At 72.3% G+C, this 41,770-nt stretch carries 34 protein-coding genes; 6 read left to right on the top strand and 28 right to left on the bottom strand.

The genetic code is table 11. The annotated features are described in order from the left end of the window. The 20 genes from ACFWPS_RS46210 to ACFWPS_RS46115 all read right to left on the bottom strand — a co-directional run. Positions 1-813 (bottom strand): polysaccharide pyruvyl transferase family protein (locus ACFWPS_RS46210; protein WP_383718160.1); only part of this gene is annotated, 813 nt, incomplete at its 3' end. Further along, positions 810-1,757, bottom strand: a complete 948-nt coding sequence (locus tag ACFWPS_RS46205; protein WP_383718156.1) for a glycosyltransferase family 2 protein — start codon at positions 1,755-1,757, stop codon at positions 810-812. The genes ACFWPS_RS46205 and ACFWPS_RS46210, both read right to left, overlap by 4 nt. Further along, positions 1,754-3,061: a hypothetical protein gene (locus ACFWPS_RS46200; RefSeq protein WP_383718153.1), complete on the bottom strand. Its 1,308-nt coding sequence runs from the start codon at positions 3,059-3,061 to the stop codon at positions 1,754-1,756. Before ACFWPS_RS46200 ends, ACFWPS_RS46205 begins: the two co-directional genes overlap by 4 nt. Continuing rightward, entirely contained in the window at positions 3,058-4,341 is a 1,284-nt protein-coding gene (locus tag ACFWPS_RS46195) for a DUF4910 domain-containing protein (RefSeq protein WP_383718150.1), read from the bottom strand. The genes ACFWPS_RS46200 and ACFWPS_RS46195 overlap by 4 nt, the downstream gene beginning before the upstream one ends. Continuing rightward, the gene (locus tag ACFWPS_RS46190) at positions 4,329-5,354 is read right to left on the bottom strand and encodes an NAD-dependent epimerase/dehydratase family protein (RefSeq protein WP_383718148.1); all 1,026 of its coding nucleotides are present in this window, start codon (positions 5,352-5,354) and stop codon (positions 4,329-4,331) included. Before ACFWPS_RS46190 ends, ACFWPS_RS46195 begins: the two co-directional genes overlap by 13 nt. Before the next feature lie 6 nt (positions 5,355-5,360). Further along, a complete protein-coding gene (locus ACFWPS_RS46185; protein ID WP_383718146.1) occupies positions 5,361-6,008 on the bottom strand; it encodes a PIG-L deacetylase family protein in 648 nt (215 codons plus the stop codon). Further along, a complete protein-coding gene (locus ACFWPS_RS46180; protein ID WP_383718142.1) occupies positions 6,005-6,799 on the bottom strand; it encodes a sugar phosphate nucleotidyltransferase in 795 nt (264 codons plus the stop codon). Before ACFWPS_RS46180 ends, ACFWPS_RS46185 begins: the two co-directional genes overlap by 4 nt. Beyond that, positions 6,796-8,043, bottom strand: a complete 1,248-nt coding sequence (locus ACFWPS_RS46175; RefSeq protein WP_383718139.1) for a class I SAM-dependent methyltransferase — start codon at positions 8,041-8,043, stop codon at positions 6,796-6,798. Before ACFWPS_RS46175 ends, ACFWPS_RS46180 begins: the two co-directional genes overlap by 4 nt. Then, the gene (locus ACFWPS_RS46170; protein WP_383718136.1) at positions 8,040-9,284 is read right to left on the bottom strand and encodes a glycosyltransferase; all 1,245 of its coding nucleotides are present in this window, start codon (positions 9,282-9,284) and stop codon (positions 8,040-8,042) included. Before ACFWPS_RS46170 ends, ACFWPS_RS46175 begins: the two co-directional genes overlap by 4 nt. 2 nt (positions 9,285-9,286) lie before the next feature. Next, positions 9,287-10,543 (bottom strand): O-antigen ligase domain-containing protein, encoded by a 1,257-nt coding sequence (locus tag ACFWPS_RS46165; protein WP_383718134.1) that lies wholly within the window; start codon positions 10,541-10,543, stop codon positions 9,287-9,289. A 13-nt stretch (positions 10,544-10,556) separates the two neighbouring features. Next, on the bottom strand, positions 10,557-12,104 hold the full coding sequence (locus tag ACFWPS_RS46160) for a right-handed parallel beta-helix repeat-containing protein (RefSeq protein WP_383718131.1): 1,548 nt from the start codon (positions 12,102-12,104) through the stop codon (positions 10,557-10,559). Positions 12,105-12,112: 8 nt separating this feature from the next. Continuing rightward, entirely contained in the window at positions 12,113-14,071 is a 1,959-nt protein-coding gene (locus tag ACFWPS_RS46155) for an alginate lyase family protein (RefSeq protein ID WP_383718128.1), read from the bottom strand. Continuing rightward, on the bottom strand, positions 14,068-16,263 hold the full coding sequence (locus ACFWPS_RS46150) for a bi-domain-containing oxidoreductase (RefSeq protein WP_383718126.1): 2,196 nt from the start codon (positions 16,261-16,263) through the stop codon (positions 14,068-14,070). Before ACFWPS_RS46150 ends, ACFWPS_RS46155 begins: the two co-directional genes overlap by 4 nt. Before the next feature lie 16 nt (positions 16,264-16,279). Further along, positions 16,280-18,214 carry an asparagine synthase (glutamine-hydrolyzing) gene (gene asnB / locus ACFWPS_RS46145; protein ID WP_383718123.1) on the bottom strand — a complete coding sequence of 645 codons (1,935 nt, stop codon included), beginning with the start codon at positions 18,212-18,214 and terminating at the stop codon, positions 16,280-16,282. A gap of 3 nt (positions 18,215-18,217) precedes the next feature. Continuing rightward, a complete protein-coding gene (locus tag ACFWPS_RS46140) occupies positions 18,218-19,750 on the bottom strand; it encodes a Wzz/FepE/Etk N-terminal domain-containing protein (protein WP_383718119.1) in 1,533 nt (510 codons plus the stop codon). Beyond that, positions 19,747-21,120, bottom strand: coding sequence for a Wzz/FepE/Etk N-terminal domain-containing protein (locus ACFWPS_RS46135; RefSeq protein WP_383718115.1), 1,374 nt, complete (start codon positions 21,118-21,120; stop codon positions 19,747-19,749). The genes ACFWPS_RS46140 and ACFWPS_RS46135 overlap by 4 nt, the downstream gene beginning before the upstream one ends. Next, complete coding sequence (locus ACFWPS_RS46130; protein ID WP_383718113.1) at positions 21,117-22,379, bottom strand: glycosyltransferase family 4 protein; 1,263 nt, start codon at positions 22,377-22,379, stop codon at positions 21,117-21,119. Before ACFWPS_RS46130 ends, ACFWPS_RS46135 begins: the two co-directional genes overlap by 4 nt. Continuing rightward, positions 22,369-23,685, bottom strand: a complete 1,317-nt coding sequence (locus tag ACFWPS_RS46125; RefSeq protein WP_383718110.1) for a nucleotide sugar dehydrogenase — start codon at positions 23,683-23,685, stop codon at positions 22,369-22,371. Before ACFWPS_RS46125 ends, ACFWPS_RS46130 begins: the two co-directional genes overlap by 11 nt. 82 nt (positions 23,686-23,767) lie before the next feature. Beyond that, on the bottom strand, positions 23,768-25,246 hold the full coding sequence (locus tag ACFWPS_RS46120; protein WP_383718107.1) for a sugar transferase: 1,479 nt from the start codon (positions 25,244-25,246) through the stop codon (positions 23,768-23,770). Between the two features lie 699 nt (positions 25,247-25,945). Beyond that, positions 25,946-26,134, bottom strand: a complete 189-nt coding sequence (locus ACFWPS_RS46115; protein ID WP_383718104.1) for a hypothetical protein — start codon at positions 26,132-26,134, stop codon at positions 25,946-25,948. A gap of 916 nt (positions 26,135-27,050) precedes the next feature. Between ACFWPS_RS46115 and ACFWPS_RS46110 the strand changes: the two genes are divergently transcribed. Then, positions 27,051-27,935 (top strand): CmcI family methyltransferase, encoded by an 885-nt coding sequence (locus tag ACFWPS_RS46110; protein WP_383718100.1) that lies wholly within the window; start codon positions 27,051-27,053, stop codon positions 27,933-27,935. Positions 27,936-28,019: 84 nt separating this feature from the next. Here ACFWPS_RS46110 and ACFWPS_RS46105 read toward each other — a convergent pair whose 3' ends face one another. After that, on the bottom strand, positions 28,020-28,790 hold the full coding sequence (locus ACFWPS_RS46105) for an IclR family transcriptional regulator (RefSeq protein ID WP_383718097.1): 771 nt from the start codon (positions 28,788-28,790) through the stop codon (positions 28,020-28,022). Between the two features lie 293 nt (positions 28,791-29,083). Here ACFWPS_RS46105 and ACFWPS_RS46100 point away from each other — a divergent pair, with 293 nt between their 5' ends. Then, entirely contained in the window at positions 29,084-31,975 is a 2,892-nt protein-coding gene (locus tag ACFWPS_RS46100) for a BTAD domain-containing putative transcriptional regulator (RefSeq protein ID WP_383718094.1), read from the top strand. Between the two features lie 130 nt (positions 31,976-32,105). On the opposite strand, the gene ACFWPS_RS46095 is transcribed toward ACFWPS_RS46100, so the two are convergent. From ACFWPS_RS46095 to ACFWPS_RS46080, 4 genes are all read right to left on the bottom strand, one after another. Continuing rightward, the gene (locus ACFWPS_RS46095) at positions 32,106-34,301 is read right to left on the bottom strand and encodes an ATP-binding protein (RefSeq protein ID WP_383718091.1); all 2,196 of its coding nucleotides are present in this window, start codon (positions 34,299-34,301) and stop codon (positions 32,106-32,108) included. A gap of 62 nt (positions 34,302-34,363) precedes the next feature. Beyond that, the gene (locus tag ACFWPS_RS46090; protein ID WP_383718088.1) at positions 34,364-35,431 is read right to left on the bottom strand and encodes a maleylacetate reductase; all 1,068 of its coding nucleotides are present in this window, start codon (positions 35,429-35,431) and stop codon (positions 34,364-34,366) included. Beyond that, positions 35,428-36,285: a dioxygenase gene (locus tag ACFWPS_RS46085; protein ID WP_383718085.1), complete on the bottom strand. Its 858-nt coding sequence runs from the start codon at positions 36,283-36,285 to the stop codon at positions 35,428-35,430. Before ACFWPS_RS46085 ends, ACFWPS_RS46090 begins: the two co-directional genes overlap by 4 nt. 82 nt (positions 36,286-36,367) lie before the next feature. After that, entirely contained in the window at positions 36,368-36,880 is a 513-nt protein-coding gene (locus ACFWPS_RS46080) for a hypothetical protein (protein WP_383718082.1), read from the bottom strand. A 130-nt stretch (positions 36,881-37,010) separates the two neighbouring features. Here ACFWPS_RS46080 and ACFWPS_RS46075 point away from each other — a divergent pair, with 130 nt between their 5' ends. Continuing rightward, positions 37,011-37,358 (top strand): cupin domain-containing protein, encoded by a 348-nt coding sequence (locus tag ACFWPS_RS46075; protein WP_217555406.1) that lies wholly within the window; start codon positions 37,011-37,013, stop codon positions 37,356-37,358. A gap of 68 nt (positions 37,359-37,426) precedes the next feature. On the opposite strand, the gene ACFWPS_RS46070 is transcribed toward ACFWPS_RS46075, so the two are convergent. Beyond that, a complete protein-coding gene (locus tag ACFWPS_RS46070) occupies positions 37,427-38,458 on the bottom strand; it encodes a LacI family DNA-binding transcriptional regulator (protein WP_383718079.1) in 1,032 nt (343 codons plus the stop codon). Between the two features lie 122 nt (positions 38,459-38,580). Here ACFWPS_RS46070 and ACFWPS_RS46065 point away from each other — a divergent pair, with 122 nt between their 5' ends. Together ACFWPS_RS46065 and ACFWPS_RS46060 are read left to right on the top strand one after the other, a co-directional pair. Further along, complete coding sequence (locus tag ACFWPS_RS46065; protein ID WP_383718076.1) at positions 38,581-39,747, top strand: phytanoyl-CoA dioxygenase family protein; 1,167 nt, start codon at positions 38,581-38,583, stop codon at positions 39,745-39,747. Positions 39,748-39,864: 117 nt separating this feature from the next. Continuing rightward, the gene (locus tag ACFWPS_RS46060) at positions 39,865-40,869 is read left to right on the top strand and encodes a Gfo/Idh/MocA family oxidoreductase (RefSeq protein WP_383718073.1); all 1,005 of its coding nucleotides are present in this window, start codon (positions 39,865-39,867) and stop codon (positions 40,867-40,869) included. Positions 40,870-40,939: 70 nt separating this feature from the next. Here ACFWPS_RS46060 and ACFWPS_RS46055 read toward each other — a convergent pair whose 3' ends face one another. Then, on the bottom strand, positions 40,940-41,185 hold the full coding sequence (locus tag ACFWPS_RS46055; protein WP_383718070.1) for a hypothetical protein: 246 nt from the start codon (positions 41,183-41,185) through the stop codon (positions 40,940-40,942). A 41-nt stretch (positions 41,186-41,226) separates the two neighbouring features. Between ACFWPS_RS46055 and ACFWPS_RS46050 the strand changes: the two genes are divergently transcribed. Further along, positions 41,227-41,529, top strand: a complete 303-nt coding sequence (locus tag ACFWPS_RS46050; RefSeq protein ID WP_383718068.1) for a hypothetical protein — start codon at positions 41,227-41,229, stop codon at positions 41,527-41,529. On the opposite strand, the gene ACFWPS_RS46045 is transcribed toward ACFWPS_RS46050, so the two are convergent. Beyond that, a complete protein-coding gene (locus ACFWPS_RS46045; RefSeq protein ID WP_383718065.1) occupies positions 41,517-41,687 on the bottom strand; it encodes a hypothetical protein in 171 nt (56 codons plus the stop codon). The genes ACFWPS_RS46050 and ACFWPS_RS46045 overlap by 13 nt on opposite strands. Between the last annotated feature and the right edge of the window lie 83 nt (positions 41,688-41,770).

Here is a 41,770-nt window from a genome sequence, read left to right as displayed (position 1 = left end):
CACCGAGGCATCGCAGTCGTCGCCGGTGAGCAGCCGGACCGGCCTGCCTTCCTCGACCAGCACGCGGACGAACCGGATCGTCCCGTCGAGGTAGCGCCGGTATATCTCGTCGGCCCGGGCGCGGTCGTCGTTGCCGCCGTGGAAGTCCATGACACCGAGGCAGACCGGGCCCGGCGAGCCGGAGGGCGTGCTCGCCGGCGGTGTCGGCAGGGAGAAGGCGAGGTCCGGGTAGACCTCGTCGCGCGTGGTGTCCACGCCCATCGCCCGCATCGCGTCCCGGGACTGGGCGTCCCGGTAGGACCGGTAGGCGGCCAGGCGCCCCGACCAGCGGACCAGGGCGCGGGTCGGCCTGTTGCGGATCTCGGCGGCGCCGACGCTGACCAGCGCGACCCTGGTGCCCAGCAGCCGGCCGCTCGCGCAGAGCAGGAACAGCGAGTACGGGAAGCCCCACGGCCGCAGCGGCAGGGTGGCCTCCAGGACGCCCATGCCCGGCACGATCACCACGTCGTGCCGGCGCACCCAGGCGGCGGTGCGGAAGACGTCGACGAGTTTGCCGAGCCCCTTCGCCGCGATCGCGGCCGCACGTGACGCGGTCCGGTATTCCGCGCGGTTCCAGTGCAGCCGCGTGGCGGGGATCCCGAACCGGGCCGTCACGGCCTCGGGCCCGCCGCACAGCGCGTCCACGACCGCCTCCGGGTGCTCGGCACGGAGGTATCCGAGCACGGCCTGGAGCGATCCGTCGTTGCCGAGGTTGCCGGAGCCGAGCAGGCCGAACACCCCGACGCGCACCGGCTTTCCGTCCGCGGAGGTCATCCCTGCCTCCCCTCACGGCCTGCGACGAGGGCGTCGACGGAGACCGTGAGCAGGGCGGGGTCGACCGGTGCACGGTCCTCGACCCGCTCGCCGGCGCCCGGCCGGACCCGGCTGGTCATCCACGCGGCCAGGTGGCGGTAGCACGCGCGCCGGTCGGCCGGGGACAGCGGCGCCCGCCGGATCGCCGAGGCGAAGCCCCAGACGTACTCGGCGAGCAGCCGGGGCGTCGGGTGCAGCAGGCCGGCCCGGCGCGGGTCCAGGTTGACGCACCGGGAGCGCTTGGACGGGTTGGCCCGCTCGGCTCGCGTGGGGTGGTCGCGGCGGAAGTACAGCAGCTCCGGCACCTGGTGGAAGGGCCCGTGCAGGGTGATCTCGGCGACGAACGTGCGGTCCGCGTGGTGGTAGCTGTCCATCGGTTTCACCCGGCGCAGCACGTCGGCCCGCATCACCCCGTAGAAGTCGTCGCCACCGGGCTCGAACAGCAGGCTGCGGAAGCGCTCCGGTGCGTGCGGCGAGTCGGTGGCCAGTGTGTACTCGTAGGGGACCGTCACCTGGCCGTCCCCGTCGATGACGGCCTGGCCGGTGTGCGCGAGGATGATGTCCGGGCGCTCGTCCAGCGCCTGCACGCAGCGCCGCAGCAGGTCGCGGCCGTAGAGGTCGTCGTGCGAGGCCCATTTGAACAGCTCGCCGCGGGACTCGGCGAACACGTGGTTGTGGTTCGGGGTGGCGCCGATGTTCCGGGGCAGCCGGTGGTACCGGATGCGGGAGTCCTGTGCGGCGTACTTGCGGCAGATGTCCTCGGTCCCGTCGGTCGAGGCGTTGTCGGAGACGACCAGTTCGAAGTCCTCGTAGGTCTGGCCGAGCAGGGCGTCGAACGACTCGGCCAGGTACTCCTCGCCGTTGTACACGGGCAGGCCGATGCTCAGCCTGGGTCGGGCGGTCATGGGGTCCTCACTTCGGGGATGCGGTTGTGGTGGTGCTCGCGCAGGGCGGACCGCAGTTGCAGCCACCACACGGCCGAGCCGCTGACGGTCGCGGCGGCGACGCCCCAGGCCGAGCCGGCCGTGCCGGCGACGGCCGCGCCGCCGAGCCCGCCGCCGACGTAGCAGGCGGAGGCGAACAGCTGGCAGCGCAGGCTGCGCCGGGCCGCGCCGAGTGCGCGGAGCCCGGCCGCCGCACCGGTGCCGAGGCCCGCTCCCGCGACGCTGAGGGTGATCTGCACGATGAGGTGCGAGGAGGAGTGCCAGACGTCGCCGAGCGCCAGCTCGCCGAGCCGGCCCGGCATCAGCAGCAGCGCCGAGCCCCAGAGCAGCGCTCCGGCGGCCTGCCCCCCGCCGAGCAGGAGGCAGAACCTGCCCAGTTGGTGCGGGGCCCGCCGCAGCACCCGGGCCGCCTCCGGGACGGTGACCAGCGAAAGACCCATCAGCACGGCGAGGAACGGGCCCATCAGGAGCTCGGCGCCCCGCACCGCGCCCACCGCGCTCACCCCGACGATCACGCCGAGCCCGTACGCCCGCAGCTGGCTCGCGCCGCTGAGGCTGACGTTCTCGACCAGGTACCGGTAGCCGAGATCACGCTGCTCGCGCAGCCAGCGCCGTGCCTCGGCCAACCGGGGCCGGATGCCGGACTGGAGGTAGCCGTACCCCGCCGCCACCGTGGCGGACGCGCCCCAGGCGAGCACGAAGGCGGCCACGCTGTCCACGCGGGCCGCCACCACCATGGCCGGGACGAGCGCGATGCCCCACACGACGTCGTTGACGAACGCCTTCCGCCCGGCGCCGGCGGCGAAGAACGAGAACCGCCAGGCGTCCTGGAGCAGCAGCCCCGGCAGCATGACTCCGAGGGCGGCGAACGCGGGCCCCACGCGGCCGCCAAGGCCGAGCCCGGCCGCCAGGCACACCACGCCGAGGGCCGTACCGACGCCGAGTGCGGTACCGGTCGAGCGGGCCACCGCCCCGCGCCAGGAGGCGTTCGGCACGCCGCTGAAGCGCACCACGAGCGGGTCGGTGGCGAGGCCGCGGGAGACGTTGAGCACCACGCCGTAGGTCACCCAGGCCAGGCTGAACACGCCGAACGCGGTCACCCCCAGCGAGCGGGCCACGTAGATGCCCACCGCGAAGTTGCTGATGCTGGAGGCCGCCTGGTCGGCCAGTCCCCAGGACAGCCGGCCGACCAGAGCCCGCTTGGCGGACCGGGCCGGTGGCGCCGTGCTCTGCAGATTCTCCCCCTGGGTGGTCATCGGCGTCATTCCTTGATCAGCCCGGCGCCGTGCAGCGCGCTCGCCGCGCCGGCGACGGTGTCGAACGGGAGCCCGGACCGCTCGGCGACGTCCAGCAGACTGTGCTCGCCGTCGGAGAGGTTGAGCACCCAGAGCATGGCCATCTGGGCCTGCTTGGTGTCACTGCGGCCGCCGAGGGCGTCGTACAGCCCGCGCCGGCCCAGTTGCGGTTCGCCGTAGGGACTGAGGTTGAGGTACCGCCGGTTGCGGTCGAGGACGGCGAACGCCTCGCGGCAGACGGCAAGGGTGTCCGCCATCGCCGCCGGGGAGACGAAGTCCAGGTTGTCCGCCGAGGTGTGGTACTCGGGGTAGCCGGCGTACGGGGTCCGGGTGAGCGAGCCCACGCCCAGGTTGAACCCGGGCGAGCAGAACTGTCGCTCGTCGTAGCCGTACGGGGTGAACTCGGTGACGCGGTGCGGGCGTTCGGAGGCGGTCAGGACGTGCTGCAGCACCCGGTCGATCTCCGCGTCGCCGCGCCTGCTCTGTTTGTACGTCAGTTGCCCCGGGTCTCCGGCGCAGGCGAGCACGAGGCCGTGCTTGACCCGGTCCACCCGCTCCGCGTTGCGGGCCAGCCAGGTGATCGCCCCGATGGTGCCGGGCGCGAACAGGAACCGGTAGGTGTAGTGCGTCGGCTGCTCCGCAAGGGCCCGGGCCAGGTACGTCGCCACCGCGATGCCGGCCAGGTTGTCGTTGGCCAGCGACGGGTGGCAGACATGGCAGGAGACGATCACCTCGTCGGGGACCTGCCCGGGGACCACGTACTCGGCGTAGGTGAGGTGGCCGTCCGCGAGGGTGGAGTCGATGCGTACCTCGTAGTCGCCGTCCGGCAGCGCGTCCAGGGTCTCCTGGGCCAGGCAGAATCCCCATTCCGGCTTGTAGTAGCTGGTGCGGTACGGCACCCAGGACGGGTGGTCCGGCAGGGTGTGCAGGTGTCCGCGGAGTTCGGCGAGGGGCAGGGTCGCCGACACCGGCACGCTGTAGCCGAGCACGTGCAGGCTGGACGCGGCGAAGTCGACGACCCGCCGGCCGGCGGAGTCGGCGATGTACGCGTCCCGGATGTTCCACTCCTGCGGCACCGTCCAGTCGAGCACCTGCGTCCCGGTCGGCACCTCGTGCACCTGCAGCGGGATGTACTCCCCGACGATGTCCAGGGTGGCGCGCACGCCGTCGCCGGTGATGCTCCGGCAGAGCGGGTACATCCGCTCCACCAGCGCGTACATCTCCTCGCTCACGTCGGTCACCGGCGCCACCTGAGGGTGTCGTCGACGGTGCCGGCGTCGGACGCCGCGCGCAGCACGGCGAGCCGGGTGAAGCGCTGTTCGAAGTCCTCCCGGGTCAGGTCGAACTTCCGGTAGGCGTCGGCCAGTTCGAGCGCGCCCTGCTGCACCGTCCACTCGCAGTCGAAGCCGGGTATCGCGGCGCGGAACCGGGCGAAGTCCACCCGGTACGAGCGCGGGTCGGCGCCGTTCTCGCCGGTGATCACCACCTTGGAGCCGGACACCGCCTCGGCGACCTGCTCGGCGATCTCGGCGACCGTGACGTTGTTGATCTCGCTGCCGATGTTGAACGCCCGGTCGTGCACCGCCTCGCGCGGCGCGGTCAGCGCGGCCGTGAAGGCCCGCGCGATGTCGGCGGCGTGTACCAGCGGGCGCCAGGGGGTGCCGTCGGAGAGCACCAGCACCTCGCCGGAAAGGAGCGCGTGGCCCACCAGGTTGTTCAGCACGATGTCGGCGCGCAGCCGGGGCGAGAAACCGAAAGCGGTGGCGTTGCGCATGAACACCGGGGTGAAGTCGCCGTCGGCCAGCTCGTGCAGGTCGTCCTCCACCCGCACCTTCGACTCCGCGTACGGCGTCACCGGGCGCAGCGGGGCGTCCTCGGCCACCAGGTCGTCGCCGCCGGCGGCGCCGTAGACCGAGCAGGTCGACGCGTACAGGAAGCGCCGTACTCCGGCGTCGCGGGCCAGTCGGGCAAGGCGCACGGACGCGTGGTGGTTGATGTCGTAGGTGAGTTCCGGTGCCAGCGAGCCGAGCGGGTCGTTGGAGAGCGCGGCCAGGTGGATCACGGCGTCCACCCCGGCGACGTGCTCGGCCGTGACGTCGCGCAGGTCCACCCTGTGCCCGGGCGGGTCGGCGGGGGCCGGGCCGAGGACGGAGTCGGCGAACAGGCCGGCGTCGAGGCCGACGACCTCGTGTCCGGCGGCCGTGAGGACCGGGGCCATCACGGTGCCCAGATAGCCCTGGTGTCCGGTCAGTAGTACGCGCAAGGTTGTTCAACCCCCCAGGTTGAGCGTGAGTTTGGTGACGGCGAACGCCTCGGCGTAGCGCGCGTGGCATTCGATGCCGCGGATCCGGGCGAGGCCGAGGAAGGCCTCCCGGTCGTACCAGGGCCGGTGCCGCTGCGAGGGGTAGTGCTCCTGCAGCAGCCGCACCTTCTGTTCGGCGGTCTCCGGCGCCAGCGGCTGGTACGCCGACGGCCGGCCGAGATCACCGTCCCACTTGACGATCTCGTAGCCGAGCACGAGGTGGTCACGGAACGCGGTGGGCAGCAACCGCGCCAGGCCGCGGTGGTCCTGGTGCGCGTCGTCGGTGCGCGGCGCGAGGATCAGATCCGGGTCGGTCCGCTCGCGCAGCTCCTCGACCGCGGCCTTGGCCTCCTCCCAGTGCGCCGGCAGCCGGCCGTCCGGCAGCTTGAGCACGGTCAGCCGCAGGTCGGCGCCCGGGCAGAAGGCGGCGAGCGCGGCCTGCTCCTCCTGCTCGCGCTCGCTGCCGCCGCCGGAGAGCACCAGCGCGTCGACGCGGATGCCCGGCCGCGCCTGGCACAGCGTCAGCAGGGTGCCGCCGGCGCCGATGGCGATGTCGTCGCAGTGCGCGCCCACCGCGACGATCCGGTCCAGGGGTCCGGCCCCGAGCCGGATCACGCTCTGGCTCCGGCAGTGTCCCGCTCCCACACGGCCCACGGGCGGTCGCCCCGGGCGTAGGCCTCGTCGAGCGCGGCCCGCTCCTTCACGGTGTCGGTCGGCTTCCAGAAGCCGCGGTGCTGATGCGCCACCAGCCGCCCCCGCTTGGCCAGTTGGGCGCATCCGTCGGCGACCAGGTCGCCGTTCTCCGGTATGTGGTCGAAGACCTCCTGGCGGAGCACGAAGTAGCCGCCGTTCTCCCACAGCGGCAGTTCGCTCACCGCGGTGATGCCTCCCACCAGGCCGTCCTCGCCCAGCTCCACGCAGTGGAACGACGACTGCGGTGGCACCACCATCATCGACGCCCCGGCGTCGCGCGCGGCGAACTTGTCGATCATCTCCGGCAGCGGGGCGTCGGTGAGCACGTCGGCGTAGTTGGCGAGGAACATCTCGTCGCCGTCCAGGTGGTGCCGTACCCGGCGCAGCCGCTCCCCGATGGGTGACTCGATACCGGTCTGCGCGAACGTGATCGTCCAGTCGGCGATGTCGGTGGACAGCAGCTCGGTCTTTCCGCCCCGCAGCACGAAGTCGTTGGACGTCGTCTCCTCGTAGTTGAGGAAGAAGTCCTTGATGTGGTGGGCCCCGTAGCCGAGGCACAGGATGAACTCCGTGTGCCCGAAGTACGCGTAGTAGCGCATGACATGCCAGATCAGCGGTCGCGGGCCGACCATCGCCATCGGCTTGGGCACGTCGTCGGAGGCACCGCTGCGCATCCGCATCCCGTAACCGCCGCAGAGCAGGACGACCTTCATGCTGTGACCTCTTTCGCGGCCTCGACAATGCTCAGTTCCGGGATGGGAAAGACCAGCCGGCCGCCCCACTCGTGCACGAAGGACAGCTGCTCGACCAGTTCGGCCCGCAGGTTCCACGGCAGGACGAGGACGTAGTCGGGTTTGTCTTCGGCTATCCGCTCGGGCGGCAGGATCGGGATGCGGGTGCCCGGGGTGAACCTGCCGTGCTTGTAGGGGTTGCGGTCGACGGTGTAGGTGAGCAGGTCGGGGCGGATGCCGCAGTGGTTGAGCAGGGTGTTGCCCTTGCCCGGGGCGCCGTAGCCGACGACCGTCTCACCGCGGTCGGCCGCGTCGATGAGGAACCGCAGCAGGTCCCGGCGCACCTTCGCCACCCGGGCGGAGAACTTGGCGTACCCGGAGAGCTCCTGCAGCCCGGCGGCCTTCTCCCGGGCGAGTACGTCGGCCACCCGCTGGGTCGGCTCGTCGGCCGCCTCGGCCGGGCGGGCCCACAGCCGGATGGAGCCGCCGTGCGTGGGCAGCAGCTCGACGTCCACGAGCGCGAGTCCGCCGCTCGCAAGGGCCCGGATCGCCGAAGCCACCGTGTAGTACTGGAAGTGCTCGTGGTAGATCGTGTCGTACTGGTTCTCCTCGATCAGGGTCAGCAGGTGCTGCACCTCGATGGAGACCCAGCCGTCGTCGGCGACCAGCGCGCGCAGCCCCCGGGTGAAGCCGACCACGTCGGGGATGTGCGCGTACACGTTGTTGGCCACGACCAGGTCCGCCGGGCCGTGCTCCGCGCGGACGGCCGCGCCGGTGTCCGGGGAGAGGAACTCCGTGAGCGTGGGCACCCCCGCTTCCCGTGCCGTGGCGCCGACGTTCACCGACGGCTCGATGCCGAGGCAGCGGATCCCCCGGTCCACCACGTGCCGCAGCAGGTAGCCGTCGTTGCTCGCCACCTCGACCACGAAGGCGTCGGGGCCGAGCGGAAGCCGCTCCACGGCGCCGGCGACGAACGTGCGCGCGTGCTCCACCCAGGAGGTCGAGTAGGAGGAGAAGTAGGCGTACTCCTTGAACGTCTCCTCCGGCGTGATCAGCGGAGGGATCTGCGCGAGCCAGCAGTCGGTGCAGACCCGCAGGTGCAGCGGGTACGCCGGCTCCGGCTCATCCAGTTGGTCCGCGGCGAGAAAGCTCTCACACGGCGGCGTCGCCCCGAGGTCGACGACGCTCGCCATCGCTTCCGAGCCGCAGAGTCGGCATCGTGTCATCTGCTGTCCCCATCCCCCCTGCTCGCGCGGGTCTCCCCGCCACGAGCCTGTGCTGACCGAGCCGCGATCGCGGTGCGGTACTCCTCCAGCAGGCGCTCCAGGCCGACGGCCGGGCTGAAGCCCTGCTCGTAGCGGCGGCGGGCTGCCTGGCCCATCTCCCGGTTGCGGTTCGGCTCGGCCGCGATCCGGCGTATGCAGGACGCGAGCGAGGCGGGCTCGCCCGGCCGGTGCAGCAGCCCGGTGACGCCGTCCTCGACGAGTTCGACGAAGGCGCCGTGGCCGGCGGCGACGGTCGGCACCCCGGCCGCCATCGCCTCCACGACCACCAGCCCGAACGCCTCCAGCCACGTCGAGGGAGCCACCACGGCGACCGACCGCGCGACGGCCTTGCGGCACTCCGCCACATCCAGCAGGCCGACGTAGCGGACGTCGTCCCGGTCCGCCGCCCAGGCGGTCACCTCTCGCTCCAGCGGCCCCGTGCCGGCGATCACGAGCGGCACGCCCAACCCGCCGCGCGCCGCGATCTCGTCCCACGCGGCCATGAGCAGCCGTACGCCCTTGGCCTCCGCGAGCCGGCCGAGATAGAGCAGGTGCTCTCCCTCGCCCTCCCGGCAACTGCCCGGGTCGGGCACGAAGTTGTGCTTCACCGCCAGCCGCTCGGCCGGCATCCCGGACCGCACCAGGACGTCGCGCTGTGCCGCGGAGATACAGAGGAACCGCTCCACGCCGGACCACCACCGCCGCCGGTTGACCGACATGCTGACCGCGAGCGGCACGGTCGCGAGGCGGGAGTTCCGGTAGCAGCCGTGCCGGACGGCGGGCAGGGGTGCCGCGGAGCCGACACACTCGGTGCACGGCCGGCCGTCCCGCTGGAGCGTGCCGGGCGGGCAGACCTGGGTGTAGTTGTGCAGCGTGGCGACGGCGGGCACACCGGCGTCGGCGCACGCGGCGAGGACCGCGGGCGACAAAAGCGGGAAGACGTTGTGGACGTGCACCACGTCCGGCCGCTCGGTGCGCAGCCGGGCGGCGAGTTCCGTGCGGACCGCCGGGTTCCACGGCACGAGGAGCGGCACCGCGACCTTGCCGAGGAGGGACCGGCCGGCGATGTCGTCGCTGCGCCGCTCGAACACCTCGACCCGGTGGCCGGCCGCGCGCAGCAGCTCCACCTCCTGGTCGACGACCTTGTTCTCCCCGCTCGGCTGCGCCGAGGCGTAGCGGTTGTGCACCACGAGGACGTGCATGCTCAGGTCACCTCCGTTCCCTGGGCGAGTGGTCGAGAGGCCCCGGGCGCGGCAGGGGACGTCGCCGCGGCGGGTGACGCCAGCAGCGAGGCGGCCAGGGCCAGATGCAGCAGATACGGCGAGGCGTCGCCGAGACCGGCCTCGGTGTACGAGGCGATCGCGCAGTAGCTGATCAGGAAGATCGCGCAGGCCCGCTGCAGCGACGGTGGCCGCAGCAATGCCACGGCGCCCAGCACGATGATGATCACCGCGACGAGGGTGACGCCCATCAGGCCCTGCTCGTTGTAGACGGCCAGCCAGCTGTTGTCGATCGGCAGCCCGCCGAACGACTTGTCGCCCAGGCCCACGCCGAGCAGCTTCTCCGAGGTGGACCGGGGCGCGGCGAGCAGGGCGTCCCAGACCTTGGCCCGGCCGGTGAGGCTGGAGAAGTTCTCCTTGGTCTGTCCGCGCAGGAACCACGTCTGCAGGGCGGAGGCGAAGCCCACGGCGGCCACCGCGCCGCACAGCACCGCCCAGGTGAAGAACCGGCGGGCGGCCGCGCTGGTCAGGATGAGCGAGCCGATCGCCAGCGCCAGCCCGAGCAGCAGGCCGAGCGTGGCCGTGCGGGTATGGGTCAGCGCGAGCAGCACGAAGGACGGCACGATGACCACCACGGCGCTGGTCCGGTCGGTCCTGTGACCCAGCAGGAGCAGCACGGTGAGCCCGATGATCACCGCAGCGTACTGCCCGATCTGCGGCGGGGTGAGCGGCCACAACGCGCCGACCAGGCGTCCGCCGTAGAGGTCGGGCAGGGCCGCGCCCGGTGAGACGACGAGGCCGGCGGCCACCGATCCGAGCACCGCGAAGTACGCCCGGATGTGGTGGCGGACGAACGTCAGGCTGCCGTCCCACCAGCGGCTGAGCAGCCACAGTGTGCCGACGAAGAGAGTCAGCCGGAAGCAGCGGAACAGCGCGCCGAAGCCGGACTCCAGGTTCGCGCTGGAGATCACGCTCGTCACCAGCAGCAGGGTGAGCAGGAGCAGGTAGGCGCTGGGTCGGATGCGCAGCCGGACATTGACCGTGAGCGCCAGCGCGAACGCGGCGACCAGGGCACCCATGGTGACCATCTGGATGAGGGAGCGGGGCAGCGGGACGATGGTCTTCGCCCCGGCGGAGCCGAGGGTGTTGAGGACCAGCAGCCCCCAGACGATGCCGACGAGCCTCGGAGTGCCGGCGGAGCCCGGTTCGGCGCCGGACCGCGTGTCCGGCTCCTTGTTCATCTGCGCTTCCATCTCAACCACCGGCCCCTGGGTCGAGAGTGCTGCCCGCGTCCTGCCGGTAGTCCATGCCCTGCCACTCGTCGAAGTCGAGCACCCGGCTCGGGTCGTAGGCGACGAACTCCCACGGTCCGAGGTAGACGTTGTGGTGCCATCGGTTGTCCTGCTTGTGGGTGATCGCCTCGGCCACCTTCTCGCCCTTGTACGGCGACCAGTCCGGATAGGTTCCGTAGTTGGACAGCACCGCCATGCGGTCGCACATCTCCGTGCACTTGACCACGGACTCGTCGAGCACGAAGCGGTTGTCGTGGATGTCCACGCGCTGGGTCTTCCATCGGCAGTCGGCGTAGAGCGGTGCCTTGTCGATCGCCGGCTTCGCACAGCTCCGGGCGTTCTTCACCAGCAGCGTGCAGTCACCGGACGAGGTGTTGGCCGGGCTGTTGCAGAAACGGTCGGCGTTCTCCCACAGGGTGATCCCGGACCAGTTGTTCTCCAGCACGTTCCGGTAGATCTCGATCTTGTCGGTGCGGGCCCGGACCCGTGGTTCGCCGCCGGACTCGGACAGGTAGATCGTCGCGTACGGGAAGTTGTCGCCGCGGTCGGCGTACCTGCGGCCCTCGGCCCAGTTGTTCCGCCGGATCGTGTTGTTCCGGATGACCGCGTTGTAGCTGGTCTCGTAGATCAGCGCGGCACCGTCGTTGGCCTCCAGCACGTTGTTCTCGATGAGGAAGTCGTTGTTGTCGGTGTCCGCCCACAGCCCTGCTCCGTGGTTGCCGTGCACCCAGTTGCCGCGTACGTCGGCGCCGTCGACGGCCCAGAACTTGATGCCGCCGGTGCAGCCGCAGCCCTCCTGCCGCCGCTCCCAGTTGTCGGTGTTGTTGCCGACGATCTCGTTGTCCTCGACCACCAGGCCGCTGATGCCGCCGCCACCCTTGTAAGCGTTCATTCCGTACTGTCCGTTGTCGCGCAGGCAGCTGGAGCGGACCTGCTGGTGGGCACCGGCCATCAGCCCGGCCCCGGAGTTGTCCTGGATCGTCGCGTGCTCGATCACCCACCCGTCGGCCGAGTCGTGGTTGACCACGCCCTCGTTCTGCGGGGCGACGAACCGCTGCACGGTGAGATAGCGGATGGTGACGTCGGGGGCGGTGCCCGCGAACGCGTACTGGTTCTTCTTCCCGCCGTCGAGCACCGCGCCCGGCGCACCGAGGTAGCGGTCCCCCTTCTTGGGGATCACCTGGGCGTAGCGGTCCGGGGCGAGTCGGTGCTTGCCCGGTCGAAGCCAGAACGTGGTGTTCGGAGGGCTGCTCTTGGTCTTCGACTCCAGGTCACCGACCACCGCGGGGTCGACCGTCACCGCGCCCGCGGGCGCCTTCGCCGGCCCGGCCACGGGGTTGGCGCACACGCGGGCCACGGTTCGGGCCGCGGACGTGGACGTCGACGTGGACGGCGCGGCGGTCGGCTTCGCTGTCGGGGCACTCGACGTGCTGTCGCAGCCGGTCGCCGTCAGCAGGGCCAGCGCCAGCGGTGCCGCCGCCAACGCCCAGTGCCGCCTCTTGATCCCCACGTGCCCCCCTAGCCGCCGAACCTGAGCACGGTGGTGAACCCGCCCGCGCCGTCGGCGGTGCCGGTACCGACCAGGGTTGTGGTGGGTTCCTTGCGCCCGAATCCCTCGGAGTACCAGCCCAACGGCGGGGCGGTCTCGCCGCGATGCGCCCGCCAGGACAGCTGCCCGGGCAGGTCGAGCACCGCGGAGCGCCCCTCGCCGTCCCGGATCCAGGTGAGCACCGCCCGGTTCCCCACCAGGTCCGCGGCGATCGCCGGGCCGAGGTGGAACGCCAGTTGCACGGTCCGGTGCGGGCCGCGCACCTCGTCGACCACCTTCAGCTCCTGGCTCGCGGCCGTCAGCTCCACCCGGCGGCGGTGCACGGAGCCCTGGTACCCGTCGTGCTCGGCGCACCAGCGAGCCACGCCCTCGCCGGAGGTGTCCGCCGTCAGGACGCGGGTGCGGGCATGCCGGGTCCACAGGAAGGGGCCGCCGGAGACGGACTGGTCACCGCCGTCCAGTTGCAGCGTGTTGTGGCCGAGGGTCGACCGGAAGTACTGCCGCCACTCGGGCTGCCCGTGGTAGCAGAACGTCCCCGGGTCGGCGAGCACGTCGACCCCGTCGTGCCGGACCTCCACGGACAGCGCGTCCGCGTGGGCGTGCGCGGCGATGGACAGGAAGCCGTGCGGACCACCGTCGCAGCGGCACCAGATCTCTCCCGGACCGCGCAGGATGCTCAGCCCCGCGTCGGCGAAGTGGGCCGGCCGGCGAGCCGGGCGGGACACGGCCGGTGCGGTTCCGTCCTTCGAGTACGGCTGGATGAGCGCGGCCAGCAGCGGGGTGCGCACATCGGTGCCGGTCACCGCCGGCCACCAGTCGAGCCGGCCGAACACGGCGTCGCCGGTGGCAAGCAGCGAGCCCCAGCGGTCGGTGCCCGCGCCGTCCACGACCAGACCGTGCCCGTCGTCCGCGTCCCCCTGGCGCGGCGGCCGCAGCCGGCTGTCCACGACGGCCGCGAGTGCGTCGGTCATCCGCAGCAGCACCAGCCGGACGGTCGAAGGGACCTGCACGCCTGCGGCATCCGCCTCGGCGACCGCGGCCAGGCCGAGTTCCAGCACGAGTCCGTGGTACTCGGTGGCCAGCTCGCGGTTGAGGCCGGAGGCGAAGGTGTTGCTGCGCAGGTGCCGCTCCAGCGAGCGAAGCGCGTCGGCCCGCCAGCGCTCCGAGGAGGGGAACCAGCCGAACGCGCAGGCCGCCGCGAGCTGCCCGGCGGCCTCGGCGATGACGTGGTTGTTCGCCGAGGACCCCCGGCTGGGGAAGGCGGCCAGCCAGCGCTGGTGGTGCCAGATCTGGTTCAGTGCCACCGGGTTGTCCTCGAACAGCCCGGCCGCGCCCGGCCAGTCGTCGAGCAGGCGGCGGATCCACACCCAGGACAGCAGTCGGATGCCCAGCTCGATGCCGCTGATCCAGTGCACGCCCCGCAGCGGGGGGTTGGCGGTCCACCACGACCGCAGATGCTCGGCCACGCGCTCGGCGTACCGCTCGTTCCCGGTGACCGCGTAGGCGGCGGCGAGCACGGTGAGGTACTGGTGCCGGGACAGCTCCCAGATCTGCTTGATGTCCCCGACCGCCTCCTCGTTCCGGTACGGCACGTCGAAGGCGTAGCCCCACGGCGCCCGGCGCCCGGTCTTCGGGTCGCACCACCAGTCCGGGTCGGTGAGGTCGTCGCGGACCACCCCGAAGTACTCGACGTGCCCGTACATCAGGCGGTCCGCCTCGGCGACGAGACGTTTCGCGGCGTCCGGGGGCACCGCGGCGATCGTCCCGGCGGGCAGTACGGCGGTGAACCGGGCGCCGGTCACGCTCGGGCTGTCCGGCCGCGCGGACCGCCACCGCCGTCTGCGCACCGTGTCGCCCGCCCGGCCCGCGACCTCCCGCGGCCCCATCCGGGACAGCCGTCGCAGGTACCAGCTCGCGCTCATGGTCATCGCGTCCGCTCCAACGTCACCGGCTCGCCGGAGGCCAGGGCACTCCGCACGGCGAGGGTGGCCGCCGTGGTGGCGACCAGCGACTCGAGCGGCACCGGCATCGGTCCACCGGTCCGCACGGCCTTGATGAACGCGGCGAGTTCGGCGTTCTGGCCCTTGTCCCGGGCCTTGGGCAGCCGCGAACTGACCCACCGCTTGCGGCCGTACACCGAGGCCCGGACGAAGTCGTCGAGCTTGAGCACCTTGCCGTCGGCGAGGAGGTCCAGCGTCTCCTTGGGGAAGCCGGGCGCGCCGGTGGTGACGTAGCTGATGGCGGCCGTGGACCCGTCCGGGTAGCGGAGCACGACCTGCAGGTCGTCGCTGCCGGACGTGGCGACGGCGTAGACCGAGACCGGGTCGGCGTCGAGCAGCCAGCTCGCCGTGTCCACGAAGTGCCCGCCCTCGCCCTCGAACCGTGAGCCCTCGGTGCCCTGGCGGAGGTACCAACTGCCGTGCTGCAACTGGCCGGCGTTGACCAGGTAGCGCAGGCTCGCCGGACCGGTCCGGACGCCGAACCGCTCCTTGGCCTCCTGCAGCAGCGGCGCGAACCGGCGGTTGAAGCCCACCTGTATCCGGTCGTTGCCGGACTCCTCCACCGCCGCGAGCACGCCGGCCAGTTCGTCCTCGGTGAGGGCGAGGGGCTTCTCCACGAACACCGTCTTGCCGGCCAGCAGTGCCTTCCGGGTCAGTTCGGCGTGCGAGCTGTGCCGGGTGACCACGAACACCGCGTCGACGGACTTGTCGCCGAGCACGGCGTCGAGGTCGGTGGTCGCCTCGGCGAAGCCGAACTTCCGCTGCGCGTTGGCCGCGGAGAGCGCCGTCGTGGTGACGACGGTCGACAGCTCGACGCCCTCGCGCCGGGCCAGGTGCGGCAGCAGCATCGACGTCGCGTAGTTTCCCGCGCCGACGAACGCGAGGCGCACCGGTGACTTGGCGGCCCGGGCCGGGGCGGGCGCTCCCCCGCCGCGGCGCACCGCGGGCACGGCCACCGACGGGGCCGCCGCCTCCCCTTCCGCCGCCTCCGCCGCCTGTTCGGGGTAGCGGAAGAGCACGGCCACGGCCTTCAGTTCGCCGTCCTTCAGCCGCCGGTACGTCTCGACCGCGTCGTCGAAGTCGGCGACATGGGAGACCAGGGGCTCCACGTCGACGCGGCCGCGGGCGACGAGGTCGAGGAAGCACGCGAGGTTGCGGCGCTCGGTCCAGCGCACATAGCCGATCGGGTAGTCGCGTCCCTCCAGCTCGTACTCCGGGTCGTAGCGCCCGGGGCCGTACGACCGCGAGAACCGGACGTCGAGTTCCTTCTCGTAGTACGCGTTCCACGGCAGGTCCAGGCGGCACTTGCCGATGTCGACGACCCGGCCGCGGTCCCGGCAGAGCCGGGCGGCCAGCTCGACGGGCTGGTTGCTGCCGCCGCCGGCGGCCAGGTACACCTGGTCCACACCGTGCCCGTCGGTGAGTTCGGCGACGGCGGTTTCCACGACCGCGGAGGAGGGGTCGCCGCAGGCCACGGCGCCCAGACGCTCGGCGAGTTCGCAGCGCGTCGGGTCGGGGTCGGCACCGACGACGCGGACTCCGGCGGCGGCCAGGAGCTGGACCACCAGCTGCCCGATCAGGCCGAGGCCGATGACCAGGGCCACCTCGCCGAGCTGCGGCTCGCCCTGGCGGACGCCCTGCATCGCGATCGACCCGACTGTGCCGAAGGCGGCGTGGCGCGGCGCGAGGCCGTCCGGTACCGGGGTGTAGAGGTTCTTCGGCACCCAGTTCAACTCGGCGTGCAGTGCGTGCTCGTTGCCGGCGCAGGCCACGAGGTCGCCGACCTTCACGTCGTCGATACCGGCGCCGACCTGCTCGACGACCCCGCACAACGAGTAGCCCAGCGGTGTATAGGAGTCCAGCTTGCCCATCACCTTGCGGTAGGTGGCGGGCACCCCGTTGGTGGCCACGCTCTGCATGACCTTGGCCACCTGGTCAGGCCGGGAGCGGGCCTTGCCCAGCATCGACATGCCGGCCTCGGACACCTTCATGAGCTCGGTGCCGGTGGAGATCAGCGAGTAGGCGCTGCGGACCAGCACACCGCCCGGCTTGCACCCCGGCACCGGAACGTCGAGCACCGCCAGCTCGCCGCTCTTGTAGTTCTGCACAACCTGCTTCACCCGAACTCCTGAATTCCTAAGCCGTCAACCGAGTGCTCTGGCCGGACCCGGAGGTCGCGTCGCGATACCAGTACTCGAGGGTCAGTACGTGCCACAGATGCTTGGAGTAGTCCTGCTGCCCGGCGGCGTCCTCGGCGACCATGCGCGCCAGCGCGTCACGGCGCAGGAACCCGGAACGGACGAGCTCGCCGTCGTTGACCACCTCGCGGACCAGCGGTGCCAGATCCCGGCTCATCCAGGCCCGCAGCGGGGCGCTGAACAGGCCCTTGGGCCGGTACACGATCTCCCGGGGCAGGACCGAGGTGGCCGCCTCCTTGAGGACGGCCTTGCCCTGCCGTCCGACGATCTTGCGGTCGCCGGGCACGGTGAACGCGGCCCTGACCACCTCGACGTCCACGTACGGCACGCGGACCTCGGTGGAGGCGGCCATGCTGGAGCGGTCCGTGTACGTGAGGTTCAGGCCCGGCAGGAACATCCGGGCGTCGGTGAGGCACATGCGGTTGACGAAGTCGTCGAGGTCGTTGTCCGCGTAGACGTCCGCGTGCTCGGTCAGCACGTCCTCGACCGTCCCGGCCAGGTCCGGATCGAGCAGGGCGAGCAGTTCGTCCTGGTCGTACATGGTGTAGCTGCGCCGGAAGGCGGTCTCCTCCGGCAGGTCGGCGAAGGAGAGGAACCGCTTCGCGAAGCGCACCGACCGGTACCCCCGGCGGCTCGTCGCGACCGGCAGCCGGTCCACGGCCGCGGACACCCCGCGCCGCAGGGGCCGCGGGACGCGCTGGTAGCGCAGCGCGATCAGGTTGGCCAGGTGCTTGCGGTACCCGGCGAACAGTTCGTCCGCGCCCATCCCGGAGAGCATCACCTTCACCCCGGCCTCTCGCGCGGCCGAGCAGATCAGGTACGTGTTGATCGCGGCGGGGTCGCCGATCGGCTCGTCCAGGTGGTACGTCATCTGCGGCAGCAGGTCGAGGACGTTCGGCGCGATCTCGATCTCGTGCAGGTCGACGCCGAACTGCTCGGCGACCTGCCGGGCGTAGCGCAGGTCGTCCGGCATCGCCTCGAACCTGGCGTCCTCGGCACGGAACCCGATCGTGTAGGCGGAGATCCCCGGCTGGTGGCGGGCCGCCAGCGCGGTCAGGTAGCTGGAGTCGAGGCCGCCGGAGAGGAAGGTCGCCACGGGTACGTCGGAGAGCAGGTGGCGCCGGGTCGAGTCCTCGACGACGGCGGCCAGGTCCGGCGTCTCGCCGGCCCGGGCCCGCTCCCGGCCCTCGGCGGCGACGTCCTTCAGGTTCCAGAACCGGCCGCGCTCCACCCGGCCGTCGGGCCGGCACCTCAGCCAGCTGCCGGGCTCCAGCTTCTCCGCCTCGCTGAACGCGCACCGTGAGTCCGGCACCCAGTAGTACAGCAGCGAGGCCACCAGCGCCGCAGGGTCCACCTGCAGCGACCGGCCGGTGGCGACGGAGAGCGCCTTGAGCTCGGAGGCGAACACCAGGCCACCGCCGCGCCGGAGCAGGAACAGCGGCTTGATGCCGAGCTGGTCGCGGGCGAGCACCAGGTCGCCGGTGCGCTCGTCGAAGACGCCGAACGCGAACATGCCGCGCAGCCGGGGCAGGCAGTCCGTGCCCCAGCGCCGCCAGGCCTCCAGGAGCACCTCGGTGTCGGAGGTGCCGCGGAAGCGCACCCCGGTGGCTTCCAGCTCGGCCCGGAGCTCGGGCGCGTTGTACAGCTCGCCGTTGTAGGTCAGGACGAGGCCGTCCGAGACCATCGGCTGGGCGCCGGTGTCGGACAGGTCGATGATGGCCAGCCTGCGGTGCCCGAGGTGGACTTCGCCGTCGCCCACGGGGTGGCTGTACCGGCCCGCCCCGTCCGGACCGCGGTGGGCGAGGGTGTCGGTGAGCCGGTCGGTCACGAGCTTTCCGTCCGGCCATCGGTAGGTGCCTGCGATGCCGCACATGTGCTAGCGCACCTCCTGCTCGTTCTCCGGGCCGCGGGCGGCCCACACCGGCTGCCGCTCCGTCCGCCGCCGGCCCGTCCCCGACCCCGTCCCCGCCTGGGTGGCCGGCCGCTCGCTCCGGCCGCGCAGCGCGGTCTGCAGCCCGTCCCACAGGGTGCCGTCGGTCCGGTCCCGCGGGTCGGGGTCGATCAGCACCACACCGATCACCGGGATGCGCTGGTCCGCGAGCTGCCGCGCCACGGTGTGCAGCCATGCGGCGCTGCCGTGTCCGGCCCGCACCACGAGGACGGTCTGGGTGCCGAGGTACTGGAGGTCGGTCCACGCCGTGCCGGGCGCCACCGAGCCGACGCCGATCCTGCGCTCCTGGGGCGGCACCGTCGCGGCCTGCTCGGCGCCGACCACGGTCGGGTCGCCCGGTTTCTGGCGTCGGCCCGCCAACTGCTGGCGGGGCAGCGCGTCGACGACGGTCACCGGCCCCTCCGCCGCCAGGTTCCTGGCGAGGTCCAGGGCGATCACGCTCGTGGCGCGCGCACAGCCCAGTTCCAGCAGCGACACCGGTTCCGTGGAGCCGCGCAGGGTGCGGGCCAGGGACGCGGCGAGCCGTTCGCGGGTCAGCCGGGTGCGTCGGCGCTGCCACGGCCTGCCCGGCCGGCGGGGCAGCTCCGCGATGACCGAGGCGCCCAGGTTCGCCGATATGTCCCGGCGCAGCACGGGGCGGTCCGCCACCACCGTGCCGACCGCGGCCAGCGCGAGCCCGAGGAAGAGCCCGAGGACGAGGCCGATCGCGGAGTCGGTGGCGACGGCCTTGGGCAGGGAGTGCCGCAGTGCGCGCGGGGTGTCCACGATCTGCGTGCCGGCGACGACCTGGGGTGCGCCGGTCCGCGCGTCCGCGGCGCGCTCGTCGAAGTCGGAGATGCGTGAGTTGAGTTCGGCACGGCGGGCGAAGAGCGATTCGAGGGTCGCCGACGCCTTCGGGTCGCTGTCCGCCTGTTGGTTTCCGATCTCCTTGTTGACCTGGGCGAGCTCGTCCCGCATGCGGTCACGCTGGTCGAGCAGGGCCTGGGCCTCGGCCTGCGCGGTCCGCTGCATCCGCTGCACGTGGTCCGCGACGAACGCGTCGGCCAGCGCCTTGGCCCGGGCCACCGCGTGGGCGTCGGTGTCGCCGGTCACGGTGATCTGCAGCAGGTTGTTGGTCAGCCCGGCACCTTTGTACTCCTGCAGGAAGTCCTCCGGTTTCTCGGTGGACTTGAGGGACCGCAGGGCCTTGCCGGCGATCTGTGTGGTCTGGAGCAGCTGGACGTCGGTGCGGATCAGCGTTCCGGTGTCGTTCGGCTGGTCCGCTTCGTGCGCGACCAGTACTTCGGTCACCGCGGTCGGCGCCGGCGGCATCGCGACCGCCAGCCCGGAGCCCCCCAGCAGGCCGAGGAGTGCCGTGGCGTACCAGAGGCGGCGGCGCCTGCGCACCGCCACCACCAGGGCCTGGAGGTCGAGAAGCGGAGTGGCGGCCGACGACTCCGCGGTCGTGCTGGTCGTCACGCTGAACCTCCTGTGGCCTGGCCGCGAACCGCGAGTGCGAGAGTGGCGTCGTCCGGAGGGTGGTGGCCGGCGGACCGTGTCTCACGGGCGCGGACCGGGTCGGCGACGACGATGCCGAGGATCTCGTGCCGGCCGTCCGCACACGCCTCGGCGATACCGGCGAGCTCCTCCGCGGTCCAGCTGCCCGCGCTGAGGACGACGAGGGCGCCGGACTCGGTGTCGCGGTCCGGCACGATCGGCCGGTCCACCGAGACCTCCACCACCCGCAGCTGCGGATCGCTCTTGGCCTCGGCGGCAAGCTGTCCGGCGGCCCGGCGGGCGATCCCGTCGCCGTCCGGTACGACCACCAGCAGCCGCCGGGGGGCGGGCAGTTGGTCACGGAGGCGGGCGCACACCCGCCGGTAGCGGATACGTCGAGCGGCCTCGTCGTCGGACCTCGGCGGGGTCGGCAGGTCCCACCGGGTGTCGGCGCCGAGGAGCCGGCGGAGCCGGCTCCCTCGGGCACCGGCTTCCGGCCGGTGCGCGCCGCGCCCTCCCTCGGGCACCTCCACCGTGCCCAGCAGCGCCGAACCCAGCGCCGCGGTGATCTCCGGTTCGGTGCGCAGCCGGCGGTTCATGCGTGCGGCGGTGAGGTGGCCGACGACCGCGAGCAGGAAGAACAGCAGCGCTCCGGCGGCGATGAGCTGGATCCTCGTCGGCGGCGCCTGGCCGGTCGGCCGGGCCGCCGGCCCCATGACGACCATGCCGGCCTTGTTGTTCGCCGGGTTGGCCTCGTCCAGCTTCGTCATGGCCTCCTCCAGCGAGGTGCTCAGCTTTTCGAGCTCCGTCCGGGCCTGCACGCCCTCCACGGTCTGCCCCGGATCGGCCGCGTTGGCCAGGTCGGTGATGCGGCGGTTGGCCTCCTCGACCTGCTTCCGCAGCGCCTCGGACTCCGTGGCCGCCGCGGAGTCGGTGCCGCCGCCCGCGATCCGCGAGGCGAACCTGACGAACTGCTGGGCCACTTGGTCGGAGAGCTGCTGCGCCCGCTTCGGGGTGTCGGCCGTACCCGAGATCTTGATGATGTTCCCGTCGGCGGCCGAGGCGGTCACCCGGTCCCGCAGCTCGGCGTCGCTGACGTCCTTCCAGCGGAGCGTGGCGGCCGCGCGGTCGACCACCGTCGAACTGGTCGCGATGTCGACCTGGGTCAGCAGCTCGCGCTCTTCCCACTGCCCCGGCAGCAGGACCGACGCCGACGTCGTGTACGTCGGTGGGAAGACCACCGAGGCGCCGTAGCCGACGAGTGCGCCCACGACGGCGAAGACGGCCAGAAGCCGCCAGCGCCGGCGGAATATCCGCCCGATGGTGACCAGACGTATCGATTCCTCGCTCAACTGCGCTGCCTCTTCCTTGTTCGAACCTGATCGGCCGCCGACACCGGGGTGTCACGGCAGGCGGCGGCGTAGGCAGCAAGCAGCGACGCTTGCGAGTTGCGCCAGGAGAGCGGTCCGCTCACCCGCTCCTGGCCGATCTTGCCCATCCGGGCCCGCTTGTCCGGATCGTCCAGAAGCAGCGCGATGAGCTCGGCGAACTCGGCCTCGTCGTTGGCGGGCGCGTAGACGGCGGCCTCACCGGCGGAGACGCGCGCCTCCTTCAGGTCGAAGGAGACGATCGGCCGGCCCATCGCCATGTACTCGAGGACCTTGTTCATGGTCGACACGTCGTTGAGCGGATTACGCGGGTCGGGCGAGAGGCAGACGTCCGCGGTGGACAGGTAGCGCACCAGGTCGGCGTCCGGGATGCGCCCGGTGAACTGCACCTGGTCGTCGAGCCCGAGCCGCCGGGACAGCTCCACCATCGCGTCGAAGGCGTCGCCGGAGCCGACGAACACGGCATGCCAGTCGGTCCGCCCGAGCTCGTCGCGGAGCTTGGCGAGGGCCCGAAGGGCGTAGTCGACGCCGTCCTGAGGGCCCATGACGCCGAGGTAGCACAGCAGATGAGGCTTGCCGCGCTTCAACTCCTCCTCCGGCGGCACCGGTTGGAACCGCTCGATCGCGGGCGCGCTGCGCACCACGAAGACGTCCTCCGGCCGCCGGCCGCCGCGGCGCACCGCGACGTCCCGGTAACTCTCGTTCGTGGCGAGGACGACGTCCGCGGCCCGGTAGGTCCGCCGTTCCAGTGCGCACACGGCGCGGTAGAGCAGGTCCTTGCCGCGGTCGAACCGGGAGAGATACAGCTCGGGTACCAGGTCGTGCTGGTCGAAGACGAACCGTGCGCCGCGCCGCTTCAGCCACAGTGCCGGCAGGAACAGCAGGTCGGGCGGGTTGCATGCGTGGACCACGTCGACCGGGCCGACCTTGCGGGCCAGCCGGGCCGTGTGCCAGAGCGCCGAGCCGTACTCCTTCAGGTAGCCGGCCGGCCCTCCGGTGGCCGCGCGCAACGGGTAGCGGTGGATCCGCACCCCGTCGATCTCCGCCTCCGGCTCCGTGTCGCGTTTGCTCCCCTGCGGACAGATGACGTGCACCGTCCAGCCCGCGTCGCGGAGCGTCGTGCACTCCTGCCACACCCGCCGGTCGAACGGCACCGACAGGTTCTCCACCAGGATCAGCGCGCGCCGGTCGGACCCGTCGCCGCTGACTGCGTTACCAAGCAAGGCCCATGTACCCCGGTTCGGTCCGGCGCGTCTCCGCGTCGGGTAGGCGGATGAGGTCGACGATCACGGGTCCTTCGCCATGGGGCAGCGCCGAAAGCACGGCCGGGTCCCTGGTCCCGACCAGGCACACCTCGGCGTGTTCGAGCACCTCGTCGACGGAGTCCGCGAGCAGCTGCGCGAGATGCGGCAGCCGGCTCTCGATGTACTCGCGGTTCGCGCCGAGCAGCCGGGAGAGGCTCACGTTGGCGTCGTAGATCTTGATGTCGTAGCCCTTGCCGAAGAGCCGCTCCGCCAGCTCGACGAGGGGGCTTTCGCGGAGGTCGTCGGTGCCGGGTTTGAAGGACAGCCCGAACAGGCCCACCCGGCGCTTGCCGGTGCGCTCGACCAGGCCCACCGCACGCTGCAGGTGGTCGGAGTTGGAGGTCAGCACGTGGGCGAGGATGGGGACCGAGACGTCGGCCCGCTGTGCCGCGTGCACCAGGCTGCGCAGGTCCTTGGGCAGGCAGGAGCCACCGAAGGCGAAGCCGGGCCGCAGGTAGGCGGGGCTGATGTTCAGCTTGCGGTCGGCCAGGAACACGTCCATCACCTGGTGCGAGTCCACCCCGAGCGCCTGGCACACCGCACCCAGCTCGTTCGCGAAGCCGATCTTGAGGCCGTGGAACGCGTTGTCCGCGTACTTGATGGCCTCGGCCGTCGGGACCGGCACCCGGAACACCTCGCCGGGCAGGCCGTCGTACAGCGCCAGCACCGCGTCGCCGCTTGCCGGGTCGAGTTCGCCGACGACGGTCTTGGGCGGGTCGAAGAAGTCCCGCACGCTGGTGCCCTCGCGCAGGAACTCCGGGTTGACCGCGACCCCGATGTCCACCCCGGCCAGACCGCCGACGTGCTTCTCCAGGATCGGTACCAGCAGGTTCAGGCAGGTGCCCGGGAGCATGGTGCTGCGGAACACGACGGTGTGCCGCCCGCCCCGCTCGGCCAGCGCGGCGCCGATCTCCTCGGTGACCCGCTCCAAGTACGTCGTGCACAGGCTGCCGTTGGGCTCCGACGGCGTACCCACGCAGACCAGTGACACCTCGCTGTCCATGATCGCCTCGCGGACGTCGCCGGTGGCACGTAGCGCTCCGGTCCGCACGACCTCGGCGATGAGCTCGCCGATACGTTCCTCCACCACCGGGGCCTTGCCGTCGTTGACCAGGTCGACCTTCACCTGGTTCACGTCCACCCCGATGACCTCGTGACCCATGCCGGCCAGGCACGCGGCTGATACGCAGCCCACGTAGCCGAGCCCGAAAACGCTGACTCTCATGACCCGTCCCTCCCCCCAGGCAGGCCCTTGTGGCCTGCGGTCCGCGCGTCGGCGGGACCCATGAGTCGCAGCCCCCCGCGCATCAGTAGGCCCCCTGCCCGTGGAGCACCGCACGCATCGTCTTCCACAAGATCACTGTGTCGAGGGCGAGCGACCAGTCCTCCACGTACCGCAGGTCGAGGCGGACGGCCTCCTCCCACGGCAGGTCGCTGCGTCCGCTGATCTGCCACAGGCCGGTGAGCCCGGGCTTGACCAGCAGCCGCCGCCGGATGTCCGGGCCGTACTCGGCGCACTCCTCCGGCAACGGAGGCCGCGGACCGACGAGCGACATCGATCCGGTGAGCACGTTGAAAAGCTGCGGGAGTTCGTCGACCGAGTACCGGCGCAGCACCGCTCCCACCCGGGTCACCCGCGGGTCCCGGCGGAGCTTGAACAGCAGTCCGGCGCCCTCGTTGCGGTCGGCGAGCTGGGCACGTGCCCCGTGTGCCCCGACGGCCATGGTGCGGAACTTGAGAATCGTGAACTCCCGGCCGTCCTTGCCGACCCTGCGCTGGCGGTAGAAGGCCCCGCCCCGGCTGTCCACCAGCACGAGCAGCGCGGCGAACATCATCAGCGGCGCGAACAGCATCAGCAGGACCACCGCGCCCACCCGGTCGACGACCTCCTTGATCGCCCGGCGGCCACCGGTGAAGGTCGGCAGGCTGACCCGCAGCAGCGGGATCCCGAGCACCGCGTCGACGTGCAGCCGCGGACCGGCCACCTCCATCAGCACCGGGGCCACGACCATCTCGGCATCGCTGCCTTCGAGGTTCCAGGCCAGCCGCTGCAACCGGTCCGGTGTCCAGTGCGGGTCCGGTGTGACCGCGACGACGCGGTAGCCGTCGTGGCGGACGTGCTTGGCGACGTCCGTCAGCCGGCCGACGACCGGCACTCCGTCCAGCTCGTCTCCGTCGAGCCCGCGACCGTCCGACGTGCACACCGCCTCCACCCGCCAGCCGATGTGCGGGTACTTGCGGGTTCGGGTGATCAGGTCGCACACGGTGGCCGGGCTTCCGGCAGCGAGCACCGGTCTGAGACACCGCCCTTCCTTGCGCTGTTTGTGCAAGGAGAGGCGGAGCAGATACCGCGCGGACATGGTGACGAGCCCGATCGCGGGGATCGCGACGAAGATCCACAGCTTGATGTTGCGCGAGGTGAGGGCGATCCCGCCGAGCGCCAGTACGACGGTCGCCGCGAACAGCGAGCGTCCGAGCCTGCGGAATTCCTCGGCGCCCTGGCCGAGCACGGCCGGCGCCCAGGACCGGCCCACTGCGAGCGCCGACAGCACCAGCAGCTCGGTGCCGAAGGCGAGAATCCCCCACTTCTCGTGCCAGTTGGCCGCGTCCCGGGCCCCGAAGAACTCGCCGATCCCGGCCGCCACGAAGGCGGTGGCCACGGTGTCGCTGATGATCACGGTACGGCGGTACCGCTGCTCCCACTCGATCGCCGGCCTGTTGATTGCCCCGTTCGCCAGACGCTTGCGCGCCGGCGGAAAAGGGTCGACTAGTCCCCCCTGCCGCACAGAAACCCCCCGGTCCCCAGTGGTTCGACATGGTGCACTGACACGGTTCCTCCCCCGGGAGGCCCCCGCCTCCCGCACGCTTCCGCCCCCGGGAGGCCCCCCGGCTCCCCGCGCCGCGCTGTTCTTCCCGCAGGTGGCCCCCGCCCCCCGCGTATGACATCCCGGCTACTTCAGCGCTACTTGAACAACCCGCCCTTGCCGCAGCGGACTTGCATGCCCTGCCAGGCTCCCGAGGTGTACGGGAACCCGTCGGGACCCCGGGTGCTCCCCGCACCCGAAGCTCCTTCTGGGCCCCAGGAGTTGATCACCCCCACGTCTGGCGCCAGAGATGCGGCCACCAGCCGTCTGTATCGACGGACCCATAGATCATCATTTGTCGCCTCGTGTCCCAGCATGTGCGAAGCACGGTCAATCTAGACCATCGGGGCCCGCCTGAAGAGAGGGTTGTGTGGAATTTGTGCTCATGATTTGAAGCCGAGCCCACGGGTAGTCGGTCGCCTGCGGGTGCCCCGGCGACGGAAGACGTGCCCTGTGACCTCCGATGACGCGAGTTCTCCGAGCTGCCGGCACCGGAAACCCCGAGGCATCCCGGCACCGCCAACTGGGCTGTATTCAGCGCCTGTTCGGCCGATTCCTGTCGGGTGAGCACGGGGCGGCAGGTGCGCGGGCGGACGGTCGACGGCACATGGGAAGGGATCTTCACCACTCCGCTCGCGCGCAAACACCGAGGGCGGCCTCGACCGGGTCGTCGTCGACGCCACAGCGGTGCGCGCCGACCGAGGCCGTCGCCTGCCCGGCCACCGCCGGGACGAAGGGCTCCGCGGCGGCCACACGCCCCCGGCAGGGCTCCAGGGCCAGGGTTCCAGGACTCCAGGCAGGTACGACCAACTCCTTGCGCAGATGTGCACGTTCGAGCAGCCACCGGGGCGCGCCCGGCAGGCGAAGACGTCGGCTATTCGGCGCATGGCGCGACTTCGAGACCCCTTTGCCCACGGACGCGCGCTTCCGCGTCGGCCGTATCGGTGCGCTGTCGCCCACCCCTCCCCGACGAGGCCTTCAACGGATGGCGAGTCAGCCGCACCGCCTCGCCCTCAACCCCTCGATCTGCCCCACTAGGCAGGATTTGCTGCCTACCAGGCCAGTGACATTGCGAGAGAGCCCTTCCCGGCCCCAGTAAGCGGTGGTAGCTTCTCCGCTTAGGCGGGCCGGCGACGAGACCCAGGACCGGCCGTCATGTGCGGCTGGGCCGCAAGGGTGACATCAACTCCCCGTGTCAATTCCCGGGCCGGGTCTCCGAGTCCGGCAACCAGCACAGAAGCAGGTTCGGCATGGTCGAGTCGGCGGGCCGCGAAGGCGGCGACGCAGCGGAGGTTGCTTTACCGAACCCCGGGCCGCCCCAGGCGCCACCATCATCGAGCGCCGCGGGCACGGGTACGCCTCACGGGCACCCGAAGCACATCCACGGCTACGGCTGCCGGTCGGCCCACGCGAGGGGTACAGCCCCGCCCACGGCCTGATCACCTCACCTCGACGACCGCCCGTCGGCACAGGTGGTCCCGTGCCGGGCGAATGCCTTTCCGACCGGCAACCCGCACCGGGAGGCGGTGACCGACGTCTTCCAGTCGCTCGTCCGGGAGTTCACGGGTTACGAGCTCGTGGATGTCTTCTCCGGCCTGCGAGCCTACCGCCGCAGTCCGGCACCGGGCCGTCGTGGATCAAGTGGCCGTGGAGTCCCGCCCGCAAGCTCCGACAACCGCTGCGGAAAAGATCGAGGACAACTGCTTCGTGCTCCTCTCCCAGCTGCATGGAAAGGTCCCGCCCGAGTGATCAGGAGCAGCCCGGCAAACCCGTGACATCAATTTCCCTGCTTACCCCAGAATTCCTTGCTCACCCCGGAAAGGGAGAGACGATGACCGACCAGGAATCAGTGGTCCTGCCGCCCCACGTGCACGACCCCGAATCACTTCCGCCCGAAGTGCGGGCCGCTGCCGAAGGCAGCCTGCTGACTTACTGGCAGGATCGTGTGGGCCAGCATGTGCATGATTCGTACGCGGGTGTCCGTCTCATGAAATTCCCCGAGGACCTGCGGATGTTCGAACACCTGCTATGGCTCTCCCGGGCCCAGGTCGTCGTGGAACTCGGCACCCACTCCGGTGGTTCGGCGCTGTGGTTCCGGGATCGACTGCGCGTCCTGGCCGCATACGGTCTGGTTCCCCAGGACATCCGGGTGGTCTCCGTCGACCTCTCCCAGAAGCACACCCATGACGTCCTGGCCGCGGCCGACAGCCGCTATGCCGAGGACATCACCCTGCTGGATGGGGACGTACTCGATCCGGGGACCAGCGTCCGGGTCGCCGAGTGCATTCCGCAGGGAGCACGCTGTCTCGTGGTCGAGGACATCCGGCACGCCTACGAGACCACCTACGCCGGGCTGTCCCACTACTCGCGGTTCGTCCCCGAGGACGGCTTCTTCGTGGTCGAGGACGGCGTAATAGATTCCCCCGAGCTGTGCGTCCACATCAAGCCGCCGGGCGAGACCGGCGGAGTCGTGTCGGCCGTACAGGACTGGCTCTCCACCGACCAGGGGAAGGCCTTCCAGAAGCGATCGGACCTCAACAGGTACGGCATCTCGTGCCGCAACATGTGGCTGCGCCGCACAGCCGATACGGCCCCTGCTCCGGCCTCCTGAACGCACTCGCGCAGTGGTCCGGGTGCCATGGAGAAGGGCGCCCGGCCGAGGTCCTCCCCAACCGGGCGTCCGCTGCCCGCCGGCTCAGCGGCCGCGCAGGGCGGCGCCGATCATCCTTCCCGTCTGCTGCACCACGCCCGCAAGCCGGTCCAGACTGTGCGCGGGGTCGGTCACGACGCTCAGGGACGCCAGCGGCGCGCCGTTCGGGCCGGGTACCGGCACAGCCACACAGCAGACGCCGGCCGTCACCTCCTCCCGGTCGAAGGCGACGCCCCGGTCCCGGATCGCCTCGGCCTGCCGATGCCAGGACCCGGGCAGCGGGCCCAGCGGGAGCCGCGGATACGCCCCGGCGACCAGCACCTTGCCGGCCGCGGTGAACCACGGCCAGACCCCGCTGTCGAGCGATCGGCCGGGCGCCCCGGCGGTCTCGCCGGGCGTCCAGTCCAGGACCAGGGTCTGGCCCTCCCGCAGTACGTTGAGCCCCACCGTCGCGCCTGTGATGCGCGCGAGGCGGCGGGCCGGTGCCCGGGCGGCGGCGCGCAGACCCGGGTACGGCTGCCAGCCCTGCCCGAGCCGGAAGATCCGCGGCCCCATGCGGTAGCCCCGGCGGCTTCGCTCGACGGCCCCCAGTTCGACCAGCTGCTCCAGCAGGCGGTACGAGGTCGTCTTGGGCAGGCCACACTCCGCCGCGAGCCTGGTCAGTCCGGCCTCTTCGGCCCGCTCCACCGCCCCGAGCAGCGCGAAGGCGCCCTCCAGCACACTGCGTCCGCCGCCGTCCGGCGGATGCGGAGCAGGCGGCGGGTGTGGTGCCGTGCGCTGTGCCTGCGGGTCGTACGGGCGGTCCGGTGGTCGCACCGGCAATGCCGCCGTTCTTGTGGCTGTGGCTCCCCGTTGTTCGTTCACGTGCCTCTCCCCCGGATACCGCTCGACCGGCGCTCCCCTGCCGCCGTTCCCCGTGTGCGGTGCGCCGCCGTGCGTGGAGTCTCCACGCCCCAGCAGACTGAAGTCCGCGTCATCAGACTGAAGTTCGAGTGTGGCTGAGAACGTTGTCGATAGGTTGTCGCCCAGCGCGAGAATGTGTGCGCCAAGTGAAGGACAGCTGTGCGGGGAGTGTGGATACCGTGGTGGAATTACGCCTTCTCGGACCCGTGGAGCTCCAGATTCAGAGCCGGACCGCCGAGGTCGGGCCACCGCAGCGGCGGACCGTGCTGGCCGCGCTCGCGGTGGACACCGGCCGCCCCGTCCCGGCCGACGTACTGGTCAGACGGGTGTGGGGCGCCGATCCGCCGGACGGGGCGCGGCGCGCGCTGCACGCCCACGTCGCCCGGCTGCGCCGGCTGTGCGAGCAGACCGAGGACTCGGGACACTCCCGGTTGCGTCTGGTGCGCCGCTCCGGCGGATACCTGCTGGAGGCCCGCGAGGACCAGGTGGACATCCACCGGTTCCGGCAGCTGGCGGGCCGGGCCCGGGAGACGGGGCGGACGGACGAGGCTCGGGCTGCGCTGCTGCGCGAGGCACTCGGACTGTGGCACGGGGAACCGCTGGCCGGGCTCGGCGGGCAGTGGGCGGCACGGGTGCGTGAGGCCTGGCGGCGGCAGCACGTGGACGCCGCGGTCGCCTGGGCCCATGTGGAGTCGCGCGTCAGCGATCCCGTCGCCGTGATCGGCCCGCTGACCGAACTCCTCGACGCGTACCCGCTCGTGGAACCGCTGACCGAGGCCCTGATGCGGGCGCTGCACGTCGCCGGCCGCAGCGCGGAGGCACTGGACTGCTACGCCGCCGTCCGCAAGCGGCTCGCCGAGGAGCTCGGCACCGACCCCGGTGCGGAACTGCGGAAGGTCCACGAGGCGATCCTGCGGGGAGGTCTGGCCGAGTCCGTCGCACGGCCGGTGTCCCGTACACCGGTCCGGAGCGCTCCCTCGGCACGGCCGTCGGCCGTGGCGGCCCCCTGGCCGGGTGCGACTCCCTGGCCGGGGGCGGCACCCGGCCAACTCCCCATGGGGGTCCAGGGGTTCATCGGTCGCGGCGAGGAGCTCGCCCGGCTGGAGGCCATCCTCGCCTCGGCGGCGGACCAGCCGTCGGCGGTGGTGATCACGGCGGTGTCGGGCACTGCCGGAGTGGGCAAGACCGCGTTGGCCGTGCACTGGGCACGCAGCGCCCGACGGGCCTTCCCCGACGGCCAGTTGTACGTGAACCTGCGCGGCTTCACACCCAGCGGGTCGGTGCTGGGCCCCGCCCAGGCGGTACGGGGTTTCCTGGACGCCCTGGGCGTGCCGCCGGCCCGGATCCCGGCGGGTCTGGAGGCCCAGGTCGGCCTGTACCGCAGCCTTCTGGCGGGGCGTCGGGTACTGGTGGTGCTGGACAACGCGCGCGACGCCGAGCAGGTCCGTCCGCTGCTGCCCGGGGCGCCCGGGTGTCTGGCGTTGATCACCAGCCGGAGATCGCTGACCGGTCTCGCGGCCACCGAGGGGGCACAGCTGCTGACCGTCGGCATGCTCGCCGCCGAGGAGGCCCGGGAGTTGCTGATCCGCCGGCTCGGGGCGGAGCGGGTGACGGCCGATCCCGATGCCGTACGGGAGATCGTCGGCCGGTGCGCGGGCCTGCCGCTCGCGCTCGCGATCGTCGCCGCCCGTGCCGCCGCACAGCCCGAACTGCCGCTGGCCGCCCTCGCCGAGGAGCTGCATCTGGCCGACCGGCGACTGGACGCCCTGGACGGCGGAGAGGCGAGCAGCGAGGTACGGGCGGTGTTCTCCTGGTCGTACCGGGCGCTCGGCCCGGAGGCCGCCCGGCTCTTCCGATTACTGGGCCTGCATCCCGGCCCGGACGCCGCGCTCCCGGCCGTCGCCGCGCTGGCCGGCGTACCCGCCGCCCGCGCCCGCGTGCTGGTGGCCGAACTGGTCCGCGGACATCTGCTCACCGAACAGCCCGCCGGCCGGTACGCCTTCCACGACCTGCTGCGCGCCTACGCGGCCGAACTGGTCGCCACGCACGACAGCGAGGACACCCGGCGCGCCGCGGCACACCGCATGTTCGACCACTACCTCCACACCGCGCACCGGGCGGACGCCCTGCTGACCCCCCGGCCCAGTCCCACTCCCCTGCCACCCGCCCAGCCGGGCGCCGCCGCCGAGGAGTTGTCCGGCCACCGGCAGGCACAGGCCTGGTTCACCGCCGAGCATCCGGTCCTGCTCGCCGCGGTGGAGCAGGCGCCCGCGGCCGGCCTGCACAGCCACACCTGGCGGCTGGCCTCGGCGCTGACGACCTATCTCGACCGGCACGGCAACCGGCGGGCGCTGATCGCCGCGCACACCGCCGCGCTGGAGGCCGCCCGGCGCGCGGGCGATGCCGTCGGGCAGGCGGAGGCCCACCGGGGGCTCGGGCTCGCCGAGGACCGGCTGGACCGTCCGGGCGCGGCCCGCGCGCACTATCTGCGCGCGCTGGAGCTGTTCGGCGAGGCCGGCCACCACGCCGGGCGGGCCCGCATCCATCAGCACCTGTCCCGGATGTCCGAGGCCCAGGGCCGGCATCAGCAGGCGCTCGGCCACGCCCACGACAGCCTCGCGCACCACCGTGCCGTCGGCGACCGGGCCGGGCAGTCCGCCGCGCTGAACCACATCGGCTGGATACTCGCCCAGCTCGGCGACCACCGGCAGGCCCTGACGTACTGCCGTGAGGCCCTGGAGCTGGCGCGGGAGACCGGGGACCTCAACGGGCAGGCCCACATCCAGGACAGTCTCGGTTTCATCCGCCACCGGCTCGGCGAGCACGCCGAGGCCGTCGACCGCTATCAGCAGGCCCTCGAACTGTTCCACCAGACGGGCGACCGGCACGGCGAGGCCTCCGGTCTCGTCTGTCTCGGCGACGTCCACGGCGCCACCGGCCGCCCGCATCCCGCCCGCACCGCGTGGACCCAGGCGCTGGCCATCACCGTCGAACTCGGCCTTCCGGACACCGATCCGCTGCGTGCCGGGCTCCTCGAACGGCTCGGCCTCCCTGTCGCCGACGGCTCCGCTCCTGACTCCGGCTCGCCACCGGACTGAGGCCGGGCGCCGGGTTCGGAAGGCGGCCGGTACCCGGATGCCGGCGGTCGTGCCGATCGGCGGCGGGTCCGTGCCGGCCTCGCCGGTCCGCACGGGCCGTGCGGCGCGGCGCATCCGGCGGCCGGGACGGCTACGCCTGGGGCACGGAAGCGATGTCGCTGTTCAGCTCGCTGTCGAGGACCTGATCGTTGGTCTCCTCGGCGATCTCCCTGGCCCGGGCGAACCGGCGCAACGCCGCAGCGGTCGTGCCCAAGGCGGATTCGACCCGGCCGAGTCCCTGCAGCGCCCGGGCCTCGCCCCGGCGGTCGTGCAGTTCCCGGGTCAGTTCCAGGCTTCTGCCGAAGGCACTCGCCGCCGCGCCCAGGTCGCCGTTGTCGAGCTGGGCCTGTGCCAGACCACGCCAGGCGAAGGCCTCGGCCCGCCTGTCTCCGAGATCGTGGAACTCCGCCAGGGCCTGTCGGAACAGCGCGATGGCTTCGTCGTGACGCTCCTGGCCGCAGCGGACGACCGCGAGACTGCGCAGTGCCTGCGCGGTGAGCCGGCGGTCCCCGGCGGCCTCCAACTGCTCGGCGGCGGCGGTCAGCCGCTCCGCGGCCGTGTCCCGCTCGCCCCGATTGCGGTGGACGATGCCTTGCCCCAACCTGACGGCGGCCATGCCGTGCCGGTCGCCGGACGCCTCGTACCCGGCCAGCGCCTCCTCGTAGGCGGCCATTGCCTCATCGGGCCGACCCAGGTAGCGGGAGAGCGCCCCGGCGTCGAACAGCGTGATCGATTCCGCCCAGCGGTTCCCGGAGTGCCGGGCCGCGGCCAGCGCCAGGCCCAACGCCGCGTCCCAGTCGTCCCAGGCGGCCAGCATCTCGAAGAACGGAGCGGCGATGTGGGCGAGTTCCCATGCCGCATCCCAGCCCTGCCGTTCGTGTGCGAACCGCACGCACGGCACGATGTCGTGCCGCTCTGCGATGAACCACGCGACCGGGTCACGCAGCAGCCGCTCGCGGTCCTCGGCCTCGATCTCATAGCGCGGGTGGGGACTGGTCTTGCGCAGTTCCCCCGGCTGGAACCGGTCCTCCGCCTCGGCGGCGAGCGCGAGATACGCGCCGAGAAGCCGGTCGGCCGCGGCGTCGGCCTCAGGTTCGGGCTGCTCGGCGGCGAGGGCGCGCAGCAGGTCGTGGAACCGGTAACGGGGGGCACCGGTCTCGTCGGGGCGTACGGGGTCGAGCAGTTGGGCGGCCACGAGTGCGTCCAGGTGGCGCTCGGCGTCGCGCGACGGGATGTCCATGAGCGCGGCGAGCGGCCACGCCGCGAAGTCGGGTCCGGGAAAGCGGCCGAGCAGCCGGAACGCCCGCTGCTGCTCGGCCGTCAGGCCCTGATAGCTGATCATGAATGTGGATCTGACGTCGAGGTCGCCGATCTCCAGGTGGTCCAGCCGGTGGCGTTCGTCGGCGAGACGCTCCGTCAGGGCGGGCAGGCCGAGGTCCGGACGCTCGGCCAGGCGCGCCCCCGCGATGCGTACGGCCAGCGGCAGGTGCCCGCACAGCGCCACCAGCCGCCGTGCGTCCTGCGGGTCGTTCGCCACCCGTTCCGGACCGGCGACCCGGCCGAGCAACTCGACCGCCTCGTCAGGGTTCAGGAGGCCGAGGACGACCGGGTGGGCCCCCTCGATGCTGCTCAGCGGGGCTCGGCTGGTGACGACCACCGCGGAGTCCGGCCCGCCGGGAAGAAGCGGCCGCACCTGCCTGGGTCCGTTGGCGTTGTCGAGGACGATGAGCAGCCGGCGTCCGGCGGTCAGCGTGCGCAACATCTGCTCGCGGTCCTGCTGGGCGTCGGGAATCGCGTGCGGGTCGGTACCCAGCGACCGGAGGAAGCTGCCCAGCACCTCGGCCGGTTCGGCCGGCGTGGCGTCGTACCCGCGCAGGTTCGTGAACAGCTGTCCGTCGGGGAAGTCGGCTGCGACACGCTGCGCGGCCCGTACCGCGAGTGTCGTCTTGCCCAGTCCGCCCCGGCCGGAGATCGCGACCAGTGGCCCGGTCGGCCGGTTCCTCGTACGCAACAAGTCGTCCAGTCGGGACAGTTCGGTCCCGCGGCCGGTGAAGTCGGCGATGTCACGGGGCAGTTCCCGGGGCACCTGACGCTGTGGCACCGACGGCCGCACGGCGCTGTCGGCCTGGAACCAGGCGAGCGCTCCGCCGATCAGCGCGCTCACTCCGGCGAACGCGAGCTGCTCCGGTCCCACGTCGCCCAGGACCTGCCAGCCCGCGGCGACCGCGGCGAACGCCCCGGCGGCGCCCGCCACTGCCCAAAGTCCCCGCGCCACCCGTGAGTTCACATCGCGCATGGTAACCGAGCAGACACTCGCAGAAGGGTACGACCGTGCGGGGCCCTGCGGCGCTACCGGACCGGCCCGCCCTCGTACGCCGCGCGCAGCACGCTCAGTGCCTCGTCGGTCGTGACCGGTCTCGGGTTGGCGTACGGCTGCCCGGCGACCTGGGCCGCGGCAACCGCCAGGTCCGCTTCCTTCAGGCCGAGTTCGGCGAGGGAGCGCGGTGCGCCGAGGCGACCGGCCAGTTCCTGCAGGGCGGTCGGGGCATCGTCCGCGCCGAGGGCCCGGGCCACGGCGGCGGCCGCCTCCGGCGCGGCGGGCGCGTTGAAGGCGAGGGCGTGGGGCAGGACGACGGTGTGGGTCTCGGCGTGCGGGAGGCCGAAGGTGCCGCCGAGGACATGGCACAGCTTGTGGTGCAGGCCCATGGTGGTGGCGCCCAGGCAGGCCCCGCACAGCCAGGCGCCGTACAGGGCGCGGGAGCGGGCCGCTACGGCGTCCGGGGCCGCGGCGATCTCCGGCAGCGCGGCCGCCAGTGCCCGTACGCCCTCCTCGGCCATCAGCGCGATCAGCGGCGAGCCGTCGGGGGCGTACAGCGCCTCGACGGCATGGGCGAGGGCGTTGATCCCGCTGGTCACCGAGAGCGGGACGGGCAGGGAGAGGGTGAGTTCGGGGTCGTAGACGACGCTGCGGGGCAGGACGACGGGGTCGCGGCCGGTGCGTTTGACGCCGTGCTCGGTCAGGCCCCAGACCGGGGTCATCTCGGAGCCGGCGTAGGTCGAGGGCACGGCGATCAGCGGGAGTCCGGTGCGCAGCGCGACGGCCTTGCCGAGCCCGATGGCCGAGCCGCCGCCGACGGCCACACAGCCGTCGGCGCCCGCGGCCCGGGCCGCCTCGACGCCCCGGTCGGCGACCTCCACGGGGACATGCATCCGGGCCCCGGTGTGCAGGCCCGCGCAGGCGTCCCCGAGTGAGTCGGCGACCGCCCGCGCGGTGTCCGCGCCCCGCTCGCCGCTGAGCACCAGCAGCCGCCGCAGCCCCAGGTGACGGGCCTCCTCGGCGGGTGCGGAGAGCGCGGCACCGGGCCGGAAGACCACCCGGGCGGGACGGGTCTCGTAGACGAAGTCGAAGGGGTTCACGAGCGCTCCAGGACCAGGTCGAAGCGGGCGTGCCGGAACGGGTTCGGCACGCCGTACTCCTCGGCCAGGGCCGGGTCGTCGGTCGGGGTGAAGTCCTTGACCAGGCTCTCCTTGACCGCGAACACGGCGTCGGAGTCCAGGTACGCACCACCGGCGACGAAGATGTGCGTGGTGACCGGCGCATGTCCCGCGGCCGAGACGATGAAGTGGATGTGGGCGGGGCGGTAGGGGTGCCGTCCGGTGGCCTTCAGCAGGCCTCCCACCGGGCCGTCGGTCGGGATCGGGTACTCGCTGGGCACGCAGGTCCGGAACCGGAAGCGGCCCTCGTCGTCGGCGGTGAACAGGCCGCGGCCGTTGCCGGGCGGCTGGACGTCGGGCTGCTGCACGTCGTAGAAGCCGTGCGGGTCGGCCTGCCACACGTCCAGGACCGCGCCGGGCAGCGGGGTGCCGTCGGCGGAGCGGACGACGCCGCTGACCACGCAGGGTTCGCCGGTGCCCGCCAGGTCGATGCCGGCGCCGAGTTCCCGGACCGGGGACTCGGTCATGTGGAAGGGGCCGAGGACGGTCGACTCGGTGCTGCCGGGGCCGCTGTGTCCGTTGACCGTCTCGACCAGCATCGACAGGCCCAGCACGTCGGAGAGCAGGATGAACTCCTGCCGGGTGTCCGTGCAGGTCTGCCCGGTCTCGGTGAGGAACGCGATCGCCGTCTCCCACTCGCGCCGGGTCAGCCGGGTCTCGCGGGTGAAGGCGTGCAGATGGCGGACCAGAGCGGTGAGCAGCTCGCGCAGCCGGGGGTCGTCGGTGCCCCGCAGGCTGTCGACGGCCGCTGCGGTGACCGCGTCTTCGGATGTCATGCCGGCTCCTTGCCCGGAGGAACAGTGACCTTGAGTGATCGTAAACCCGTTTACCGTTCAATGAACTGCATCGACGCGGCACCTACTTGATGAGCGCGTTGGCGACCACCACGATCACCCCGAGCAACGCGTCGACCATGCCGATGAGCACGGCCAAGGGCCAACTCCGCGCCGACCAGCGGGCGGTGACGATCCCGAGGCCGAACAGGATCACGATGTTCAGAACGAAGGCCGGATACTCGACGCCCTTCGGCGGCCACCAGCCCCATCCCGCGCCGGCGAGCAGGAAGACGGTGGGCAGGACGGCCGTGACCAGCGGCCACTCGTCGGCCAGGGTGTGCAGCGCGTCCCAGCGCTGGTGCGGGGCCCGCTCGGCGATGTAGTGGGCGTAGCCGTGCGCCAGGGCGGAGGCGCAGGCGGTGACCAGGAGCCAGAGGGCGTCGTAGCGGCGGCTGGCCGCGGAGGTGTGCCCGTACTGGGTGAGCGCGGCCACCATCGAGCAGGCCAGCACGGCGCCGTAGACCCCGCCGAACAGGACGGCCTCGCGGGTGTCGTGCGCGCGCGGCCGGGCCACGGCCGCCGGGGAGTCGGGCATGCCCTCCACGATCACCCGGGCCGGGCCCGGACGCCACCGGGCACGGCCCGACGAAGTGTCCTCCCACCAGGCCGGATGCCCCACACCCTGTCCACGGCCGGGACACCGGCCGGCTCGCTAGGGTCGCCGTATGACGACGCACAGCTTCGCCCTGCACATCCCCGACGCCGAACTCGAACCCGATCCGCTCGACCCGGCGCAGATCGTCTCCGGCACGCCCGAGGTCACCGGGAAGGTGGTCTGGGAGTCGGCCGACGGCAAGCAGCTCCGCGGCATCTGGCAGATCACCCCGGGCGTGGTCACCGACACCGAGGCGGACGAGCTGTTCGTGGTGGTCAGCGGCTCGGCGACGATCGAGGTCGAGGGCGGGGCGACGTTCACCGTGGGTCCCGGGGACATGGCCGTGCTGCGCGCGGGCGATCGTACGACCTGGACGGTGCACGAGACGCTGCGCAAGGCGTACGCGATCAATCTGTGAGCGCGACCGGCGAGTCGTAGACGCGCCCCGGCGAGTCGCAAGCCCGCCCCGGCGAGTCGCGAACGCGCTCAGCGGATCGTGGGCGCGGGCATGTTGTAGGGCGTGACGACCTGGATCGCCGACGGCAGGGTCGGGCCCGCCGGGGGCAGCGCGCCCTGGGCACGCATCACCAGGTGGCAGGCCTCGCGCATGTCCTGGCGCAGGTCGTGGTGGAGGACCGCGGACAGGCGGTGCTCACGCAGCAGCCGGGTGTTGTCGTGGTCGAGGTCGTGGGCGATGAACACGGCGCAGTCCCGGCCGAGGTCGGCGAAGGCGCGCAGGGTGGCGATGTTGCCGCCGCCGATGGAGTAGACGGCGCGGATCTCAGGGTCGCGCTCCAGGGCGGCGCGGACCAGGTCGTACTGGGTGGCGTCCAGCCCCTGTCCCTCGGCGATCTCCACCAGGGCGCGCTCTGGGTATCTGGCCCGCATGGCGCTGCGGAACCCCATCTCACGCTCCTCCTCGTTGCGGAAGAAGCCGCTGCTGAGGCTCGTGAGGACGTTGCCGGGCCGGTCGCCGAGCCACTGGCCCATCAGGTAGGCGGCGGTGGCGCCGGCGGCCCGGTTGTCGCTGCCGACGTAGGCCAGCCGGCCGCTGGCGGGCAGGTCGGTGACGAGGGTGACGACCGGGATGTCCGCCGACCTGAGGCGCCCGACGGCGGCGGTGACCTCGGGGACGTCCGGCGCCTTGAGGATCACGCCCTGCGAGCCGCGGCGGGCTATCCGGTCCAGCGTCCGCAGCAGCTCTTCCACCGGCCCGGTCTCCCGGAAGTGGAACCGGGAGCGCACCACCGCCGGGTGCAGTGCCGGCAGCTCGGCCTCCAGCGCGCCGCGCACGGCCGTGGTGAACCGCTCGGGCGCATGCATCACGATGTCGACCATGAAGGTTCGGCCCACCAGCCGGACCTGGGTGCGCTGCCGGTCCAGATCGGCGATGGCCCGCTCCACCTCGCGGGCGGTGCTGTCCCGGACGCCGCCCCTGCCGTTCAGCACCCGGTCCACGGTGGCCTCGCTGAGCCCGGCCTGACGGGCGATCTCGCGGATGGGGAAGGGGTGGCCCACGGGCTGCCTCCTTGAGGGGTTTTTGATGGGTCGCTGCTGGTTGTTCGAGGGGTTTGTGCTGACAAGAATGGCAGAGCCCCGCCGTGGCCGTGACCGTGGCCGTGACCGAAAGCAGGACATCGATGTCCCTTGCCGCCGAACAGGGCCGTGCCTGGCTCTCGCAGCAGGACTGCGACCTCGACACCTTCCGTGCCCTGGTCGAGCGGACCACGGACCCGGCCGCCTACCCGCACGCCTCGGCCGTCGAGGAGAACGTCCTCGTCTACGACAGCGAGCGGCTGCGCACCGCCGGCGCGGCCCACCAGGTACGGACCGAACTCGTCCGCGCCCTCACCGACGGTCCCGGCGTCGTCGTCTTCAAGGGCGCGTTCCCCGACCCGAAGGTGGTCGACCGGGCCACCGCGGTGTTCGAGGCGCTCATCTCGGAGCAGCACGAGTCCGGTGCCGTGGCCGGCGACCACTTCGCGACGCCCGGTGCCAACGAGCGGGTGTGGAACGCCCTGGAGAAGGCGGCGCTGTACGACCCGGAGGCGTTCGCCGACTACTACGCCAACGACATCGTGGCCCTGGTCTCCCGGGCCTGGCTGGGCCCCGGCTACCAGATCACCTCGCAGGTCAACGTGGTCAACCCGGGCGGCGCGGCGCAGACCGCGCACCGCGACTACCACCTCGGTTTCCTCTCCGACGAGACGGCGGCGGACTATCCGGCCCATGTGCACCGCCTCTCCCCCGTGCTCACCCTCCAGGGCGCGGTCGCGCACGGCGACATGCCGGTGGAGTCGGGGCCGACGATGTACCTGCCCTACTCGCAGACCTACGAGCCCGGCTATCTGGCCTGGCGGCGGCCGGAGTTCCAGGACTACTTCAAGGCCCGCCACGTGCAGCTGCCGCTCGCGAAGGGCGACGCGGTGTTCTTCAACCCGGCGGTGTTCCACGCGGCCGGCACCAACCGCACCCTCGACGTGCGCCGGATGGCCAACCTGCTCCAGGTGTCCTCGGCGTTCGGGCGGGCCATGGAGACCGTGGACCGGGAGGCGGTGGCCAACGCGGTCTACCCGGTGCTGCGCCGGCGCCGGTCGGAGGGGGCGGGCGAGGCGTGGCTGGAGCACGTCATCGCCGCGAGCGCCGAGGGCTACCCGTTCCCGACCAACCTCGACAGCGATCCGCCGGTCGACGGCATGGCACCGCCCTCGCAGGCGGACCTCGTGCGGCGGGCGCTGCGGGAGGGGTGGGCGCCGCGGGTGCTGCGGGACGGGCTGCGGCACGCCGCTGCGCGACGGGAGAGCTGAGGCCGGAGGTCCTCTGCGGGTTCGTTGTGGCTGGTCGCGCCCGCGCGGCGGCAGCCGCATATCGATACAGCCCCGCGCCCCTTTGGGGCGCGTCATACATCAAGGAGTTACAGGCACATGCGTATCGGAATCCTCGGCCTCGGCCGTATCGGTGCTTTTCATGCCGAGACCCTCTCCGGGCTCGACGTCGTCGAGTCGCTCGTCTTCACCGACCCGTTCGCGGACGCCGCCAAGGCCGCCGCGGAGAAGTTCGGTGCCGAGGTCGTGGACTCGCCCGAGGCGCTGCTGGCCGCCGGTGTGGACGGCATCGTCGTGGCCGCCGCCACCGACGCCCACCCGGCCCTGATCCTGGCCGGTGTCGAGGCCGGTGTCCCGGTCTTCTGCGAGAAGCCGGTCGCGAAGACGATGGCCGAGGGCGTCGAGGTCCTCCGGGCCGTCCAGGGCAGCGGCGTGCCGATCCAGATCGGGTACAACCGCCGCTTCGACGCGGGCTTCGTCGCCGCCCGGGCCGCCGTCCAGGCGGGCGAGCTGGGGAAGCTGCACACCGTCCGCTCCACCACCCTGGACCCGGCCCCGCCGCCGGCCGCGTACATCGCCGCGTCCGGCGGCATCTTCCGGGACTGTTCCGTGCACGACTTCGACATCATCCGCTGGGTGACCGGCCATGAGGTCACCGAGGTGTACGCGGTCGGCGGCAACCGGGGTGCCGACTACATCAAGGAGGCCGGGGACGCCGACACCACCGGCGCGATCCTCACCCTGGACGACGGCACCATCGCGGTGGTCTCCAACTCCCGGCACAACGCCCGCGGTTACGACGTGCGCATGGAGCTGCACGGCTTCGCGGACTCCATCGCCGTCGGCCTGGAGGACAAGCTCCCGCTGCGCTCGGTCGAGCCCGGCGTGACCTTCCCGGCGGGCACCCCGCACGACTTCTTCATGGACCGCTTCACGGCGGCCTACCGCGCCGAACTCACCGCCTTCACCGAGGTCGTGGCCGGCACCCGGCCCTCCCCCTGCACCGTCGAGGACGCCCTGGAGGCCGGCTGGATCGCCGACGCCTGCACGCTGTCCCTGCACGAGCACCGGCCGGTCACCATCGCGGAGGTCCGCGGCGCCTGACACCCGCGGACACTCCTGCCACGGCGGGGCGGGGACCGGAAACACGGTCCCCGCCCCGCCGTCCGTCGTGTCAGGCCCGCAGTCCGTCCTCGATCGGCGTCAGGATCCGCGCCGCCCGCGCGTCGGCGTCACCGCGTGCCGGGTCGATCCGCCACAGCGCGCCGGGCTGGAGGAGCACGTCCTCCGGGTCGATGCCGGGCTTGAGCGTGCCGTCCGCCGTCCCGGCGTCCAGCAGGATGCCGATCGCGGCCACGAACGGCCCGTACCTGGAGGTGGTGGACGTCCGGGACCTGGTCGACCTCCACCTCAGGGCCATGACCTCACCGGCCGCCGCGGGCGAACGCCTCCTCGGCACCGGTGAGCTTCGTGTGGACGGCGGAGCCGGCGCGGGTGCTGCGGGAGAGTCCCGGCGAGCGCGGGCGGCAGGTCTCCACCCGTCGGCTGCCGGACTTCGCGGTGCCCCCCGCGGCCCGCTTCCGGGACTCCGCGCTGCGGGAGATCACTCCGGCGCTGGGCCGGCGCAACCGGCACAGCACCGAGAAGGCGGCGCGGCTGCCGCGCCGGCAGCCGCGCCCGGCCCGGCAGACGGTGCTGGACTGCGCCGAGAGCCTGCTCGCCCACGGCGCGGCCCGGGTCCCGGCGGCGGCTCAGAGGCCGTAGCGCACCGCGAACTCGTCCGGGTCGTAGGCGTCCCGGTCCGGATCGTGCTGGGTCGCGGGCCTGGTCTCCACCATGTCCTCCGGGCGTATCCGCTCGGGCAGCGCGCCGAACCGCTCCTTGCGTGTCACGGCCTCGGCCGCGGTCTCCTCGTGGCTCATGCTCGTCCTCCCCGTCGTAGCGGGCGTCACCCGTCACCTGGAAAACGCGCGCGCCCCGGCGGGTGTTCCCGAACCCGCCGGGG

Origin of the sequence: Streptomyces sp. NPDC058457 (assembly GCF_042720695.1) — a bacterium.
Lineage (GTDB): Bacteria > Actinomycetota > Actinomycetes > Streptomycetales > Streptomycetaceae > Streptomyces.
Note: the sequence above shows the minus strand (reverse complement) of the source record. Positions and strands in the feature narration are given on the sequence as shown.

Excerpts from the sequence above, each read along its gene's own strand:
- ACFWPS_RS46205 (WP_383718156.1), bottom strand. The coding sequence starts at position 1,757 with ATGACCGCCCGACCCAGGCTGAGCATCGGCCTGCCCGTGTACAACGGC.
- ACFWPS_RS46200 (WP_383718153.1), bottom strand. The coding sequence starts at position 3,061 with ATGACGCCGATGACCACCCAGGGGGAGAATCTGCAGAGCACGGCGCCA.
- ACFWPS_RS46180 (WP_383718142.1), bottom strand. The coding sequence starts at position 6,799 with ATGAAGGTCGTCCTGCTCTGCGGCGGTTACGGGATGCGGATGCGCAGC.
- ACFWPS_RS46175 (WP_383718139.1), bottom strand. The coding sequence starts at position 8,043 with ATGACACGATGCCGACTCTGCGGCTCGGAAGCGATGGCGAGCGTCGTC.
- ACFWPS_RS46170 (WP_383718136.1), bottom strand. The coding sequence starts at position 9,284 with ATGCACGTCCTCGTGGTGCACAACCGCTACGCCTCGGCGCAGCCGAGC.
- ACFWPS_RS46165 (WP_383718134.1), bottom strand. The coding sequence starts at position 10,543 with ATGAACAAGGAGCCGGACACGCGGTCCGGCGCCGAACCGGGCTCCGCC.
- ACFWPS_RS46155 (WP_383718128.1), bottom strand. The coding sequence starts at position 14,071 with ATGACCATGAGCGCGAGCTGGTACCTGCGACGGCTGTCCCGGATGGGG.
- asnB (WP_383718123.1), bottom strand. The coding sequence starts at position 18,214 with ATGTGCGGCATCGCAGGCACCTACCGATGGCCGGACGGAAAGCTCGTG.
- ACFWPS_RS46125 (WP_383718110.1), bottom strand. The coding sequence starts at position 23,685 with ATGAGAGTCAGCGTTTTCGGGCTCGGCTACGTGGGCTGCGTATCAGCC.
- ACFWPS_RS46110 (WP_383718100.1), top strand. The coding sequence starts at position 27,051 with ATGGAAAGGTCCCGCCCGAGTGATCAGGAGCAGCCCGGCAAACCCGTG.
- ACFWPS_RS46085 (WP_383718085.1), bottom strand. The coding sequence starts at position 36,285 with ATGACATCCGAAGACGCGGTCACCGCAGCGGCCGTCGACAGCCTGCGG.
- ACFWPS_RS46080 (WP_383718082.1), bottom strand. The coding sequence starts at position 36,880 with ATGCCCGACTCCCCGGCGGCCGTGGCCCGGCCGCGCGCGCACGACACC.
- ACFWPS_RS46075 (WP_217555406.1), top strand. The coding sequence starts at position 37,011 with ATGACGACGCACAGCTTCGCCCTGCACATCCCCGACGCCGAACTCGAA.
- ACFWPS_RS46065 (WP_383718076.1), top strand. The coding sequence starts at position 38,581 with ATGTCCCTTGCCGCCGAACAGGGCCGTGCCTGGCTCTCGCAGCAGGAC.
- ACFWPS_RS46060 (WP_383718073.1), top strand. The coding sequence starts at position 39,865 with ATGCGTATCGGAATCCTCGGCCTCGGCCGTATCGGTGCTTTTCATGCC.
- ACFWPS_RS46055 (WP_383718070.1), bottom strand. The coding sequence starts at position 41,185 with ATGGCCCTGAGGTGGAGGTCGACCAGGTCCCGGACGTCCACCACCTCC.
- ACFWPS_RS46045 (WP_383718065.1), bottom strand. The coding sequence starts at position 41,687 with ATGAGCCACGAGGAGACCGCGGCCGAGGCCGTGACACGCAAGGAGCGG.